Below are 57,042 nucleotides of genomic sequence, written 5' to 3'. Positions count from 1 at the left end.
TCGGCGGCTGTCTGATGACCGGCGGCTTCGGCTCGGCGATCGGTGCCGCCGTCGGCGCCTTCATCTTCGGTATGGCCAGCAAGGGCATCGTGTACGCGCAGTGGAACCCGGACTGGTACAAGTTCTTCCTCGGCGCGATGCTGCTGCTCGCCACGCTCCTGAACGCATGGGTCCGCAAGCGGGCGGAGGACAAGGCATGACAGCGCTGGTCGAGCTGACGGACATCAGCAAGTACTACGGCCACGTCCGGGCCCTGGAAGGCGTGTCCCTGGAGGTGCACGCCGGGGAGATCACCTGCGTCCTGGGCGACAACGGCGCCGGCAAATCCACCCTCATCAAGATCATCGCGGGGCTGCACCGGCATGACGCCGGCAGCTTCACCATCGAGGGTGAGGAGACGTCCCTGTCCTCGCCGCGCGAGGCCCTGGACCGGGGGATCGCCACCGTCTACCAGGACCTGGCGGTCGTCCCCCTGATGCCGGTGTGGCGGAACTTCTTCCTCGGCTCCGAGCCGACCACCGGAGCCGGCCCGTTCAAGCGGCTCGATGTCCGTACGATGCGCGAGACCACCCGCAGCGAACTGCTGCGGATGGGCATCGACCTGCGCGATGTCGACCAGCCCATCGGGACCCTCTCGGGCGGCGAGCGGCAGTGCGTCGCCATCGCCCGGGCCGTCTACTTCGGTGCCAAGGTCCTCGTCCTGGACGAGCCGACGGCGGCGCTCGGCGTCAAGCAGTCCGGCGTGGTCCTCAAGTATGTCGCGGCCGCCCGGGACGCCGGACTCGGCGTGGTGTTGATCACCCACAATCCACACCATGCCTACCTCGTCGGCGACCGCTTCGTCCTCCTCAAGCGGGGCACGATGGCCGGCAGCCACACCAAGTCGGAGATCGCTCTGGAGGAGCTGACCCGCCAAATGGCGGGCGGCAGCGAACTGGAGCAGCTCAGCCATGAGCTGGCCCGCAGCACCACGATGAAGTTCCCCGGCGGCCACCGGCCCGACTGACCACCGGCCGCACCGCCCCGCGCCCCGCGCCGCCTCCGGGCCGCGCGGGGCGCTGCGCTGTCGGCCACTGTGCGCCGGACACCGCCGGTGATGCACAATCGCAGCGGACCAGCACACCGAGGCCCCGGCCTCCCGAGACCCCGCAGGGACGAGACGACTCTTGCGCGCACGCAGCCGCCACGACCACCACGGCGAACAGGGCCGCGACCGTAACGGCGAAGAGGTGGGTCGATGAGCATGTACCGGGACCGGGTGCACCGGGGATCCGCCCGGGCCACCGTGCTGCGCACGGTCGGCACCCGCGAGCGGCGCTCGCATCTGACCGCCCCCCGGGTGCCCACCGTGGGCATCGACATCGGCGGCACCAAGGTCATGGCCGGTGTGGTCGACGCCGACGGCACCATCCTCGAGAAGGTCCGCACCGAGACGCCGGACAAGTCCAAGAGCCCCAAGGTCGTCGAGGACACCATCACCGAGCTGGTGCTCGACCTCTCCGACCGGCACGACGTGCACGCCGTCGGCATCGGCGCGGCCGGCTGGGTCGACGCGGACCGCAGCAACGTCCTCTTCGCCCCGCACCTGAACTGGCGCAACGAGCCGCTGCGGGACCGCCTGGCGGGCCGCCTCGCGGTCCCCGTCATGGTCGACAACGACGCCAACACCGCCGCCTGGGCGGAGTGGCGGTTCGGCGCCGGCCGTGGCGAGGACCACCTCGTCATGATCACCCTCGGCACGGGGATCGGCGGCGCGATCCTGGAGGACGGCGCCGTCAAGCGCGGCAAATACGGGGTGGCCGGCGAATTCGGCCATATGCAGGTCGTGCCCGGCGGCCATCGCTGCCCGTGCGGCAACCGCGGCTGCTGGGAGCAGTACAGCTCCGGCAACGCCCTCGTCCGCGAGGCTCGGGAGCTGGCCGCCGCGGACTCCCCGGTCGCGTACAACATCATCGAGCGGGTCGGCGGCCGTATCGGCGACATCACCGGGCCGCTGATCACCGAGCTGGCCCGGGAGGGCGACGCGATGTGCGTCGAACTCCTCCAGGACATCGGCCAGTGGCTCGGCGTCGGTATCGCCAACCTCGCCGCCGCGCTCGACCCGTCCTGCTTCGTCATCGGCGGCGGGGTCAGCGCCGCCGACGACCTGCTGATCGGGCCGGCCCGGGACGCCTTCCGGCGCCACCTCACCGGCCGCGGCTACCGCCCCGAAGCCACCATCGCCAAGGCCCAGCTGGGCCCGGAAGCCGGCATGGTGGGCGCCGCCGACCTGGCCCGGCTGGTGGCCCGCCGCTTCCGCCGCGCCAACCGCCGCCGCGTCGAGCGCTACGAGCGCTATGAACGGACCGGCCGCCGATGACCGACACCGAAGCCCACCCCATGCCCGAGGACCGCCGCCCCGCCGCGCCGCCCGGCGCCAAGCGCCACCGCCCCCTGCTGACGGCGCTGATCGTCTTCCTGCTGATCGCGATCCCGGCCGGCTACATCGTCATCTCCGCGGAGCAGAGCCGCGACAGCGGTGCGGGGAAGCAGGCCGAGGCCGCGGCCACCGGCCTGACCAACGCCTTCCCCTCCAAGGTCCAGCAACGGATCTACAACGTCCCGGTCCCCATCGGCTCCACCCCCGTCTACTACTACGAGACCAACTCCTGGCAGAGCAGCTCACTGTTCGTCCAGTTCAGGACGAACACATGGGGCCTGAACCACTACCTCAAGGCAGTCGGCACCAGCCCCGCCGCCCTGCGGAAGGACCGGCACACGATCACGCCCGGCGACGCGGCGAAGGTCGGCTGGGACTTCGGCGCCGACCAGCCCTGGGCCGGCACGGCCACCCGGAGCCAGAATCCACGGCCCGCCCAGCAGATCATGGTCAGCTACGACGAACCGGGGCACCCTCTGGTGTACGTCGTCTCCACCGTGAACTTCTGACCCCGCGGCGCCGGACCGAGCAGGAACAGCCAGGCGCGCGGCCACCTCGGCCATCGTGAGCCGCATGTATCCCGAGGAAACCGTGTGGTGGCCAGGCCCAGTCCACGCTCAGCCAAGGCGTACGTGTACGGGCTCGCACCCGCATTCCGGCCCACCCGGCGGAAAATGCGGGTGGGCCGGTGACGGAGCGTCAGTTGCCAGTGACGGAGGCGCCTTCAGGGCCGTGTCGACGAGGATGTCGGCGACGCCGCTGTAGCGCGTGGGGTCGAGGAGGTCGGACAGTTCACCGGCGGACAGGACATCGTCCAGTTCGGGCAGCCCGGCGAGGACCGTGTGCAGGGGGCGCCTGGTGCGGTGTGCCTCCTGGGAGGCCCGGGTGAGCAGTGCGCGTGCGGCTCGTCTGCCGAGCCGTGGTGCCAGCACCGCCGCGATCCGCTCCGAGACGATCTGCCCGCCCGTCAGGTTCAGGTTGGCACGCATCCGCGCGGAGTCCACCTCGATGCCCTCGGCCAGCTCGACCGCTGTATGGGCCGCGCCTCCGGTCAGCCGCAGGCACTCGCGCAGCAACTGCCATTCCGCGTGCCACGCTCCGGCCGATCGTTCGTCCTCCGTCACCAAGCACTGTGTCAGGCCCGCTGCCATCACCGGCACTTGCAGCGCCGCGCTGCGCACGAGGGTCGCGAGGACCGGATTGCGCTTGTGCGGCATCGCGGAGGAGGCGCCACGGCCAACCGCCGTGGGCTCGGCGACCTCCGCCACCTCGGTCCGGGACAGGAACTGCACATCCATCGCGATCTTGCCAAGGGCACCGGCGGTGAACGACAGCGTCGCGGCCAGATCGGCGACCGGTGTGCGCAGGGCGTGCCAGGGCAGCAGTGGTACGGACAGGCCGGTCTCCTCGGCGTAGGCGTCGAGGAGACGGCGCAGGAAGTCCTCGCGGTCGAAGGAGTCCTGAGAGGAGTTCCGCGCTCCCGCCCCGTCCAGGGAGGCGTACTGCGTATAACCGGCCAGGGTGCCCGCCGCGCCGCCCAGTGCGAACGGCAGGCCGTGCGACAGCAGCCGGTCGACCCGTTCGAGCGCGTCCGTCACCAGGGAACGCCAGCCGGCGGCCTTCAGCCCGAACGTCGTCGGGACGGCGTGGAGCGCCAGTGTGCGGCCCGCCATCGTGGTGTCGCGATGCTGCGCGGCCAGCGCGGCGAGAACCTCCGCGACCCGGGCGAGGTGGGCGCGTATGAGCCCGAGGGCATGGCGGGCGACGAGCATGGCTCCGGTGTCGAACACGTCCTGGCTGGTCGACCCGCGGTGCACATATTCTGCCGCCTCCGGATCATCCGCGGCGACCACTTCGGTCAGCGCGGCGACCAGGCCCACCACCGGGTTCGCGGTCTCGCGTGCACCGTGGGCAACCGCCGTAAGGTCGATCCGGTCCGCTCGCGCCGCCGCTGTAATGGCCTTCGCCGCCGCCTGGGGGAGGACGCCGATCCGGGCCTGGGCACGGGCCAGCGCCGCCTCCGCGTCCAGCATGGCCTGTAACCAGGCGGTATCACTGACCACCGACTCGACAGGCGTGCCCGCCCGTACCGGCGACAGCAGCCCGGAGTCGGGCGAGGTGGAGACGTTCATGCCGTGACCTCCGTGAGCCGTCCTGATGATGAAGCGTCGTGCAACGGAGCCGGGCGGGCCGGGCCGACTGCCGGTGAGAGAGCCAGTACGGCGCGTGCGATGGCGTCGGAGTCCCCGAGGGTGACCGAGTTGACTCCGGGGCGGGTGCCCGCCGCCGTCACCCAGTGCACGGACTCGGTGGGTACACCGAACGCGAAGACCCGGGGATGCGCCCGCCCACGCCCGTCGACCACGTGGTACGGCCGCTGGGTGACCTCCAGACCTCCGGTCTCGTAGGTCCGGCCGCAGGCAGCCGGGATATGGAAGGTGCGGCACTGCCCGGTGTCCAGCATCTGGCGCAGCAGCGGCGCCCCGGTCTGCCGCAGGTCGACGTCGGGCAGCCGGGCCTCGATCAGGACCGACGCCCGGAATGCCGCCCCGGGCACGGCGGCGGATTCCGCGACGAACGCGGGCTCCCGGTGATCCACCCCGATCGCCAGGCCGGGGCCCACCACGTCGAGGACGCCCGCCTCCATAAGGGCCACCATCTCCTCGATGCGGGACACCGGGGGGCCGATCGACAGGAAGGCGTTGAGGCCGGTGTACCAGCCGTCGAGCTCGTCGCGGTGCGAGTCGCCGTCGAGACCGGCGTGGTCGACCACCAGCCGGATCTCGTTGCGCAAGTCGCGCAGGACGTCCAGGGCGGCCTTGTGCGGGTTGTCCACGTTGCCGCCCCTGGCCCGCCGTATGTCTTGCCGGAGGTGGTCCAGGAGCCAGCCACGGAAGTCGGAATGGTCGGTGAAGTGCCGGTCTCCGTAGGGGCGTTCGATGCGGTCCCAGCGCCACAGGTCACTTGTGGCGACGCCGAAGTCGAGCGCCGCGGCGGTCCGTGCCTTGTCGTCGGAGGCGGCCAGACACGCCTCCGCCAGGCGCTCGGCGTCCTGTTCGCGTCCCTGCGCGGTGAGCAGGGTCTCGTAGTAGACGCTCTCCACCTCCTTGGCGATCAAGGGCCACAGGGCGGCGGAGAAGTCCAGGCGGTAGCCGTCCCGGCGTAGTTCGGCCAACTCGTCGAGGACGGCCTGGGTCAGTACCCGGGGCAGGTGCCGGCCGTGGGGTCCCTTCTGGTTCTCGCCCCTGGCGTGGTACGGGATGCCGCGCCGGGAGCCGGCGATCAGCCGCGGTTCACGACCGGACGGCCGGTAGCGCAGCTGCTCCCCGACGCGGTCGAAGGTGCCACCGCGGCCGACGGTGAACAGTGCCATGTGGTCGAAGAAGTTCAGGCCCAAGCCGCGCAGGAGAACCGGCTGCGCCGGAGCGATGAACGATCCGTCGACGTCCGCCGGGTTGGCCGGAGCGAGGTGCGGCAGGCCCGCCGCCTCCGCCGCGCGGGCGATCTCGGTCCGTTTACGGGACGGCACGTGTCCGAGGGCGAGGACGACCGAGTCGAGCCGGGGGAGCCGCGTGCCGTCCTCCAGGGACAGGGAGAGCAGGCCCTGTTCGTCCGGCTCGGGTGTTTCGTTGAGCGCTGTGGCGGCGCTGCGGTGCACGGTGATGGTGATGTGGTCCGGGGCGGCGATGACGACCTCGCGGAACGCATCCTCCAGATAACTGCCGTACAGGGCGCGGGTCGGGTAGTCGTCGGGGCCCAGGGCGGCTGCCTCGGCCAGGGTGGTGTCGTCGTAACCGCCGAGCAGCCGCTCCAGCTCGCTCAGTGTGCCCAGACGCCGCGCCCATGCGTACAGGCTGGGGCCGGGTTCGATCGGGCCGGAAATGTCGACGGAGGAGTCGGTGTAGACGGTCACCTGGGAGGCGACGGTGTTCATCAGCAGTTCGCGTGACTGATCGGTCCGCCAGACCTGGCCCGCTCCAGGCCGGGCGGGATCGACCACGTGGACCGTGATGGCCGGGTGCGAGGCGGAGTGGCGTTCGTTGGCGCACAGCCGTTCCAGCACCGAAAGGCCGCGGGGTCCGGCGCCGACGATGCAGACGGTGAGCGGTGCAGTGCTCACAGGAATCTCCCCCAAGGGGTTGCAGCCCAGGAAGGCCGGCGCTCGTTCGCCCGGAGCGGGCCGGAGCCCGGAGACCGAGTGATCGAGCGGAGCCGGCGGCAGGCGGTTCGTTCCGGTGCGCCGAGACGATCTGACCATGCGAGATGACGAGCTCGGTGGTATGGCTGCCGTCATCGGGCACCCCCGTCCGACGTGTGAGGTGAAGGGAACGCAATGCCTGCAGCCGACCGGCGTATTGGGTGGCTCGAATGCTGAGGTGCAGTGAGCCTTGCAAACAGCACTCAAGGAACTGTTGGTCAAACTGTCGACGTGCAGTGCACGCCTGCCGAACCGTCGCGGGCTCAGCCCGGTGGACGGGGCTGCTCAGGACGGCTCCGACGCCGTGACGCACCAGCCGCAGCGAGGTCATCTCACCTGGTGACCAGCGGTTACGGGACTTCCGAAACACGCCTCGGCGTTCCCGGTCAAGAGTGAGAAGCGGCCAGGCAGACTTGATTTCAACCTGGTTACGAAAGGGTGCTACCTGGATCATGCGTATGGCTGGACTACGCGTTCGACTACCGAACAGTTCCAAGGGGGAACAGTGCAACTCGCCGTGTCTTCAGCGGATCAGGTATACGAAAGCACCCTTGTACCGGAGGAAGGGAAACCAGCCAGGACGTGCTGCGGACTACTGGGGCCCTTGCGCATCGGAGTCGATGATGCGGACGAACCTGTGAGTCTCGCCCCGAAAATACGCACCGTGCTCGCGATGTTGTGTGTCCACCCCGACCAAGTGGTCCCGGTCTCCGCACTGATGCGGGAGCTGTGGTCCGATCAGCCACCGACGAGTGGGCTGCGTACCCTGCAGACTTACGTCCTCAACATCCGCAAGCTGCTGTCCCAGATGGCCGGTCGCGAGCCGGCGGAAATCGCCCAGGAGGTGCTGGTCACCCGGTCCGGCGGGTACGTCCTGCAGAGCTCTGGAATGCGCCTGGACTGGCTGGACTTCATGGAGCTGGCCGACCGCGGCCGGGCGGAACTGGCAGCCGGTGACGGCCGCACCGGGATCCGGCTGCTGGAGGAGGCGCTGGGCCTGTGGCACGGCAACGCCCTCGCGGACGTGCCGACCGGACCCGTGCTGGAGTCGCGACGCCTGCATCTGGAGGAGTCGCGGCTGGATACGGTGGAGGCGCTGGTCGATGCCAAGATCGAGGCTGGGCTGCATCAGAAGGTGATCGCCGAACTCGCCTCGCTCACCAGCGAGCACCCGTACCACGAGGGGCTGCACGCTCAGTACATGCGTGCCCTCGCACTCAACGGGCGCCGGGCCCGGGCGCTGGAGGTGTTCGGCGGGCTGCGGGCCCGGCTGGTGGACGAGATCGGCATCGAGCCGGGCTATCCGCTGCAGCAGCTCCAGCTGAGAATTCTGAACTCGCATGCACCGGAAAGCCGTTAGCTTTCGGTGAGTTGAACGCCGAGCCGTCCCCCTGCATTTCGCGCCTGCCCAGCGGCGGCACCTATTCGACCCGAACCCTCGACACCGGCTCCGGGACGGGACCTCCGGAGCGACGGGATGCGGATATTCCCGGTTTTCCGGTTACCGTCTGTTCTTGGAATGCACCCGTTGCTCCGCATGGCCTCGGCAAACCCGTAGCGGAGGACCTCTTTTCACGGGTTGGCGGGCATGAACGCCTTGATCATGTGGGTTGCCGAAGACCCGCACGCTCGGAAGGGGCGGTCATGCCCGCCTGTGTCATGTCGTCGCACAGCCGACCGCCCCGGCCGCCCCGGTCCACGCATGCGAGCCCATGACCACCTCTCGGACCGGTGCCATCAGTGGATTGAGCGTTCCTCGTCACCGATCTCAACAGGGGTCTGGGACGGTGAACGGGCGAAGGCGTGCGCCACTAGTGCGACACCGTGACATCGCACGGCCGGCTCGTACCGCCACGGACTCTCCGCTGAACCGATCGATCTCACCTGGCCGAAGGGGCGTGTGACCACACCCCGGCACACGCCCGCGACGCACGCTCCGACGGACCCGAGCCTCCTCAGTGCGGATCGGTTCCGGTCCCACCCGGATGAACGGAAGTGAAGACAGCGCATGACCGTCATCACCGCGGCTCACGAACTCCTCGACGGCGATGTCTACATCGACCTGCAACCCAGTCTCGGCCTGCCACTGCACCTCAAATGTGAGGGCTTCAACTTCGCGGGGTCCATCAAGATCCAGCCCGCCGCGCGGATGATCGACGCGGCCCAGCGCGACGGCCTCATCGGACCGGACTCCGTGCTCATCGAGTCCTCCTCCGGCAACCTCGGCGTGGCGCTCGCCGTGATCGCCGCCTCCAAGGGGCTGAAGTTCGTCTGCGTCACCGACCCCAAGTGCAATCCCACGACCGCAGACCTGATCCGGGCTCTCGGCGCCGAGGTCGTCGTGGTGGACGAACCCGACACCGCCGGTGGCTACCTCGCCGCCCGCAAGGCGTACGTGAGCCGCCGCTGCGCCGAGGATCCGGCCTGCGTCTGGCTCAACCAGTACGAAAATCCCGCCAACTGGATCGCCCACTACGAGACCACCGCGGCCCTCATCGCCAAGGACTTCCCCGACCTCAACACCCTGTTCATCGGCGCGGGCACCGGAGGCACCCTGACGGGCTGCGCCCGCTACTTCCGCGAACACCGGCCCCAGGTCCGCATCATTGCCGTCGACAGCGTCGGTTCCGTGAGTTTCGCGGGCACGCCCGGACCACGGCACATCCCCGGACTGGGCGCCGGCGCACCGATGCCGCTGATCGACCCCGCACTCGTCGACGAGGTCATCCGTATCCATGAGATCGACACCATCCGCACCTGCCGCCGGCTCGCAGCCCGCGGCATCCTCCTGGGTGGCTCCTCCGGGACGGTGATCACCGCCGCCTCACAGTGGTTCGCCCACCGCCGCGGCACCCCGCACACCGCTGTGGCCATCGCTCCGGACCTGGGGGAGCGCTATATCAACACGATCTACAACGACACCTGGGTCACCCACCACTACGGCCATGACGACCTGCACAAGATCCTGGAGACGTTTTGAGCAGTCAGGCTGACGCCCCCCAGTTCTCCGTCGTCCCGGGCAGCACCGTCCACCAGGTGCTCGACGGGCGGCAACAGGAGATCATCGAACTCGTCGAGAAGGCATACCGCCTGCACGGCGAGGGCCGAACGGTCAACCCGCCGTCGTACTTCCTGCGGTTCCCGGAACGGCCCACCGCCCGCATCATCGCCCTGCCTGCCTCGGTCGGCGGCGACCGCCCGGTCGACGGCCTGAAGTGGATCTCCAGCTTCCCGGACAATCTCGATCGCGGCATCCCGCGCGCCTCCGCGGTTCTCATCCTCAACGACCCGGCCACCGGCTACCCGTACGCCTGCCTGGAGAGCTCCATCATCAGCGCCGTGCGTACCGCCGCCTCCGCCGCGGTCGCGGCCCGCGCGCTCGGTGGGAACCGGCCCGTCCCGCGCCGCGTCGGCTATCTCGGCACCGGGCTCATCGCGCGCTATGTGCACTCCTACCTGTCCGCACTCGACCGGACCCCGCGGGAGTACGCCGTCCACGACCTGTCGGCCGGCTACGCGCGAAGCTTCGCTGACCACTTGGCCCGTACCGCGGGCGACGCGTCCGTGCACGTCCTGGACTCGGCGCAGGAACTGATCCGCTCCTGCGACGTGATCGTATGCGCCACCACGGCGGGCACGCCCCACCTCCTGGAACCGTCCTGGTTCGCTCACCACCCGCTGGTGCTGCACGTGTCGCTGCGGGACCTGGGCACCGACGTCGTCCTGGACAGCTTCAACGTCGTCGACGACATCGAGCACGCACTGAAGGCGAACACCTCGGTCCACCTGGCGGAACAGCGCACCGGCGGCCGCGACTTCCTGAACGGCACCCTGTACGACGTGCTCACCGGCGCGCTGGAGGTACCGGCCGACCGTACCGTGGTCTTCTCGCCGTTCGGGCTCGGCGTACTCGACCTTGCGGTCGGGGAGCACGTCCACACCCGCGCCCGCGAGAGCGGCCGGCTGCTCGCCGTGGACGGGTTCTTCCACGACCTCGACCGTCACAGCTCCCCGGACGCGGGGGAGGGCCGGCGATGACCACCACACCGCAGCGCGCCGGCGCACCGGCACGGGTCTGGGCCGAACTCCCCCTGGCGCCCGGCACGGTGGTCCGCGCGAGGGAGCTGGCTCTGCGCGACGTCCGCGCACACGACACCGCGACCGCCTTGCTGGACCATGTCATCGGGCATGCCGAACGCGGCCCGGACCGCCCGGCCGTCGTCGAAGGCGACCGCACACTGAGCTACCAGGACCTGCTGATCCGGGTCGCCGCGACCCGGGACGCCCTGCACGCCGCCGGGGTGCGTGCCGGAGACGCCGTCGCTGCCATCGGCCCACGCAGCGCCGGCACTCCGGTCGTCTTCCTGGCGCTGGAGGCCCTGGGCGCCTCCTACGTGCCACTCGATCCGAGCTGGCCGGAGGTCAGGGTCCGCGATGTCCTCGCCCGCAGCCGGGCGGTGCTGCTCCTGGACTACTCGGGCGACGGCGACGCACCGCACGCCGCCCGATCGGCCGCGGCCGCCGAGCAGATCGCCGTCCTGCCGCTGCCCACAGAGAGCGCGGGCACCGCGCTCCCGGGCCGGGACGGCACCGACCGCTCCCGGGAGGTCCGCTACACGATCTTCACGTCGGGGACCACCGGCCGTCCCAAGGGCGCCACGGTCGAACACCAGGGTATGGTCAACCACCTGTGGGCCAAGGCGGCCGATCTGTCGCTGGGGCCCGACGACGCGGTGGCGTTCACCGCTCCGCTCGTCTTCGACATCTCGATCTGGCAGATGCTGTGCCCGCTGCTGGTCGGAGGCCGGGTGGTGGTGGTCGGTGACACGGCCATGAGGTTGCCCCGCTGGCTCATCGGCGTCCTCGACGCCGCGGCCGTCACGGTCGTGGAGCTCGTGCCCACCGTCGTCGGCTGGCTCGTCGACGACCTGGCCCGCCGCAAACGCGTCGGACTGCCCGTGCTGCGGTGGCTGCTCTCCACCGGCGAGGAACTGTACCCGGCCGTCGCGGAACGCGTCCTCGCGACTCTCCCGCACGTGTCCGTGGTCAACGCCTATGGCCCCACGGAGTGTTCCGACGATGTCACCCACCACGTGGTGGTGCCGGGCGACCTGACCCGTCCCCGGCTTCCGGTCGGCGCGCCGGTCGCCAACACCACTCTCCACGTGCTGGTCCAGGACGCGGAGGGCGGCCGCTGGCGGGCGGCCGAACCAGGCGAAAGCGGCGAGCTCTTCGTCGGCGGCACAGGAGTGGGGCTGGGCTACCTCAACGACCGCGACACCACCGACCGCACCTTCTTCCGTGACCCCTTCGACCCGGACTCCGCCACCGGCCGCCTCTACCGCTCCGGCGACCTGGCCCGCGTCGACGAAGGACTCGTGTACTACCTGGGCCGCAGCGACCGGCAGGTGAAGGTGTCCGGTGTCCGTATGGAGCTCGGCGAGATCGAGGTCGTCCTGAGCCGGCATCCGGCCGTCGAACAGTGCGCGGTCGTGGTCTCCGGTGATGGTGCGCACGGTGAACTGGTCGCCCACTACAGCCTGCGCGCCCCCATGCCCCAGACCGAGCTGCAGGAGGCGCTGAGCGAGGCGCTGCCGATGGCGATGGTGCCCAAACGCTGGCGGGAATGGGACGCGCTACCCCTGACGCACAACGGAAAGATCGACCACCGGTCGCTCCAGGCGGCCGCCGTCACCCCCCGGAAAGAGGCACCATGACGAGCGCGATACCGAAGACCATCGAACCCGGTGCCCCGGTGGGCGGGGCCGCGGCGGTGGTGCCGGACGGTACGGTGCCGGATCTCACGCAGCGCGTCGCCGCCGTGACCCGGGTTGCCGAGGAGCACCTCCCCGAAACCGAACGCGACGCGGTGTTCCCCGAACACGCGCTGGCGGAGATGCGCCGCACCGGGCTTCTCGGACTGCTCGTACCGGTCGAGTACGGCGGGCTCGGCGGTACGGTCGCCGACCTCGTCGAGGTGAGCATGGCCCTCGGCCGTACCGACATGTCAGTGGCGATGATCTTCGCCATGCACTGCCAGCAGTCCGAGGCGATCGTCAGGTACGCCGCCTCCCCGCTGCGCGAAGACCTGCTCTCCCGACTCGCCGCGGGGAAGCTGTACTTGGCATCGGTGACCACCGAACCGGGCAAGGGCGGCCACCTGTTCAGGTCGTACGCCCCCCTCAGCGAGGGCGACGGCACACTGGAGATCGACCGGACGGCCCCGATCGTGACCGGCGGCACCGTGGCGGACGGTTTCCTCATCACGATGCGCAGCCCGCAGGCCACGGCCGATCGCCATGTCTCCCTGGTCTACGCCCACCGGCACCAACTGCGGGTGGAGAGCGCCGGGGTGTGGTGCCCGATGGGGATGCGCGCCAGCCACAGCCTGCCACTGACACTGACGGGAACCATCCCCGCCCACCAAGTGATCGGCGAACACGGCGCCTTCCACCGCATCGCCCAGTCCGTCTTCGGGCCACTCGCCCACATCGGCTGGTCGGCGGCCTGGCTGGGCACCGCCGCCGGCGCCCTGTCCCGCGTCCTGCGGCTGCTGCGCGATCCGGCGGGCCGCAAACGCTTCGACCTCGGCTCGGAGCTGCTGATGACCCGGCTCTCCGGGGCCAGGGCACGGCTCGACACCGTGCACGCCCTGCTGCGTCGCGCCGAGGCGCTCGTGATGAGCGGTGCCGACCTGTCGGGGGCGAGCAGTCAACTCCTGCTGAACAACCTGAAGATCACTGCCGCGGAGGAGTGTCACCGGGCTGTCGACGGCCTGGTGGATGCCGTCGGGCTCAGGCATGGCTACCTGCAGGACTCGCCGACCCGACTGGAGAAGGCGCTGCGCGACCTGCGTTCCGCCGTGCTGAATTACAGCAACGACCGACTGCATCTGGCCGATGGGCAGTTGTGCCTGCTCGACCCGGACGTGCGCTTCGCCTGAGTCCGATGTGAATTCCTTCTTGTGCCACCGGAAATCAGCTGTTAGTGTCGGGAAAAGTGAGAGTGGCGCACAGTGAATTTGCGCCGATTCCCTCGGACTTGAATCCGCCGGTCCTCTTTTCGTAACCGTGCGCCGAGGTCGAAGAAGTCACCGCATCCACCCCATCACCAAGGGATTCTTATGCCTGGAAACGGTTCGGGAAATTCGACAGAGAACTGGAACACCGCGCTGCGCTACATCGCAGGACGCAAGGCGGCCGAGGAATCCCTGGGGTTCCTCGCGCACATCAGCGCAACCATCCAGCGGGCCGCCGACCTCAGGGAAGTCACCCCGGCGGTGGCCAAGTCCTGCGTCCCCTTCCTCGCTTCCGCCCTCTCACTGGGTGCCCTCGCCACGCACTCCCAGCTCGTGGTCCAGTCGCCGGCCGAGTTCTCCACGGCGCTGGACAACGTACGCGGCCTCGCCGAGGACAACGGTGGCGAAACGCTCGTGATCAGCGGCCATGACGGCCTGGTCAAACAGACGGATCCGAGCCACCTCGACCGACTGCGCCAGTGGAACGCGGAGTCGGCGGTGGGCATCCCGCTGGTCTACCGGGGGGTGCGCGGTGGCCACCTCGTTCTGCTGCGCGGTCAGGGGCACCGCCGGGGCCCGATCAGCCCCGGCGACCTGGCACTCATCTCCGAAGTGGCCGACCGGGTCGCGGCGTTCAACGCGTTCGCCACGCAATTGGCCGGTGCGGACGGTCTGTCATGACGGCGACCTGGCAGGACGTGCGTTCCTGGATTCTCCAGCGCAACCCGGAGCTCGGTGAGGGCGATCTGGATCCGGAAACCGACATCATCGAATCTCAGATCGTCGACTCCCTGCAATTCGTGGAACTGGTCCTGCACATCGAGGAGCTGCGCGGCGAAATGCTGGAGTCCATGGACGTGGACCTGGATTCCTTCCGCACTCTCAAAAATATCGAGCAGAATTTCCTTCTGCAGTAGCAGCAGACGGAAATCCAACGGGAAGACGCAGGGAGCGGCATGACGAGCGGACGATCCATCGTAGTTCAGGGCAGTCTGCGCGACGCCGTCGACGCCGTGGCCTTCCTGCCACCGGCCGGCAGCGTCACCTCACCCTTTCTCCCGATCGGGGCACTGCTGCCGCCCGCCGTACCGGCGCTCCACTGTGAGCTGCCGGGCCGCGGCCGACTGGCTCACGAGGAGGCGCCCGCCTCCGTGTCCGCCGCCGTGGACCGTTGGGTGGACGACCTCACCGCGCTGCTGCCGAAAGGCCGGCTGCACCTGTTCGGGCACAGCCTGGGGGCTCTGTTCGCCTATGAACTGGCCGCCCGGCTCGAAGAACATCCCCGATACGAGGTCACCGGCCTGTCGGTCTCCGGTGCTCCCACACCTGACAGCGCCCCCCGCGCCCTGGTGGCCGCGGCGTTCGAGGCTCTGCGCCGAGACCAGCGCCCCGCCGACACAGAGGGCGACGCGGACGGGACATGCCTGGCCCTGGATCTGCGCATGCGGCGGGAGCACCGCATCAGCCGGCAGTCGGTCCAGGTCCCGCTCGCAGTCTTCGGTGGCGAGTCCGACCCCTTCGCGCGCCCCGCCGGCATGGCGGAGTGGAAGCGCTTCACCACAGGCCCGTTCCTGGGGACGTTCACCTTCCCCGGCGGGCACGACTACTACCTCTCCGGTCACCTCCCGATCGCCACGACGATCGCCGACCTCGTCGCCGCGGCGACCACCCCGTAACACCCGCAACCGGAATCCCGTCAGTTCCCTCAGAACAGGAGCAGGACATGTCAGTTGACAATCAGAGCGTGCCCACAATCGACCAGTTGATCGACGTCGTCGGCAACAGCTCGGTCGGCATCACGGTGACCGACCGGACCGGTGCCGTTCTGCTGCACAACAAGGCACAGTCGATCCTCATGGGCGGGGAGGGCGCCCATCTCGGAGGCCGGATCCTGGTCGACGGCTCGGACGGACTGCCCAAGCTGCTGGAGCGGCTGGAGAAGGCGGGCCGGTTCGAGAACGTCCAGGTCACCTACCGCAGCGCCGACGGCCGGCAGGAGCGTGCCTCCGGCGTCAACGCCGTGGTGGCCGGCAGCGGCGACCAGACCCGGATCCACTGGGTGAGCCGGCCCGAGCTCGGCGAGCGGCTGCCGGTGTCCAGCACCAGCACGGAGGACCCCACCTCCGACGCGGCCACCTGGATCCGCACGGTCGACGAGCATGCGCATCCCGCTCTGGCGCCGACCGAGGAGCACGAGTCGATCCTGCGCGAGTTCTACGAGGTCGCGCCGGTGGCGATCCATCTGATCGGGGTCAACGGCACCGTCATGCACGCCAACCCGGCCGACGTCGCCCTGGTCGAGTACACCGCCACGCCGTCCGAGTACGTGGGCGGGCACATCCGCAAGATCTACGAGGATCAGGGACTGCTCGACGACTTCCTGTCCCGCTGGGACGAGGACTCCCCGATCATCAACTTCCGGGCGAATTTCGTCACCAGGGACGGTGCCCCGAAGCCGGTGCTGATCTTCTCGACGGCACGGGCGGCCGGCGGCAGCGTCTCCAACACCCGCTGCTTCGTCTTCAACGACCCGGAACCCCAGCGTGCCCGGGATGCCGTCAGCGCCTTCGGCTGGCCGGCCTGACGTGAGGCGGGCGGAGCCTGGGCCTGTCCCGGGCTCCGCCCGCCGCGGTACAGATCTCTACCCGACCTTCTCTGGGGTGACCGTGTCCAACGTGTTGGTAGTTTCGGGAAGTCCGTCACCGACGTCCAAGACCGAACTCGTCGGGGATCACATCACGCGGCGACTGGCCGAGTACGAATGGCACGCCGGGCACCTGAGGGTACGCACGCTGCCCCCTGCGGCGCTGCTCCACGCGGACGCGGCGGACCCGGCCATCGCCACCGCACTGGACCAGGTCTCGCGGGCCGACGGCATCGTGCTGGCCACACCCACGTACAAGGCGAGCTTCTCCGGGCTGCTCAAGACGTTCCTCGACCTGCTGCCGCAGTACGGGTTCACGCACAAGGCCGTGCTGCCGCTCGCGACCGGCGGCAGCGCCGCGCATGTCCTCATGCTGGACTACGCGCTGCGCCCGGTAGTCCACTCCCTGGGCGCCCGGCACGTCGTGCAGGGCTTCTTCCTGCTCGACAAGCACATGGCCCACGAGGACGGCGACCTGCGTATCCGGCCGGAGAGCGCCGAGATGCTCGACGAGGTGATCGAGCAGTTCCGCAAGGCTCTCGTCGCGACCTCCTGACGCGCCGTCGGCCCCGCCGCACCCATGCCCGGCATCCTCGGCCGCTGCTGGCGCCTCCCCCGTCTCCGGCGCCGCCCTCATGCCCCGGGACCATCCCTCCCCCTCTCGTCAACCACCAGATGTTTCACCTGAGTTGGAGTGCATCAACATGGCTGAGACCACCGCGAAGAGCCCGTGGCTCACCGGCTGGGACCCCGAGGACGAGGACGCCTGGCAGCGGGGCGGTTACCGGGTGGCCCGCCGCAACCTCGTCCTGTCCGTTCTGTCCGAGCACATCGGCTTCTCGGTGTGGACCCTCTGGTCCGTACTCGTGCTGTTCATGTCCCCGGAGACGGGGTTTGCGTTCGATGCCGGTGAGAAGTTCCTGCTGGTGGCCACGCCCACCGTCGTCGGTGCTCTGCTACGGCTGCCCTACAGCTACGCGGTGACCCGGTTCGGCGGACGCAACTGGACCGTGTTCGCCACCCTCCTCCTGCTCGTCCCCACGCTGCTCGCCGTCTGCTTCGTCCGGCAACCCGGCACCCCACTGTGGGTGTTTCTGCTGATCGGCGCCGTGGGCGGGGTGGGCGGCGGCAACTTCGCGTCCTCCATGACCAACATCACCGCCTTCTACCCGCAGCGGCACCAGGGCTGGGCACTGGGCCTCAACGCCGGCGGAGGCAACCTGGGTGTTGCCGCGGTCCAGCTCATCGGCCTCGCGGTCATCGCCGTTTCCGGCCGTGACCACCCCGAGTACGTGGCGGCCGTCTACCTTCCGCTCATCCTGGTCGTGGCCGTGCTGGCGGCCCGGCGCATGGACAACGTGGACGCCGTACGCGCCGCCCCCGGGGCCCAGCGCGAGGCCCTCAGGGACCGCGACACCTGGTGGATCTCCCTGCTCTACATCGGCACCTTCGGCTCGTTCATCGGGTTCGGCTTCGCCTTCGGACTCGTCCTGCAGAACGAGTTCGACGCGACCCCCGTGCAGGCGGTCGCATACACCTTCCTCGGCCCGCTCCTCGGCTCCTTCTCCCGGCCGTTCGGCGGCTGGCTGGCCGACCGCCTGGGCGGGGCACGGGTGACCCTGTGGAACTTCCTCGCCATGGGGGCCGGCACGGCAGTGCTGATCGTCGCTTCCCACGTGGGCTCCTTCGGCCTGTTCGTCGCCGGGTTCACGGCGCTGTTCGTGCTCAGCGGACTCGGCAACGGATCGACGTACAAGATGATCCCGGCGGTCTTCGCGCGGAAAGCGGAGAGCGAGGTGACCGGCGGCCAGGACGCCACGGGGGCCTTCGCCCGGGCCCGTCGGCTGTCCGGCGCCGTCATCGCCATCGCCGGCGCCGTGGGCGCCCTCGGCGGAGCGGCCATCAACCTTGCCTTCAAGGTTTCCTACGCTGACGGCTCCGGCACCGGCACACCCGCATTCGTCGCGTTCCTCGCCTACTACGTCCTGTGCGTCCTGCTCATCCGGGTCGTCTACCTGCGCCGTCAGCCGGCGGAGCCCGGCACCGCGCCGGACGGCCTCCGGGAGACCAGCCGTGTGTGAGGAGCCGCTGCCGGAGCCGGCTGTGGACACCCACTGCCCGTACTGCGCTCTGCAGTGCGGGACACGGCTGACCGGCGACCGCGCCGCCGGGGTGACGGTCGAACCGACCGGCTTCCCGGTCAACCAGGGCAGGCTGTGCCAGAAGGGCTGGACCGCGCCAGAGGTCCTCACCGTCGCCGACCGACTGCTCACCCCCCTGGTCCGTGGCCGCGACGGCCGACTGGCGGAAGCCTCCTGGGACACCGCGCTGGACACCGTCGCCGAGGGCCTGCGCCGGATCCGAGCGCACCACGGCCCCGACGCACTGGCGGTGTTCGGCGGAGGCGGCCTGACCAACGAAAAGGCCTACCTACTGGGCAAGTTCGCCCGCGTCGCACTGGGCACCGGCCAGATCGACTACAACGGCCGGTTCTGCATGGCGTCCGCGGCCGCGGCGGGCAACGACGCCTTCGGCATGGACCGGGGACTGCCCTTCCCCGTCACCGACCTGGCCCGGGCGCGGACGGTGCTCCTCGCAGGCGCCAACGTCGTGGAGACCATGCCGCCCCTGATGCAGCACCTGAAGCGGGCCCGGCTGATCGTCATCGACCCACGACACAGTGCCACCGCACACCGCGCCGCCCTGCACCTCCAACCCGCGCCGGGCACCGACCTCGCCCTCGGCCTCGGCCTGCTGCACCTCGCCATCGAGGAAGGGCTCGTCGACCGCGCCTACGTCGAGCGGCGCACCCGGGGCTTCGACGCCGCGGCGCGGCGCGCCCTCGGCTGGTGGCCCGAGCGCGTCGAGGCCGAAACCGGCGTGCCGGTGAGCGACCAGCGCACGGCCGTCCGCCTGCTCGCCGAGAGCCACCACAGCTACGTCCTCACCGGACGCGGCGTCGAACAGCACCGGCAGGGCACCGCCACCGCGGCCGCCTTCATCAACCTCGCGCTCGCCCTCGGCCTGCCCGGCTCCCCGGACGGCGGATACGGCTGCCTGACCGGTCAGGGCAACGGCCAAGGCGGCCGCGAGCACGGGCAGAAGGCCGACCAGCTCCCCGGCTACCGGTCCCTCACCGATCCCGCCGACCGGGCCCACGTGGCCGGCGTGTGGGGCGTGCCCCCGGACCGGCTGCCCGAGCCCGGACGGACCGCCTACGAACTGCTCGACGCACTCGGCGGCCGGACGGGACCGCGGGCCCTGCTCGTCCTCGGCTCGAACCCCGCGGTCTCCGCACCCCACTCCGCGCGGGTGGCCGAACGCCTGGCCTCGCTCGACCTGCTGGTCGTGGCCGACTTCGTGCCCTCGGAGACCGCCCGCATGGCCGACGTCGTCCTGCCGGTCACCCAGTGGGCCGAGGAAGACGGCACCCTGACCAGCCTGGAGGGGCGCGTCCTGCGCCGCCGCGCCCTGCTCACCCCGCCACCCCTGGTCCGCAGCGACCTGCGGATCCTGCACGACCTCGCTGTTCGGCTCGGCGAACCGGCCGACCGCTATCCCACCGAGCCGCGCGAGGTGTTCGAGGAACTACGCGCCGCCTCCCGGGGCGGGCGCGCCGACTACTCGGGCATCTCCTACGACCGGCTGGACGCGGGCGAGAGCCTCCACTGGCCCTGTCCGGACACCCCCGCACCCCACCCGGGCACCCCCCGCCTGTTCCTGGACCGGTTCGCCCACCCCGACGGGAGGGCCCGCTTCGCCGACGTCGACCACCTCGGCCCCGCCGAGGACACCAGCGATGACCACCCCGTGTACGCCACCACCGGCCGGGTCGTCACCCACTACCAGTCGGGCGCGCAGACCCGCCGGGTCGCCGAGCTGTCCGAGGCCGTCCCAGAGGCGTTCGTCGAGATCCACCCCGACACGGCCGCCCGCTTCGGGCTGACCGACCGGAGTCTCGCCCGGATCACCTCGGCCCGGGGCGGCATGACGGCCCGCGTCCGGCTGGATCCGACGCTGCGCGCGGACACCGTCTTCGTGCCCTTCCACTTCACCGGGGACGGCCGGGCCAATCTGTTCACCCATCCCGCCCTGGACCCGCGCAGCGGTATGCCCGAATTCAAGGTGAGCGCGGTCCGGCTCGATCCCCTCCCGGAGTGACGCCGTGAGCCGCATCCTCGTCGTCGGCAACGGCCCGGCCGCCAACCGCCTTGTCCAGCACCTGCACCAGCACGGCCACCAGGGTCCCGTCACGGTCCTGGCGGCGGAATCCCGGCCTGTCCACCACCGGCCCTTGCTGACATCCGTCCTGGCCGGCCGCCTCGACCCCGATGCGCTGCGCCTGCCCACACCGCCGGGCACCCGGGTGGAGCACTGCACGGCCACCGCCATCGACCGCGCCGGGCGGGTCGTACACGCCCGGCGGAACGGCGTGCCGGTCACCCACCCGTACGACGTCCTCGTCCTGGCCACTGGAGCCCGCCCCGTGATCCCCGCGCTGCCCGGTACGACGCTCCCGGACGGACGGCTCGCACCCGGTGTCACGACCCTGCGTACCGCCGACGACTGCGACCGGATCACTGGCGGCACCGTGGCGGTGCTGGGCGGCGGCCCGCTCGGCGTGGAGGCGGTGAGTGCGCTGGTCCAGCGCCATACCCCCACCACCCTGGTCTGCGCCGGCCCGCAGCCTCTGCACGAGCGGCTCGGCGTCACCTGCGCGGGTCTGCTCGGCGAGCGCCTGGAACACGCCGGGGTCACGGTCCTCCGTCACCGCACCGCCGTGCGCCGCCTCCCGGACCGGCTGGTCCTCGACAACGGTGCCGAGGTGCCCGCCGACACCCTCGTCCTCTGCACGGGAGCCGAGCCCGACGGGCGGCTCGCCCGCGCCGCCCGGCTGCGCGTGCGCACGGGGATCGTCGTCGACGACGAGCTGCGCACCGACGATTCCCGCATCCACGCCATCGGGGACTGCGCCGAGCACGCCGGCCGGGCGACGGCCGGCTACGAGTCCGCCCTCGCGCAGGCCGATACCCTGGCCGCGGTTCTCACCGGCCGCGAGGTGAGGCATCGGCCCGCCCGGCCCATCCTGCGCCTGCGCACCCATGCCGCGGACCTGTGCAGTGCCGGCTCGCCGGCCGCCCTCGACGACCCCGGGGTCCGGACGGTCGTTCTCGTCGACCGGGCCGGCCGGCGGTACGCGCGGCTCGGGCTGCGCGACGACCGCATCGTCGCCGCCGTGGTGCTGGGCCTGCCGGAGGCCGTCGCCGCCGTAAGCCATCTGTACCAACGGGCACAACCAGTCCCCTCCGACCGGCTCCGGCTGCTTCTGGGCATCCGGTCCGAGCCGCCTTCGGCCGATACGCGGGCGCACCCGGACACCGTGGTCTGCCGGTGCAACAACGTCCCCCGGCGGCGGTTGGCCGAGGCATGGCGGACCGGTGCCCGCACACCCCCGGCGCTGGCGAAGGCGACACGCGCCACCACGGGCTGCGGCGACTGCAGCGGACAGGTCGAGGAGCTGTGTGCTCACTGGGCGCACGCGGCCGAACGAGAACCGGAGCCGATCTCATGACCCGGACCCTCGTCATCATCGGCCACGGCATGACCGGTCACCGGCTCGCCGACACCGTACGCACCCTGGACACGGCAGGCGACTGGCACCTCATCGTCCTGGGCGAGGAACGTGATCCCGCCTACGACCGCGTGCACCTGTCCGCCTATCTGCGGGGCCGCGGCCGGGCCGAACTCTCCCTCGTGGGCCGGGAATTCCTGAGGGACCGCAGGGTGGATCTGTACCCGGGCCAACCCGCCGTGCACGTTGACCGTACGGCACGCACGGTCCTGACCGCCGCCGGGGAGGAGATCGGATACGACGCGCTGGCGCTGGCCACCGGATCACGCTCGTTCGTCCCGCCGGTACCCGGCCGGGAGCTGCGGAACTGCTTCGTCCAGCGGACACTCGACGACGTCGACGCCCTGCGCGCAGCAGTCCACCGCGGACGGCCCGCGGTCGTGGTCGGCGGCGGCTTGCTCGGTCTTGAGGCGGCCCACGGCCTGCTGTTGCTGGGCATGCGCCCCAGCATCGTGGAGTCCGCGCACCACCTGATGCCGGCACAACTCGACGCCGACGCGGCCCGAGTGCTCCAGCACGGCGCCGCGGACCTGGGGCTGGGGCTGCACTGCGGCACCACCGTCGCCTCGGTCGACGCCGGCCCCGCCGGCGCGGTGCGATCCGTCACGCTCGCCGACGGAACCGTTCTCGACGCCGACCTGGTGATCTTCGCCGCGGGTATCCGTCCCCGTGACGACCTCGCCGTCAGCCCGAGCCTGGAGCGCGGGGAACGGGGCGGCTTCCTCGTCGATGCCTTCTGCCGTACCGCCGACGAGCATGTCTGGGCCGTCGGCGAATGCGCTGCCGTGCTGGGCCGCTGTCACGGTTTGATCGCTCCCGGGTACCGCATGGCGGAGAGCGTGGCCCGGCAGCTGACGGGCCACCCCGCCGAGCCCTTCGACGGCACGGACACCTCCACCACGCTCAAACTGCTCGGTGTCCACGTGGCGACGTTCGGGTCTGCGCCCGTCCGGGACGGCGAGGCCATCGACGTGGCCTTCTCGGAAGGCATGACCCGCTACGCCAAGGTGTTCCTGCAGCCCGGCAGCGGAATCCTGCTGGGCGGCATCCTCGCCGGCGAGACCGGCTCCCGGACAGCGCTCGCACCCCACGTCGGCCGGCGACCGCCGGCCGGCCTGGAGCAACTGCTCCTGCCCTAGGGCCCTTCTGATGGGTCAGGCCCCAGGCCCTGTCGTCAAGCTCCCGCGACGGCCTCAGCCGGCCGACGGGCCGGTGAACTTGGCCAGTTGTCCCCGCTGGAGCACCACGACGGCGTCGCAGCTGCACTTGCAGTACTCGACGTCGCCGCCGGTGGTCCGGTGGCTGGACAGCAGCCGCCAGGTCGGCCGGAGCAGCGCCGCGGCGCAACCCCATTCCCGTAGCGGGCAGCCGTCCTGAGGGGGCGAGCCCTCCGGGGGGCTCACCTCGTGGCTCACCTCGGCGATGTGGTGTGCCCTCGGTGCCGCGGACCGGTCAGCGGTGATCGGGCCGGGTGGGAGAGAGTGCGGCATCGGTGTCGTCTCCCTTCGGAGGCGCCGCAGCCCCTGGCCGCGGCGATGAGGGTTCCCCCTGTTCGACCGAGGTCGAGAGCTTGGGGGAGGGTTCGGGCAGGTTACGGAACAACAGCCAGCTCAGCGCCGGCATCAGGATCAGAGGTGCCAGGGCGGTTCGCAGGGACGTCGCGTCGGCGATACCGCCGACGACAGGGCTCACCAGACCGCCGATGCTGACGGTCAGCCCGAGGGTGATCCCGCTGGCGGTACCGACCCGCGAGGGCAGGTAGTCCTGGCCGAGTGTGACCTGAAGCGAGAACGGGACGTACAGGCCGGCCGACGTCAGTGTCACGAACAGGTACAGGGCCGGGCCCGGCACGAACACCACGCCCGCGACCGCTCCGACCGTGAGCAGGTACGACCAGCGGCAGACCGTGACCCGGTCCCAGCGGTTGGCCAGCGAGCCGCCCAGCACGGAGCCGATCGCGCCGCCGAGGTAGAGCAGGAACAGAGCCGTGGTGCCCGCCGCGGCGCTGCCGTCCATGCGCTGCTTGACGTACAGAGAGATGAAGGTGCTCAGACCGACGAAGACGATCGAGCGGCAGACCACGGCCAGCGACAGTTTCACGAACGACGCTCGGTCGTCGTCCCTGGCCGGCAGCACCGCGCCGGCCCCGGCGGTCTTCCGCTGCCCCAGCGCACGCAACACGGGCAGGCACAGCACGCTGCCGGCCAGTGCCGGCAGCACCAGCAACGGCGTCAGACGCAGACCGCCCGTGGCCACGATGGCGGCGACCAGGAGCGGGGCCGATGCGAAGCCGAGATTGCCGCCCAGTGAGAACCAGCTCATGGCGCTGTGGCTGCCTTGACTGGTGAGCCGCGCGACCCGGGCGGACTCGGGGTGGTAGGCGGCCACACCGATCCCGGAGACCGCTACGAACACGAGGGTGAGCCCATAGTTGCCGCTGACCCCGCTCAGAGCGATGCCCAGACCGCCCAGCAGCGTGCTGACCGGCAGCAGCCAGGGCATTGCCCAGCGGTCGGTGAGGGCACCGAACACCGGCTGTGCCACCGAGGACAGCAAGGAGGCGGCCAGCACAATGCCGGAGACGGCGGCGTAACTATAGGCACGCTCGGCGACGAAGAACGGGACCAGAGATGCCACGGCGCCCTGATAGACGTCGACGCAGGCGTGTCCGACGGACAGCAGAGTGATCGATGTATTCCTTCGCACCCCGTCATGCTCCGGGCCCGGCACCGTGTCGCGCTTCCGATAAACTGCCGAATGATGACGCAGATCCGCCATCAGCCCATCGCCCCGACCGGCACCCAGTGGCTGACGTCCGGCGGCGCGATAGACGCCCACCGGCACGACGACCACCAGATCGTCTACGCCGGCCGGGGAGCGCTGACCATCACCACCAGCGCGGGTTCCTGGGTCGCCCCGGGTACCCGCGCCATCTGGGTGCCGGCCGGCACCGTGCACGCCCACCAGGCTCACGGCGAGCTCGAACTGCACCTGGTGGGGCTGCCTGCGACCGAGAACCCCCTGGCCCTGGACGCGCCGACCGTGCTTGCCGTGGGTCCGCTGCTGCGCGAACTGATCGTCGCCTACACCCGCACCCCGGACGATGACAGTCCCCAACGGGCCCGGCTGCGCGCGGTGTTACTCGACCAACTCCTGGCCTCGTCTCAGCAGCCGCTGCACCTGCCCACACCGTCCTCGCCCCTCTTGCAGACGCTGTGCGACATCCTGCGGGCCGATCCAGCCGACGGCCGCACCCTCGTCGAACTGAGCCGGCAGGTCGGGGCGAGCGACCGCACCCTGTCCCGGCTGTTCCACAACGACCTGGGCATGACGTTCCCGCAGTGGCGCACCCAGTTACGGCTCCACCACGCACTGATCCTGCTGGCCGAGAAGACACCGGTGACCGCGGTGGCGCACCGGTGCGGCTGGTCGTCGGCCAGCGCGTTCATCGACGTCTTCCGCCGCACCTTCGGGCACACACCGGGCTCTCACCCGAAGGCTTGACGGGGTGAGCGTTCCTCGGGCAGTCGGCCGCTGGTGTGGTAGCCGCCAGGCGGCTCCGAACGGAACACCAAGCGTCCGAGGCGGGCCGTATCCGCCCCTTCGGCGCCATGCGTGGGTGACGGAAACCTGTCGGACGGTGGTAGGTCGGTGGCACCGCACGGGAGTTGATGTACAGTGAAATCACCTCACTGAGCCGGAGGTAGGCAACCGAGGCATTCACTGCCTGTGTCCGCCCCCGCTTTCGTGTTCTGGCGCCTTGAGCGTCTGCGGCTCCCCGAGTCCCGGCGAGTTTCCGCGCAGCCTCCGCGCACGGCTTGAAGCCCTTGTTCCTTCTTGGGCCGGCCCCTTGAGCGCAGCCCCTTCCGGCGCAAGCAATCCCCCCTGCAACCAGAGACGTTCATGAGATGACGCCGCCGCCTGGCCGGGCGGCGGGAAGGGAAGGGCTGTGATAGGGGAGACCGAGGGGCGAAGCGGAGCCCGCTGGGCGCTGGTCTCGGTCGCGTTGGGTGTCTTCTGCATCCAGCTCGACTCGTTCGCCTTGAACCTGGCCCTGCCGCACATCAAGGATGAACTCGGCGTATCCACCGGACAGTTCCAGTGGGCGGTCAGCGCATACCTCCTGTCGTGCGGCACACTCATGCTGGGCGCAGGCCGCATGAGCGACCTGTTCGGCCGGCGCCGCCTGCTGATCGGCGGACTGGCGCTGTTCGGACTGGCGTCCCTCTGGTGCGCACTGGCACCCTCGCTGCCGGTGCTGGTGGCCGCCCGCGTGGTACAGGGCGCGGGCGGCGCATTGATCATGCCGGCCGGACTGGCGCTCCTGACGAATGTCTTCCCGCCCGCCGTGCGCGGCCGGGCCACAGGGTGGGCGCTGGGCATCGGCGGACTGGCCACCGCCTGCGGTCCGTTCGTCGGCGGCGCACTGACCCAAATGGTGTCGTGGCGGGCGGTTTTCTGGCTCAACGTGCCGCTGGGCGTGGTGGCTGCGATCTGCGCCCGCCGGGCCCAGGAGTCGAGGGACACCACGGTCTCCGGGCGCGTCGACTGGCCGGGGCTGGCCACCGGGACCGCCGCCATCGCGGCCCTGGCCCTCTTCATCGACCGTGGCCCGGCATGGGGTTGGGCGTCCCCCGCCGGCCTCGGCACGCTGTGCCTGGTGGCGCTGGCGCTGGTGGCCTTCGTACGGATCGAACTCCGCTCGGCCGATCCGTTGATCGCCCCCGCGCTGTTCCGCAACGGCGCCTTCGTGGCGCTGACCGTGGCGGGTGCGGTGGCCAATGCCGCGACGGTGGTGTTCCTCTTCGTCGTACCGCTCTCCCTCCAAGAGGGCCGGCAGCTCACGCCGTTGGCGGCCGGGGTGGCCTTCCTCGCCCCCGCGACGGCCATGGCCGCCGCGGGTCCCTTCGCGGGCCGGGTGACCAGCGCACGCGCCGTGCCGGTGATGGCGACGAGCCTGGGAGTGGGCGCGGTGGTCCTGCTGGGCGCGGCGTTCGTCTCCGGATTGCCGCCGCATCTCGCCGCGGTCACCGCCAGTGGGGCGGCGCTGGGCGTCGGCAACGCCCTGACACTGACCGCCACCCAGGGCGTCATCCGGCCCGAACGCGCCGGTGAGGCATCCGGCTTGACCAAGACGGTCATCACCGTCGCGGCCGGGCTGGGCGTGGTCGCCGCAGGCCCCGCGGCCGACCCCGGCGGCACCATGGCGACCGGAGACAACGGGCCCCTGGCCGTGGCGGGAGCCGGCTGTCTGGCGGCTTGCCTCGTGCTGGCCCTGTGGATGTGGGTCCGGCGCCGCCCGAGCGCTCGGCGGCCGCAGGAGCCGGTGCCTTCGGCGTCGGTGTCCCGGATCGCATCCTGGCCCGCTGGGCGGGACACTCCCACGTCAGGACGACCAAGAGGTGGTACGTCAAGCCGGATGGGGAGGATCTGCGTCCAGCGGCGGATGCCTGGAGCGGTTTGGCGGGCGGGCCCGACCCTGGCACATCAGAACTGGCACATGAGAAATGGTGAGATGTGGGAGCGCGAGCGGGTGAGTGAGACGACGGCGAAGACCCTGCAATACCGTCCTGATGGGCCAGAAGACGCTCCCGTACTTGTACCGGGCGCTGCGCTCGGGACCACGTGGCACAGGTGGGCGGAACCGTCTTCTGGCGTCCGCGTGGTCCAGGTCGGGAACGTTTGGCCTGGTCAGGCCCTTGTGATGCAACTGCGTCGACCCTGTTGGTGACACGTATGTGAGTGCTGTGACTGCTGTGGACCCCTGCCGGCTCGTCCCGGGACCGGGGCGGGCGCGACCAGTCGGCGGTGCCGAGTGACAGGCCATGGCTTCGCGCACAGCGCGTCGGAGAGCCTCTGGAGGGTTTTCCGAACCCGATTTGGGACCATGGCAATGTGCACGAGAATCCGGTTTTCGGCGGGGCCGAGCCGGTGGATGTGCTCGAGGTGGCGCCGACGGCCCGGACGGCGGTGGCGTGGCTGCCGCCGCGGACGCTCTGGCCGGTGATCCAGGACATCCGCTGGGAGCACGATCCGCAGGTACGGCGGTGGCCGCCGCATGTGAATCTGCTGTTCGGCTTCGTACCGGAGGAGGCGTTCGCGCGGGCCGTGCCGCTGCTCTCTGCCGGGGCGGCACAGAGTACGGCGTTCACGGCGCGCCTGGCCGGAGTGCGGTACTTCCGGCACCGGCACTACGCGACGTTGTGGCTCGATCCGGCTGCGGCCGACCCGGCACCGTGGGCTCGTCTCCACCGTGAGCTGGGGCTGCGGTTCCCACTCTGTCACGGGCGCGTCGGCCGCTTCACCCCGCATCTGTCCCTCGGCCGCACCCAGGACCCGAAGCGCCTGGCCGCCGAGTGCGCTGTGCGGCTCGGCGCGCTGTCGGCGGTGGTCGAGGAGGTGGTCTTGCTCTCCCGACGCGGCGAGGAGCCCATGCGGCCCCGGGCCGTGATCGCACTGGGCACGGGCGAGATCCGCCGACCACGGGATTGCTGATGAGTCGATGACTGCCCGCATCGCGGACCGTTCTCGGCGGTGTGGGCGGGGCGCCTGATCCGATGCGGAGTGGGCGGGACGGGAGCCGTGCACCTGCCGAGAAACACCGGGCGGGGCGGGCGGCGGAAGTGTCACCGCCAGGTGATCAACGGGATTCTGATCCGCCTGCGCACAGGTAGTCCATGGCGGGATCTGCCGACCCGGTTCAGCAGGTGGCAGACCGTGCATGACCGCCATCGCCGGTGGCAGGCGGCCGCGCCTTCCTGGCGTTGCCCCTGTCCCGTTGCCAGTGTCACCGCGGCACCTGACACTGAAGTCGATGTGGCTGTCGAGGACTTAAGGGGTGTGCATGAGGCCGCGGCTGTTTCGCATGCTGGAGTGGCACGAGCGCATCGAGGCGGAACGGCAGCAACCCGGAGCCCGGGTCTTCGTTTCCGACTACAACGGCGGGCACCCGTTCGTCGAGGAGTACCTCGGCGATCTCGCCGACGCCGCCCCGTACCGTCTCGCGGACATCACCCGCTACTCCGGCCTGGACGAGGACACCACGCTGCGGTCCAAGATCGCCGCAATGCACGAGCGGTACGACGGCGCCCCCTACACCATGGGGAACGTCATACCGGGCGGCGGATCCAGCAGCCTCCTGGGGACATTCACCACGTGGCTGGCCCTGACCGGTCGACGGCGGGTCCACTACGTGGCGCCCGTCTACTACAAACTCGCCTATCTCTTCCAGCGGTTGGGGATCGAGCCTGTCCCAGTCTCCCACCGTCACGCCTTCGAGCCCGATTTCGACCTCTGTCTGCCCGGCGAGCGGACCGTACTGGTACTGACCGACCCCGTCTGGTACGCCGGGCGGCGGGTACCCCGAGAGGTGTGGCAGACCATCGCCGCCTGGCAACGAGCCACCGGATCATTCGTGTTCGTCGACGGCACCTTCCAGTACATGCCGTGGGACGGCGAGCCGGCTGAGACGAGCGCCCGGCTCCCGATGGAGCAGACGCTGCGCATGATCTGCCCCACCAAGTATCTGTCGATCCACGGCTACCGTTGCGCCCACCTCCTCGCCCCGCACCACCTGCGCGACGAGCTGGCCGAACTCCACATCAACCTGCACGGCGATGTCGCCGTTTCCGACCGGCTCTTTGCCCATCGCGCCGCCGATCTCATGCTCGACAAGGGGAACGGCGCACTGGTCCAGCACATTCGGGACAACCACACCGCGCTTTCGGCCAGCGGTGCCCTGACCGCCCGGATGCCGATCGAGGCCGGCTTCTTCCTCTTCGCACGTACGCGGGTACCGCGCCAGCGGTTCCTGGCGCTCGACGCGAAGTTCTTCGAATTGGACGGCTATCGGGGCTACATCCGCATCAACCTGCTCAACACCCCTGGTGTCGAGGCGCTGATGGCCAGTGTCGCTCAGACAGGGCGGCCAGAGGGCATCAGTGGGTGAGCAGGTGCCGACGGCGCCAGACACCGGCGGAGATACGGGCCAGCAGCCTGGCGGCAGGATCGTCCGCAGCGTCCCCGGACGCGAGCGGTCCGGTGTAGCAGACGGCGAGGGTGTAGGGGGCAGCGTCTGGCGGGTGGACCACGCCGACGCTGTGCCGTAAGCCCGGGAACCATCCGTTCTTGCCCGATAGCCGGGTAGCCGGTGGCAGTCCGGCGGCGAGGTCGACTCGATGGACGTTGCCTTCCAGCAGCTTGAGCAGCTCCGGCTCCAGTGATTCCAGCAGCCGTACCAGGTCGAGGGCGGTCACCCGGTTGTGGACGCCCGACGCGCGGCCGGCATAGTCCTCGATACCGCGCGGACTGGCACTGCCCTGGACGCCCGCCCGCTGCCACACCCGGGCCACGGCCTCGTGCCCCACCCGCTCCAGGCACAGATTGGTGGCCAGGTTCGACGAGTGGGTGACCATGCGCCCGGCGAGCCAGCGCACCGTTGCCGTGCTGCCCAGTCGGTCCCAGGGCAGCGGATCACTGTCCGCAGCACGGCTGTTGGCGTACGTCGTGCCGGTGATCGACCTGAAGCGGTTCACCACGGGCACGGCCACGTCCAGGTCCATGCCACTGCGGTACAGCGCGGCCAGCACGGCCACCTTCATGGTGCTGGCCGCATCATGCGCAACCTCCGCATTCCGCAGCACCACCGGATCGCGCCGCCAGGGCGCTACAACCACCGAGAGCACGCTGCATCGTAAGCCGATCAAGCCCCGCAGCAAAAGCTGTGCAAGACCTACCCACACCCATGATGTGTCGTGTGCCCGCCTCCTCCAGGGCTGTTGTCATGGCCCGTTGTCCGACGTGTGCCTGACACTGGTTCGGCGGATCCCACCGCAGCTCCTGGACCGTCAGCCTTGCGCGTGCAACGCATGGGCGAGGTAACGCAGTAAACCCCGACGGGCTCCACGTGCCGCTGCGGTCGGCCCGCTGTCCGGCAGCGAGGCGCCCTTCGCCGCGCTCTGCGAGGCCGGCCTCATCGAGTACTCCTCGGCCCGACGACAGCACCGTCGGCTCAACCGCGGCGGCGACCGGCAGGCCAACGCCGCTCTGCACCGGATCATGCAGACCCGCCTGCGTTGCGACCCGCGGACTCAGGAGTACTGCGAACGTCGCATCAAGGAGGACAAGACTCGCCGCGAAATCGTCCGATGCCTCGAACGCTACGCTGCCCGAGAGGTGTTCCACCTGGTCAGGCCCGTATAGCCTTGGCCCCCGTCATAGGGGGCTGTCGTGACAGATGAGAGGGTCGGGCGGGTGAGTGAGACACCGATGAACACCCTGCAATACCGCGCTGACGGGCCAGAAGACGCCCCTGTCCTGGTCCTGGGTGCCGCATTGGGTACCACATGGCACATGTGGGACCGGCAGATCCCCGAGCTGACCCGTCACTGGCGCGTCATCCGGTTCGATCTGCCCGGACACGGCGGGTCGCCCGCTCACGCGGCGTCGTCCATCGCGGAACTGGCCGACCGTCTGGTCGCCACCCTCGACGCGCTCGGTGTGGACCGCTTCGGCTACGCCGGCTGCGATATCGGCGGTGCCGTCGGCACTCAGCTGGCGCTCACCCGCCCGTACCGGGTCACCTCGCTCGCGCTGGTGTCGTCGTCGCCCCGCTATGGAACCGCCGATGCCTGGCGTCAGCGCGGTGTGGTCGTCCGGACGAACGGACTCGATCCGATCGCCCGCACCGCTCCCGAGCACTGGTTCACCCCGGGTTTCGCCGGCGCCCAGTCCGCCATCGTCGAATGGGCCGTCCAGATGGTGCGGACCACCGACCCCGGTTGCTACATCGCCGCCTGTGAGGCGCTGGCTGCCTACGACGTACGGTCCTCCCTCGGCCGGGTCGGCGTCCCCACCCTCGTGGTCGCCGGCTCCGAGGACCAGGTCACCCCCACCACCGACGCCCGCACCCTGGTCGCCGGGATACCCGGTGCGAGCCTCGCCCTGGTGCCCGGTACCTCGCACCTCACCCCCGTCGAGCAGCCTTCGGCCGTCACCGAGCTGCTCATTCGCCACTTCACCACCGCGTGGCACGACAAGCCGGGGCCCGCCGGCCCGGCCGTCCTCGGTGCCCCCGCCGCCAAGCCACAGCTCGCGTCGCCGCTCCCGCAGGCGCCGCCCGCCGCCATCGAGTCCGGCCTCACCGCGCCCGAGCAGGCCGGCGGCGGCGCCTACGAAGCGGGCGTCAAGATCCGCCGCGAGGTCCTCGGCGATGCCCATGTCGACCAGGTCGAGGCCGCCACCGACGACTTCACCGCGGAATTCCAGCGCGTCCTCACCCGCTATGCCTGGGGCGAGACCTGGAGCCGTCCGGGCCTCGACCGCCGTACCCGCAGCATTGTCACGCTCACCGCGCTGGTCGCCCGCGGCCACCAGGAGGAGCTCGCCCTGCACACCCGCGCGGCCCTGCGCAACGGCCTCACCCCTGCCGAGATCAAGGAAGTCCTGCTGCACACCGCCGTCTACTGCGGCATCCCGGCCGTCAACTCCGCCTTCGCCGTCGCCCAGCGCGTCATACGCGAGGAGACGACGCCGGAGGGATGACGCCGGAGGCGTGATGCGGAGGGGTGACGCCGGAGGGGTGGGGGAGGCGGCGGGCGGGAACGGAGCGGCGGATGCCGGTCCCGGACGGTACGGGCGGGCGGGCGGCAAGATAGCCCCATGGAACTCACCAAGAAGACCCACGCCTGCGTCCGGCTGGAGAAGGACGGGCAGACGCTCGTCATCGACCCGGGTGTCTTCAGCGAGCGCGACGCGGCCGTCGGCGCGGATGCGATCCTGGTCACCCACGAGCATATGGACCACTTCGACGAGGAGCGGCTGCGGGCGGGCATGGAGGCCAACCCGGGTGCCGAGATCTGGACCCTGGCCAGCGTCGCCGGGCAGCTCTCGGCCGCGTTCCCCGGCCGGGTGCACACCGTCGGCGAGGGGGACACCTTCACCGCGGCCGGCTTCGACATCGAGGTGCACGGTCAGTTGCACGCCGTCATCCACCCCGACATCCCGCGTGTCACCAACGTCGGCTACCTGCTCGACGGCGGTGCGGTGTTCCACCCGGGCGACGCGCTCACCGTCCCGGAGGGCCGTACGGTCGACACTCTGCTGCTGCCCGTGCACGCGCCGTGGAACAAGGTCGCCGAGGTGATCGACTACGTCCGCGCGGTCGCGCCCCGGCGGGCCATCGACATCCACGACAGCCTGCTCCAGGATCACGCCCGCCCGGTCTACGACTCCATGATCGACAAGCTGGGCGGCACCGACCACGGGCGGCTCACCCCCGGCAGCAGCACGGCGCTCGGCTAGGGCCTGTCCCTCCGCTCCCCGTGGGCCCGCTCCCCGTGGGCCCCATCTCCGTGGGCCCCATCCCCGCGGGCCGGACTTGCCGGGGCTCGGTTGTCAGTGCCGGGCGGTAGGTTTACAGACATGCGCATCGCGACCTGGAACGTCAATTCGATCACCGCCCGCCTCCCGAGGCTGCTCGCCTGGCTGGAGAACACCGGCACGGACGTGCTGTGCATCCAGGAGACCAAGTGCACCGCCGAGCAGTTCCCGTACGAGCAGCTCCGCGAGCTCGGCTACGAAGCCGCGGTCCACTGCACCGGGAGGTGGAACGGCGTGGCCCTGCTGTCCAAGGTGGGGCTGGACGACGTCGTCACGGGCCTCCCCGGCGGCCCGGACTACGACGGGGCGCAGGAGCCGCGCGCCATCTCGGCCACCTGCGGACCGGCCCGCGTCTGGTCGGTGTACGTCCCCAACGGCCGCGAGGTCGATCATGCGCACTACGCCTACAAGCTCCACTGGTTCGAGGCGCTGAAGACGGCGGTCGCCGAGGACGCGGCGGGCGCCCGTCCGTTCGCGGTCCTCGGCGACTACAACGTCGCGCCGACGGACGACGACGTCTGGGACCCCGAGGTCTTCGTGGGCGCCACCCACGTCACGCCGGCCGAGCGCGCGGCCCTGGCGGCACTGCGCGAGGCCGGTCTGTCGGACGTGGTCCCGCGTCCCCTGAAGTACGACCAGCCGTACACGTACTGGGACTACCGCCAGCTCGCCTTCCCCAAGAACAAGGGCATGCGCATCGACCTGGTCTACGGCAACGCACCCTTCGCCAAGGCCGTTTCGGACGCCTATGTGGACCGTGAGGAACGCAAGGGCAAGGGCGCCTCGGACCATGCTCCGGTCGTGGTGGACCTGGACCTGGACCTGGACATGGAGGCGTGACGGGCCCTGGACATGGAGGCGTGACGGGCCCCGGACATGGAGGCGTGACGGGTCCCGGGCCTGTAGTCGTGGCGGATCCCGGGACATGCGGGCGTGGCGGATCCCGGGCCCCCGGCTCCCGGTCCATGCGCGCGATCGCGCCGCGCGCCTGTGGCCGCGGTCATGGGCCGGGTGGGACCCTGCACACCATGAATCTGTCTTTCCTGGACAAGTGGCGCAAGCGTTCTGATGTCCGCCGGTCCGTGCCGCTCGCGGAGTCGGTGCGCGCCGATCCCGGAAGCGTCGCCGAGCTGCTCTCCGAGTGCGAGCTGTTGCGCGTCCAGGCGGCCTCCGCCGGAGGGGAACTGGACGACTCCGTACGGTCGTTGGAGCTACTGGACCAGCTGCAGCCGGTATGGCGGGACGACCCCGAAGTGCTCCTCTGGCTGGGCAATGACGCCGGCCTCTACCTCGGCACGGTCCTGGTGCGCACGGTGCGCGGCGCGGTCTGGCACATCTGGCCCGATGGCCGGCCGATGGTCCGGCTGGCGTCCGGGCGGATGATCGATGTGGTGGCCGCGGGCCACAACTGGGCCAGTACGGGCGCGCCGGAACTCTCCCAGGTCTACGCCGAGGCCTCCGAGTGCTGAGGCACCCGGCGGTTACCTGACGCATCGGCCCGTGTCCGATGTCCCCTGTCTGCCGACCTCTATCTGCTGATACGCGGTGATCAGTGCGTGTCAGCGGCGAAGTGCCCCCTTCGCCCCGGTAAGTTGCGGGCTCGCCGCTGTACGGACGAGAGGGGCGGGCCCGCATATGGCCGGTGAGGCGCTGATCGAACTGCGCGGGGTCAACAAGTACTACGGAAAACTCCATGTCCTCCAGGACATCGACCTCACCGTCGGCCGCGGTGAGGTGGTCGTCGTCATCGGGCCCTCCGGGTCCGGGAAGTCCACCTTGTGCCGGGCCATCAACCGCCTGGAGTCCATCGAGTCGGGCACCATCACGCTGGACGGCCGGCCGCTGCCCGAAGAGGGCCGGGCGCTGGCCCAGTTGCGTGCCGAGGTCGGCATGGTCTTCCAGTCCTTCAACCTCTTCGCCCACAAGACCGTGCTCGACAACATCATGCTGGCGCCGGTCAAGGTCCGTAAGCAGAAGAAGGACGAGGCCGCGCGGCGGGCCCGCGAACTGCTGGACCGGGTCGGGCTCGCCACCCAGGCCGACAAGTACCCGGCACAGCTCTCCGGCGGCCAGCAGCAGCGGGTCGCCATCGCCCGCGCGCTCGCCATGGACCCCAAAGCGCTGCTCTTCGACGAGCCGACCTCCGCTCTCGACCCGGAGATGATCAACGAGGTGCTGGAGGTGATGCGCCAACTCGCCCGGGACGGCATGACGATGGTCGTGGTCACCCATGAGATGGGCTTCGCCCGCTCCGCCGCCAACCGCGTGGTGTTCATGGCCGACGGCCGGATCGTCGAGGACCGCACCCCCGAGGAGTTCTTCACCACGCCACGCAGCGAACGGGCCAAGGACTTCCTCTCCAAGATCCTCAAGCACTGAACGGGGCGCCGCGATGCCGCACACCCACCCCACGCGCCCGCACCGCACCCTCCTGGCCCTCGTCATCCTCGCCACCCTCGCGCTGGCGGCCTGCGGCCGGGAGGGCAGCCCGCCGGTCAAGGGCCCGAAGGGCAGCGAACTGCCCCGGTACGCCGTCGCCAGGAACGTCCGCCTGCCGGACTCCCCGACCTGGCGGAAGGCCGAGCGCCGCGGCTACCTCGTCATCGGCGTCAAGGAGGACCAGCCGTACCTCGGCGAGAAGGACCCGGCGACCGGGCGCTACACCGGCTTCGACATCGAGATCGCCAAGATGATGTCGGCGGCCCTCGGCTTCCCGCCCGACACCGTCCGGTTCCGGACCATCGCCTCCGCCAACCGCGAGACGGCCCTGCAGAGCGGCCAGATCGACCTGTACGTCGGCACGTACACCATCAACGCCAAGCGCAAGAAGCTGGTGGGCTTCGCCGGGCCCTACTACATGGCCGGTCAGTCGCTGCTGGTGCGCGCCGACGACAAGGACATCAGGGGCCCGCGGGACCTGGCCGGCAGACGCGTCTGCTCGGCGTCCGGCTCCACCCCCTACCAGCGCATCCGGGCCGAGTACCCCAAGGCCGTCCTCGTCGCCTACGACACCTACTCGGCGTGCGTCGACAACCTGCTGACCTACCAGGTGGCCGCGGTCACCACCGATGACGCGATCCTGCTGGGCTACGCCGCCAAGGTGCCCGACGAGCTCAAGGTCGTCGGCACACCGTTCTCGAAGGAGCCGTACGGCATCGGCGTCCCGCGCGGCGACAACGCGCTGCGCCTCGCCCTCGACGACGCGCTCGCCGCGGACGAGAAGGACGGCGACTGGAAGAAGGCCTATGACGCGACGCTCGGCCTGTCCGGGGTACCGGCGCCCGAGCCACCCCCGATCGACCGCTATCCGGCGACCTGAGGAACCAGGGAAAACCGACCGATGAACGTTCTCCTCGACAACCTCTCCCTCTACGGGGAGGGCCTGCTGGGCACCGTGGAACTCACCGTCTACGCCTCGCTGCTCGCCCTCGGCCTCGGCTTCGTCATGGCGGCCTTCCGGGTCGCGCCGGTCGGCTCGCTGCGGGCCTTCGGCACGGCATGGGTGACGGTGCTGCGCAATACGCCGCTGACCCTGCTGTTCTTCGCGGTGGTACTGGGCCTGCCGCGCTTCGGCCTCGTCCTGCCCTTCACCCTCTTCGCCGTCCTGGCGCTGGGCTGCTACACCTCCGCGTTCATCTGCGAGGCGGTCCGCTCGGGTATCAACACCGTCCCCGTCGGCCAGGGCGAGGCGGCCCGCAGCCTCGGCATGACCTTCCCGCAGACCCTCGGGGACGTCATCCTCCCGCAGGCCTTCCGGTCCGTCATCCCGCCCATCGGCTCCACGCTGATCGCGCTCGCCAAGAACTCCGCGATCGCCGGCGCCTTCAGCGTCGTCGAACTGCTCGGCGTCTACAAGCCGCTCAACGAGCTCGGCTACAGCATCATCTGGAGCTTCCTCTGGATCGCCGTCGGCTATCTGCTCGTGACCCTGACCATCAGCGCGGCCTTCAACTACCTGGAGCGGCGCTTCGGAGCCGCCCGATGACCACCACCGCCCTGTACGACATCCCCGGCCCGCGGGCCCGGGCGCGGCACCGCGCCTACGGCCTCGGGGCGACGCTCGCGATCCTCGCCCTGCTCGGCTGGATCCTGTCCCTCCTCTTCGCCACCGGTCAGTTCACCGCGGCGAAGTGGACTCCCTTCCTCTACAAGGGAATTCAGGAGCTGCTGCTCGACGGCCTCGGCAACACCCTGCGGGCCTTCGGCCTCGCGGCGGTGCTCTCGCTGGTGCTCGGCGGGGTGCTGGCGATCGGCCGGCTCTCCGACCACCGCCTCGTCCGCTGGGTGAGCACGCTGGTGGTGGAGTTCTTCCGGGCGATGCCCCTGCTGGTCATGATCTTCTTCATCTATGTGGCGCTGCGGGTCGCGCCCCTGCCCGCCCTGGTCGCCGGTCTGACCCTCTACAACGGCTCGGTGCTCGCCGAGGTCTTCCGCAGCGGCGTCAACGCGGTCGACCCCGGCCAGCGGCAGGCCGCGTACGCGCTGGGCATGCACAAGAGCCAGGTCATGACGTACGTCCTGCTGCCGCAGGCGGTCCGGGCGATGCTCCCGGTGATCATCAGCCAGCTGGTGGTCGCCCTGAAGGACACCTCGCTGGGCTTCCTCATCACCTACGAGGAGTTTCTGCACGCCGGCAAGCTGATCGCGTCCAACCTCGACTACGACCTGCCGTTCATCCCCGTCGTCCTGATCATCTCGCCGGTCTACATCGGGATGTGCATGCTGCTGTCCTGGCTGGCCAACTGGGTCTCCCGGCGCCAGCTGCGCAACCCCAAGGTCGAGGCCGCCGAGGTGGCCGCCCCCGAGCCGGGCGCCCTCCTGCCGGGCAGCCATCACCAGCCACCCGCGTAGTGTGCCGTCGCGGCCCGGTCCAGTCCAGTCCAGTCCGGTCCAGTCCGGGTCCTGTCCTGTCCTGTCCGGTCAGCGTATGCGGCGCGCCATCCACGGGCTGAGGCCCTGCAGAACCAGCTCCTTGTACGTCTCGTCGCCGGGCAGTGGTACGACCAGCCACTGCTGCCCCGGCGGGAAGAACCGCGGCTTGACGTACGCCAGCCCGCCGTACACCGCACGCAGAAACGCCGGCACCGCGTCTCGCGGGACGTCGGCGAACTCCACCCCGTCCACGGTGATCTTCGCATCGTCCTCAGGGAAGAGCTGGACCGTCACGGCCGGGGACCCGCCCACCTCCACGAACGCCTCGTGCGGCAGCGAACCGTCCGGGTCCAGGACGGCGCCCACCCCGGCGGAGGTACGGCGGGAAGCCCGGTCCGCGCCGATGTCGTCGGTGACGGTGACGTCGAGACCGTACTCGTCGGCGACGGCACGGACGGCGGTGACGGCCGACTCGGTCGTCGGCAGCTGCGGGCGCGATGCGGAACTCTCCATACCCCGATCATCCCGCACCCGCTTCCGGGAGCTGCTGCACCCCGTCGCGCAGCACTTCGCGCAGCTGCTGCTCAGGTGCCGCTCATCAGATCGCTGAGCCCGGTGCGCAGCTCGTCCGCGTTCATCACCGGCTGGAGCGAGACCTTCGCGTGCAGGTCCATGAAGAACGATTCGATCAGCGGAGGTATCTGCGACGACTGCTGCATATCGAAGTAGTAGAAGCAGGTGCGGTCACCGTGGTCGAGGGTGAAGTAGGCGGCCTCCGGTTTCAGGGCGCTGAGCGCCGCCTCCATGATCTTGGACAGGGTTCCGTTCTTGATCAGCTCATTGCCCGCTTCGGTCGGTATCTGGGCCTTCAGGACCATCCTCATCGGGCTCACCCCTCGTCTGGATCTCGTGGAGCCATCTGGATCTCGTGGAGCCAACAGTGCAGCCACAGTGCAGCCACAACGTGGCCGTAGTGGAGCCAACAGTGGAGTCAGGAGGGGGAGTCGGGAGGGCAGTCACTGGGGGTATGCCCCTTTTCGTCCCTCTCCGTTCTCAGGGTCTCACGACGGCCCGCCGCCCGGTCACGAGCCGAGCCGGAGGTGCTCGGCGCGGCCTCCGGGCGGGACCTCCTCGGCCGCCGGCACCGGGCCCGGCGGTGTGCCGTCGCCGAACGGCCGGCCGCCCAGCTCCTCACGGTGGTGCGGGGTGAGCCAGGCCGACAGATCCGGCCCCAGGGGGACGATGCCGGTCGGGTTGATGCCCGTGAGCACCCGGTGGTAGTGCTGCTTGATGTGGTGGAAATCCACGGTGTCGCCGAAGCCCGGCGTCTGGAAGAGGTCCCTGGCGTACGCCCACAGCACCGGGTCCTCGGCCAGCTTGAACAGGTTGCACTTGAAGAGCCCGTGGTAGACGGCGTCGAAGCGGACCAGCGTGGTGAACAGCCGGATGTCGGCCTCGGTGAGGGTGTCACCCATCAGGTAGCGCCGGCCGGACAGCCGCTCGGAGAGCAGGCCCAGGCGCCGGAACAGATCGCGGAAGGCACCGTCGTACTCGCTCTGCCCGGTGGCGAAACCGGCCCGGTACACGCCGTTGTTGACGTCCCGGTAGACACCGGCCATGAGGATGTCCATCTCCTCGCGCAGCGGCTCCGGGCAGAGGTCGGGCGCGCCGGGCCGGTGCAGCGCCGTCCACTCCGTCGCGAAGTCCAGGGTGATCTGCTGGAAGTCGTTGGTGACGAGCCGCCCGCTGGGGATGTCGACGACGGCGGGGACGCTGACCCCGCCGGGGTGGTCCGGCTCGCGGGCGTCGTAGGCCTCGCTGAGGAAGCGGATGCCGAGGACCGGATCGCGTCCGTCCGGGTCCAGGGTGAAGCGCCAGCTCCGGTCGTCCTGGATCGGGTCCGGGATGGCCAGCGAGATCGCGTCCTCCAGGCCGAGCAGCCGGCGTGAGATCACGGCGCGGCTCGCCCAGGGGCAGGCCCGACTGGCCACCAGCCGGTAGCGGCCGGCCTCCACCGGCCAGCCGTCGCAGCCGTCCGCCGTGATGCGGTCGGTGAAGTGGACCCTGGCGCGCCGGAAAGGCCGCTTGCCGTACTCGGTGCCGCCGCACGGGACGGTGCCGTTGGCCGGTTCGGACATCGCGGGCTCGGACATCAGCGACTTCCTCCATTCCTTCCGCTTTCTTCCGCCTTCTTCGGATTTTTTCCGCTCTTGCCTTTCCTTCCGCTCCTGCCGTACCTGCCGCGTCAGCCCAGCTGCGTCAGATCCGGCCGCAGCCGGTGCCAGATCGGGTGCCGCAGCCGGCCGGCCGAGGTCCAGCCGGTGAACGCGACTTCGGCCACCAGCCGGGGCTCGGCCCAGTGCGCCCCCGTCACATCCACGGCGTTGACGAACGGGGAGCGGTCCAGCGGGATCACTCCCAGGTACCGCGCCAGCTCGTGGCGTTCCCGGTCGGACAGGCCCGAGCCGACCGCACCGACGTACCGGAGCCCGGCCGGCTCAGCCACCCCCGCCAGTACGGAACCGGGCAGACCGGCGAGACCGCCGTGCCCCTCCGTCCAGCCCCCGATGATCACGTCGAGGGTCTGCAGATGCTTGGTCTTGCGCCACTCGGGCGAGCGGACCCCGGGCAGGTACGCCGAGGCCAGCCGCTTCGCCACCACCCCTTCGAACCCGCCCCGCAACGAGGCCTCCCACGCCTGCCGCGCATGACCCTCCACAGCGGCCGGGGCCGACCAGTTGGCGCCGCGCAGCCGCAGCTCGGAGAGGACGGACCGGCGCTCGCGGTACGGCGTGCCGAGCAGCGATCCCCCCAGATACATCACGTCGAAGAGCACCAGGTGCACCGGGTACTCCATGGCCAGCCGGGCGGTGCGGCGCGGATTGACCACACCCATGCGGCGCTGCAGCAGCCCGAAGTCCGGCCGCCCGTGCGCGTCCAGCACCACCACCTCGCCGTCGAGCACCGCGGGCCGGCCACGCAGCTGCGCACCGAGCGGTCCCAGCTCCGGGTAGGTCGTGGTCGCGTCGTTGCCGGCCCGGGTGATCAACCGGATCGTGCCGTCACCGGGTGTGTTGACGATGCAGCGGGCCCCGTCCCATTTGACCTCGAACGCCCATGCCGCCTCTTCCTCCGCGCCGGGCAGCGGGCCGACCGTGGCCAGCATCGGCCGGATCACGGGGTACGGGGCCGAGCCGTGCTCGGCGGTCGGGGCCATGGTTCGATGATCGGCCGAGGCGTGGGCGTCCGCAGATCGGCAGTCCTCGGCGCCGTCCCGGCACCTGCGCACCGCCGCCCCGGCGTCTGTGTACCGCCGCCCCGGCGTCTGCGCACCCGTGGGCCGGAACGAGGAGGCCCCGGCCGAACGGGGGAAGTCGGCCGGGGCGGCAGCGCGGGCACGGGGGGAAGCCCGCGCGCAATTGAACCGTAAAACATTAGGGTGGATTTCGGGGCATGACGTGACGGTTCTCACCTGCTACGGACGTCCGCGTCGCGTGGGCACCTGGTGTCCCCGGTTCGCCGCCGGCTTCCCGTCGGCTCCGTCACGGCTCGATGGGCACCGGCCGGTAGCCATCGTCCAGCAGTCGCGGCAGATACCAGCGCAGCGCCTCGACGGTCTGCCGGCGAGGCCCGCCCCCGTCATGCGCGAGCACGATGCCGCCGGGGCGGATCCCCGCCAGCACCGCGTCCGCGATGTTCTCCGCGCCCGGAAGGGTCCAGTCCAGTGAGTCGGTCGCCCAGCCGACCGGCGACATCCCCAGCTCGTTGCAGATGCTCAGCGAGAGGTCGTCCCAGGCGCCGTACGGGGCCCGGGCCAGGTTGGGCGCGGCGCCGAGGACGTCGTCGATCAGAGCGCTGGTACGGCCCAGCTCGCTGCGTACGTCGTCCGGCGGCAGCCCGGTGAGCTGGGGGTGGCTCCAGGTGTGGTTGGCGACGGCATGGCCGTCCTCGGCGATGGCGCGCAGCAGCCCCGGAAACCCGACGGCGTTCTCCCCGATGACGAAGAAGGTGGCCCGGACGCGGTGACGGCGCAGGATCCGCAGGATCTGCGGGGTGTAGCGGGGATGAGGGCCGTCGTCGAAGGTCAGGAAGACCTCCCGGCGGCCGGCGCTGAGGGTGTAGGCGATGTCCGCGTGCGGTGCCGCGGCACCGGGGCCGGAACGGGAGGTTTCACCGGCCATGGGGCGCAGCCGGTACGCCGCCGCGGGCGGCTCCGGCGGGCGTGGCCGGGCCTGCGGCTCCGGTACGGCCTGCGGCTCCGGTCCGCCGCTGTCGCCGACTCCGAACAGCGCACGGCCGGCACCGAGCGCGCCGAGCCCGACCACCGCCTGCAGAAGCCTCCGCCTGGTGGTCGTCCGCTTGTCCGATTCCGTCGCCACTGCTCCTCCGGCGGTCCGCTGTGCCTGGCTGGCTTCCCACGTTGGCGGGTGCGGCGCCGTGTTGCGGCGTGCCGTTACGCCGTTGGCGGTGCGTCCCATGTTTTCGGCCGTCCCGCCGCCGGGGTTTCTCGCCATAACGCCTGCGGCGGGCGTGGTTTTGCCGGGTGCGGGTCTGCTCCTCCGGACTTCGTCCTGCGGAGCGGCCCCTCCCGTGAGGGGGAGGAAGGGGCCGGTGGGGGCGCGCGTACGTGGTTCCCGGTACGCCTCTGCCGCGACGGAGTCTGGTCATGGCGGGAAGAGTCCGGCAGCATCTACGGCGGCAGAAGCGAGGACTCAAGCACCCAACTCACGGGGGGCCGGACCTACAGATGACCAGAGCCCGACGTCTCACCATCCTGGGAGCGGCCGCCGCGCTGACCGGCTCCCTGGCGGCTGTCCCGGCCGCCGCCCAGTCCACCGCGCCACCGTCCGTGGCCACTCCGCAGAAGACCCCAGTGCAGAAGACGCCGGTCGCCGTCGGCTACGGCGGAGCGGTCGCCAGCGTCGACCCGGACGCCTCGGCCGCGGGGATCGAGGTGCTCAAGAAGGGCGGCAACGCCGTGGACGCGGCCGTCGCCACCGCCGCCGCCCTGGGCGTCACCGAGCCGTACTCCGCGGGCATCGGAGGCGGCGGCTACCTCGTCTACTACGACGCGAAGGCCAGGACGATACGCACGCTCGACGGCCGGGAGACGGCCCCGCGCTCGGCGGGCAAGGACCTCTTCCTGGACCACGGCAAAGCGATCCCGTTCGACGAGGCGGTCACCAGCGGGCTGAGCGTCGGCACTCCGGGTACCCCCGCCACCTGGGACACCGCCCTGAAGAGGTGGGGCAGCAGGTCACTCGGCCAGGTGCTGCGCCCGGCCGAGCGGATCGCCTCGCGCGGTTTCACCGTCGACGAGACGTTCCGCAAGCAGACCGCCGACAACGAAGCACGGTTCCGGGACTTCCCGGCGAGCGCCCGGCTCTTCCTGCCCGGCGGCAAGCTGCCGGTCGTCGGCTCGACGATGAAGAACCCCGATCTGGCGCGTACGTACGAGGAGTTGGGCAGGAAGGGCGTCGGCGAGCTCTACACGGGCCGGCTGAGCCGGGAGGTCGTGCATACGGTCAACAAGCCGCCGGTGCGCGCCGGATCCACCCGCACGGTGCGGCCCGGCGACCTGACCGCGCGGGATCTGCGGTCCTACGAGGTCCGCAACCACGCGCCCACCCACACCACCTACCGGGGCCTCGACGTCTACGGCATCGGGCCTTCCGCCTCCGGCGGCACCAGCGTCGCCGAGGCGCTCAACATCCTGGAGAAGAGCCGCCTGGGCGAGCTGAGCGAGAAGCGGTTCCTGCACCGTTATATCGAGGCCAGCCGGATCGCGTTCGCCGACCGCGGCCGCTGGGTCGGCGACCCGGCCTTCGAGGACGTACCGGTGAAGGGCCTCACGTCGAAGCGGTTCGCCGCCTCCCGGGAGTGCCTGATCAATGACGGAAAGGCGCTGGCCAGCCCGCTCGCGGCCGGTGATCCGTCGCACCCCGCTCGCTGTGCGGGTGCCCGTCCGGCCGCCCCGACGACGTACGAGGGGGAGAACACCACCCATCTGACCGCCGCCGACAAGTGGGGCAATATCGTCTCCTACACCCTGACCATCGAGCAGACGGGAGGCAGCGGCATCACCGTCCCGGGCCGGGGGTTCCTGCTCAACAACGAGCTGACGGACTTCTCGTTCGCACCGGCCAACCCGGCCGTGCATGACCCGAATCTGCCGGGGCCGGGCAAGCGGCCGCGCTCGTCGATCTCGCCGACGATCGTGCTCCGGCACGGCGAGCCGGTGCTGGCGCTCGGCTCGCCCGGCGGCGCGACGATCATCACCACCGTGCTGCAGACCCTGGTCAATCACCTGGACCGCGGCCTGCCGCTGGTCGACGCGATTGCCGCGCCCCGCGCCAGCCAGCGCAACGCGGCCGCCACCGAGCTCGAACCCGGGTTGTGGAACAGCCCCGTCCGACGGCAACTGGAAGCGCTCGGACACGTCTTCAAGCCAAATCCGGAGATCGGCGCGGCGACCGGCGTCCAACGGCTCCCGGACGGCCGCTGGCTGGCCGCCGCCGAGAAGGTACGGCGCGGCGGCGGATCGGCGATGGTCGTTCACCGGTCGTGACGACCTTTGGCCTGGGCCTCGGCCGTAACGTCCCCCGGTCGAGGCCCCGGACGTCACACTTCCGGTACGCCCCGGACCGCTGTGTGCCGTCCGTGTGTCGTCGATGTACCGCTCAGCGCGGCGTCGTTGATGGTCGCGGCGGCGCCGATTAGCCTCCTGGGACCGTTCGTTCGAATGGCGGTCCCAGGGAGGGCACGCAGCGTGAGCGTTGACGAGAGCCAGGAGAGCGTGGCCGGGGACCCGGCCCGGCAGACCGGCGCCGTGACCGGGGAGTGGGAGGGCCTCGCCGAGCAGGCCCGGGCACTGGCCGAGGGGCGGGTGACCTCGGCCGAGCTGGTCCGGCGGTCGCTGGAGCGCATCGAGGCCACCCAGCAGACCGTCAACGCCTTCCGGCGGGTACGGGCCGAGGCCGCGTCGGCGGAAGCCGCCGAGGCAGACCGCAGACTGGCCGCCGGCGAGCGGCTGCCCCTGCTGGGGGTGCCGGTCGCGGTCAAGGACGACACCGATGTGGCGGGCGAGCCCACCGCGTTCGGCTGCGCCGGCGACTTCCCGCCCAAGGAGCGCGACGCCGAGGTCGTCCGGCGGCTGAGGGCGGCCGGCGCGATCATCGTCGGCAAGACCAACGCCTGCGAGCTGGGCCAGTGGCCGTTCACCGAGGGCCCGGCCTTCGGCAACACCTGCAACCCCTGGAACCTCGCCCACACCCCCGGTGGCTCGTCGGGTGGTTCGGCCGCCGCGGTCGCCGCCGGACTGGTACCGGCCGCGCTCGGCACCGACGGCGCCGGCTCGGTCCGGATCCCCGCCGCGTGGTCCCATCTCGTCGGCATCAAACCCCAGCGCGGCCGGATTTCCACCTGGCCGGACCCCGAGGCCTTCCAGGGGATCACCGGCATCGGACCGCTGGCCCGGACGGTCGAGGACGCGGCGCTGCTGCTGGACGTGGCGAGCGGCAACCACGCGGGCGATCTGCACCGGCCACCGGCCATCTCGGCCCGTGAGGCGGCCGGCCGCGACCCGGGGCGGCTGCGGATCGCGCTCTCCTGGAGGCCGCCCGTCACCTTCACCCGCAAGCCGCTGCACCCGGACGTACGGGCCGCGGTCACCGGGGTGGCCCGCACCCTGGTCCGGCTCGGCCACTTCGTCGAGGAGGCGGAGCCGGACTACGGGCTGGTCGGGCTGGCCTTCGTACCGCGCGCCACGGCCGGGGTGGGGGAGTGGGCCGCCCGGGTCCCCGACGCGTCCCTCCTGGACCCCCGCACCCGGGGGGCGGCGCGGATGGGACGGCTGCTCGGTGGGCCCTTACTGCGCCGGGCCCGCGTCGCCGAGAGACGCCAACAGCAGCGGATCGGCGCCCTGTTCGGCTCCTACGACGTACTGCTGACGCCGACCACCGCCACCCCGCCGCCGCGTATCGGCACGCTCGCCAAGCTCAACGGCTGGCGTACGGACCGCGCCATGATCGCCGCGTGCCCGTACGCCTGGCCGTGGAACGTCCTCGGCTGGCCGGGCGTGAGCGTACCCGCCGGCTTCAGCGGTGACGGCCTGCCGCTGGGCGCCCAGCTCCTCGGCCCGGCCCATGCGGAGCCCCGGCTGATCTCGCTCGCCGCCCAGTTGCAGGACGATCTGCGCTGGCATGAGCGACGGCCGGCCGGCCGTCCGGCGGCGGCGAACGGGGAGAACGGGGAGAACCGGGAGAACGGGGAGAACGGGACTGGAGTCAGGCGAGGAGGCTGAGGATCGCCTCGGTCGTGTCGGTCTCGCCCAGCCGCGGGAAGATCTTCTCCAGGCTGTTGCGGTGGGACGTCTCGTCCAGGTCCGTCATGGCGTCGGTGGCGAGGGTCACGTGGTAGCCGTGCTCGTGTGCCGCACGGGCGGTGGACTCCACGCCGAAGCTGGTGGCGATACCGCCGAGGACGATCTGGGTGACGCCCCGGCGGCGCAGCTCCAGATCCAGGTTCGTGCCGTGGAAGGCGCCCCAGTGCTGCTTGGTGACGACGATGTCGCCGGGCTGCCGGTCGAGTTCGGGCACCAGCTCCGCCCAGTCCGCGGGCGGGGTGTCGCCCCGTAGCGGGGCCTCGGTACGGCCGGGAGCGACGCCGGTGACATTCACCAGGACGACGGGCAGTGCGCGCGCACGGAACGCCGCGGCCAGCCGGGCGCCGCGCTCGATGACCTCGGCGGAGGGCAGCGGAGCGGTGGGCAGGGCGGCGATCCCCTTCTGAAGGTCGATCAGGACCAGGGCGGTGGTGGGGTCGAGGGTGGTGGCGGGCATGAGGCACTCCTTGGGTGAGTCGTGAGTCGTGAGTCGTGAGTCGTGAGTCGTGAGTCGTGGGGTGGACGGGGTCGGGTTACGGCTACGGCTCCTGATGGGCGCGCAACGTGCGGTCGGTGAGGGTCAGAACGAGCAGCAGCACGCCCAGGACGACGCCGATGGCGGCGATCTGATGCAGCCCGGGGTCCGCGGCGCGCTGCCCGTACAGCAGGCCGATGAGGCTGGAGGCGACGATCGCGCCGAGGTACTGGGCGGTGCGCTGCAGCCCGGCGGCCGCGCCGACGCCGTCCGCCGGGGCCTGGGCGTACACGGCGGCCTGATTGCCGGTGGAGGCCAGGCCCTGCGGGATGCCGACGAGCGCGCCGGCGCACAGCAGCACCGGCAGCGGGCTGCCGCCCCGCAGCAGGAGGAAGACCGCACTGCCGGCGGTGAGACAGGCCGCGGCGACGGTCAGCGGGGCGCGGATGCCCCGCGTCCGGGCGCCGGCGATCGAGCAGAGGGCGGCCGCGCCGGACATCGGCAGCATGACCAGGCCGGCATGGAACGGCGAGTAGCCGTGTGCCTCCTCCAGCCACTGGCTGAAGCCGTAGAGCACGCAGTAGATGACCAGGTACGTCAGCCCCTGCCGGAGGTAGGTGCGGACCAGCGCGCCGTTACGGGCCAGCATCCGCAGGTCGAGGAACGGAGCGGGATGGCGCAGCTGCCACCGGACCAGGACGGCGGTGAGCACGCCGGTGGGTGCCAGCAGCGGCCACTGGGGGTCCTCCAGCCGCAGCAGGAAGAACATCGCGCAGGTCAGCGCCCCGGCGAAGAGGCCGATACCCAGAGGGTCGAGAGAACCGGCAGCGGGCGCGGTCCCGGGTGCGTGGGTGGCACCGGAAAGAGGCGGGGTTCCGGCGTGCCCGGCCCGCGCGCCGCGGTCGGCCGGGAGCCAGGCGAGCGCGCCGGCCAGCGCGAGCAGCGCCAGCGGGACATTGATCGCGAACACCGCCCGCCAGCCCGCGGCCGCGGTCAGCAGCCCGCCGAGGGCGGGGCCGACGGCGGCGCTGCCCAGGGCGGCCAGCGAGAGCCGTCCGAGGATCCGGCGCGGGGTGGGGCGTCCCACCCTCCGGGACTCGGCGCGCAGCAGCGCCATCGCCGCGGGGTAGGCGGCCGAGGTGCCGAGACCGAGGACGATCCGGGAGACGATCAGCAGGGTGAAGGTCGGTGCCAGCGCGCCGATCAGGCCCGCGGCGCAGACGCTGAGTGCGCCGGCGGCGAAGACCCGGCGCGGGCCGATGCGGTCGGCGAGCCGCCCCATCATGGGCTGGCCCACCGCACTGGAGAGGTACATCACGGAGATCAGCCAGGCGGTGTCCGCGGCACCGGTGCGGAAGTCCTGGCCGATGGCCACCAGAGCGGTGGCGATCATCGTGGAGTTGAGGGGGTTGAGCAGCGAGCCGAGCAGCAGCGGTGTCATCAGCCGGGCGCCGAAGGCGCGGCCGGTGCCGGCGAGTTCACCGCGATGGTCCGGCCGGGCGTCCGACGGTAACGGTGCCGGCCGCCGCCCGGCTGACGGGTCTGTCATGCCGACACCTCGCTCCGCTCCTGCACCAGTCGCTGGATCAGCCCGGTGGCGGCCGTCAGGGTCTGCTGTTCCTCCGGGGTGAGCCGGTCGGCGATGGCCACCGCGAGCCAGTTCCGCTTGGCCTGCCGCAGCCGGTCGATCATCCGGCGGCCCTCATCGGTGAGGGAGAAGACCACCTGGCGGCCGTCCGTCGGATGCGGGCTGCGGGCGAGGATCCCGCGCTCCTCCAGCGCGCCGACGGTCAGCCGCATGGACTGCGGGCGCACCAGCTCGGCGCGGGCCAGAGCGGCGATGGTGGCCGGGCCGTCGTGGGCGATCCGGCCGGCCACCGAGCGCTGGCTCGGGGTGAGCTCTCCCTCCGGGGAGGCGGCACGCAGATGGCGCATCAGCTGTGCGACGGTCGCGCTGAGCTCCGTCGCCAGGCGTTCCTGATTCCTGTCCGGCATGTCTCCAGTCTAGGATCCCAGCAGGAAAACTTGCAAGTTTCCCTGTCGAGATTCCCGATCCCGTCCCCGTCCTCCTCCCCGATTCCACCCATGCCCCCATCCCTGATTCCGCCCCGCCCTCCCGCGGGCGCGCCACGGTGGAGATGGTCTTGCCACGGTCCGTGACGCGGCTTACGGTCACCTCCACACGCGTAGACCGCGCCGCGACCAGCGTCGTGGCCTCGTGTGGCCGCAGGCTGACGCGTCGACAAAGGAGCAGCTCATGGCCGATGTTGTGCGTGCCGCACTGGTCCAGGCCACCTGGACCGGCGACACCGAATCGATGATCGCGAAGCATGAGGAGTACGCCAGGGCGGCGGCCGCGCAGGGCGCGAAGGTGATCGGCTTCCAGGAGGTCTTCAACGCCCCGTACTTCTGCCAGGTCCAGGAGCCGGAGCACTACCGCTGGGCCGAACCGGTACCCGACGGCCCGACCGTACGGCGTATGCAGGACCTCGCCCGCGAGACCGGCATGGTCATCGTCGTCCCGGTCTTCGAGATCGAGCAGTCCGGGTTCTACTACAACACCGCGGCCGTCATCGACGCCGACGGCACGGTCCTCGGCAAGTACCGCAAGCACCACATCCCGCAGGTCAAGGGGTTCTGGGAGAAGTACTACTTCAAGCCGGGGAACGCCGGCTGGCCGGTCTTCGACACCGCCGTCGGCAAGATCGGCGTCTACATCTGCTACGACCGTCACTTCCCCGAAGGGTGGCGGCAGTTGGGCCTCAACGGCGCCCAGCTCGTCTACAACCCCTCCGCCACCTCCCGCGGCCTCTCCGCCTACCTGTGGAAACTGGAGCAGCCCGCGGCGGCCGTCGCCAATGAGTACTTCATCGCCGCGATCAACCGGGTCGGCGTAGAGGAGTACGGCGACAACGACTTCTACGGCACCAGCTACTTCGTCGACCCACGCGGCCAGTTCGTCGGTGAGGTCGCCGGCGACTCCAAGGAGGAACTGGTCGTCCGCGACCTGGATTTCGGGCTGATCGACCAGGTCCGCCGGCAGTGGGCGTTCTACCGCGACCGCCGCCCCGACGCGTACGAAGGGCTGGTGCGGCCATGACCCCCGCCGCCCCCGACAGAACCGGCCTGCACGCCCGCCATCAGGCGGTCCTCCCCTCCTGGCTCACCCTCTACTACGACCGCCCGATCGAACTCACCCATGGCGAGGGCCGGTACGTCTGGGACTCCGAGGGCAACCGCTACCTCGACTTCTTCGGCGGCATCCTCACCACCATGACGGCGCACGCGCTGCCCGAGGTCACCAGGGCGATCAGCAAGCAGGCGGCCCGGATCATCCACACCTCGACCCTCTACCTCTCCCGCCCCATGGTCGAGTTGGCGGAACGCGTCGCCGCGCTCTCCGGCATCCCTGACGCCCGGGTCTTCTTCACCACGTCCGGCACCGAGGCCAACGACGCCGCCCTCCTGCTGGCCACCACCTACCGCCGCTCCAACCAGATCCTGGCGATGCGCAACAGCTACCACGGCCGGTCCTTCCCCGCCATCGCCGTCACCGGCAACCAGAGCTGGTCACCCACCAGCTTCTCCCCCCTCCAGACGCTCTACGTCCACGGCGGCGTACGCACCCGCGGCCCGTACGCGGCGCTGAACGACCGCGACTACATCGCGGCCTGCGTCGCCGACCTGGAGGACATGCTCCAGCAGACCGCGGGCGGGGTCGCCGCGCTGATCGCCGAGCCGATCCAGGGCGTCGGCGGCGTCACCGTGCCGCCGGACGGCCTCTACGCCGCGTTCCGTGACGTCCTCACCCGGCACGGCATCCTCTGGATCAGCGACGAGGTACAGACCGGCTGGGGCCGCACCGGCGACCACTTCTGGGGCTGGCAGGCGCACGCCGACAACGGCCCGCCGGATCTGCTCACGTTCGCGAAGGGCATCGGCAACGGCATGTCCATCGGCGGGGTGGTGGCCCGCGCCGAGGTCATGAACTCGCTCACCGCGAACTCCATCTCCACGTTCGGCGGCAGCCCGGTCACCATGGCCGCGGGCCTCGCCAACCTCAACTACCTCCTCGAACACGACCTTCAGGGCAACGCCCGACGGGTCGGCGGACTGCTCATCGAGCGGCTGCGGGCGGTCGCGGCCGGCCTCGACGCGGTACGCGAGGTCCGCGGCCGCGGACTGATGATCGGGGTCGAACTGGTCCGGCCCGGAACCGATGTACCCGCCCCGGAGACCGCCACCCTGGTCGTGGAGGCCGCCCGCGAACGCGGCCTCCTGGTCGGCAAGGGCGGCCGGTCCGGCGCCTCCCTGCGCATCGCGCCGCCGATGACGCTGACGGTGGGGGAGGCGGAGGAGGGGGCGGATATCTTGTCCGCCGCGCTTTCCGCTGCCCTTGGCCCTTCCGCTGCGCTTGCCTGACCTCCCACGTTTTTGGCTTTCCCGCCGTGGCGCCTGGCGGCGGGCCGTTGCCGCTGCGCGGGGCTGTACGTCACGGGTGCGCCCCTCCGAACTTCGTTCTGCGGTGCGCCCCCTCCCGTGGGTGGGTGGAAAGAGACCGGTGGGGGTGTACGTCATCCCGTATGCGCGCGCAGTGGACCACTCGCGTACACCCCCACTCACCGTTTTTTCTCCCACTCCCGGGAGGGGCCGCTCCGCAGGACGAAGTCCGGAGGAGCGGACCCGCACCCGACACACCCACGCCCGCCGCAGGCGCAACGGCGAGAACACGCACGGCGGGACGGCCGACAACGTGGGAAGTCAACCAAGCGCAGCGGCAAGCGCATCCGCCACGTCCCTGAAGAGGCGCGCATGCGCCCGCTTGCTGCAAGGCGCCTCCGGGTTCCACGGAAGAACCTGGGCGCGGGCCTCGACGGCCCGCCAGCTCACGTCGGCCCTTGGCGCCTCAAGGCGCTCCGCATTGGCCCGTACGTCCCTCAGTACGATGTCCGGGGCCAGCTCCGCGGCCTCCGCCCAGCCGACCGTGGACCAGTTCACCCCGGCTCCGGCGGCCGGTTCCAGCAGGCCGACACCGTGTTCGGACAGCGCCCGCAGATCGGGCCAGGAGCTGGGCCGGGCCAGATGCACCCGTTCCGGACCGGCGGGCGAGAGGGCCAGCACCCGGGCCCGGGGCCGTACGGCGTTGCCGGTGGCGTCCCGCAACGCGTCCTCCGCGGCGTCCAACTCGCGGGCCAGGGCGAGGGGTTCACCCTGGCCCAGTGATCCGGCCAGGGACGCGAATCGCTCGCGGATCCCGGCCAGGCTGCGGCCGGGGCCCACCGCGATGGTGGCGACCGGGACATGTATCTCCAGTTCGCGCGCGGTCTTCGGCTCCAGCCCGTAGACCTGCTCGCCGTCATAGGTCACCGCCACCACGAGGTCCGGCTCGGTCTCCAGCAGGGCGTCGGGGTGCAGCGCGGCGCCCGCGCCCAGGTAGGCGATCTCCGCGAGCGGCAGCTCACCGCTCTTGGCCGGGTCGGGGGCGGCGTTGTCGTGTTCGGACCCGAAGAGCCCCACGGGCCGTATCCCGTGGTCCCACAGGGTCGCCCCCGCCTGTATGTAGGCGACGATCCGGGACGGTCGATTCCCGGCCACTACCAGGCGGCCCCGGTCGTCGGAGAACTCCCACGGTGTGCGTTGTTCCATGACCTGCCGCCTTTCTGCGCCCTCTGTCATGAGGTTGCGTCACCGACGGGGATTACCCGCCGCATCGGCGGATATCTGCCCATCGCACCACCCTCGCACCCTTCTCCCGCGCCCCCGCACCCGTCGGCCGGGCCGCCGTTGAACCGCCCGGCTGATCGCCCGGTCGACACCGGCGTCCTTGCTGATTCATCGTCACGGTATTGCCGCAAGGGGTGACATGCTTCTACGGTGTCTCCTTCTCGACCGGAAATCTACGGGTGTAGACCAGCCGTGACGTGGCATCAGGCGGGGCAGGAAGGGAGCTGGGATGGTGAGCCGTACGGTCGTCCGGGGCGGTCTGGTGATCACCGCCGCTGAAGAGATCCACGCGGATGTACTGATCGAGGACAGCCGCATCGTGGCTCTTGCCTCCACGGGAACGCAGGAGTGGACCGCCGAGCGCGTCATCGACGCTTCGGGCAAGTACGTGATTCCGGGCGGCGTCGACGCCCACACCCACATGGAAATGCCGTTCGGCGGGACCCTCGCCTCGGACACCTTCGAGACGGGGACGCGCGCGGCGGCGTGGGGCGGCACCACCACGATCATCGACTTCGCGATCCAGCCGGCCGGCAAGTCCCTGCGGGAGGGGCTGGACATCTGGCACGCGAAGGCGGATGCCCGGTGCGCGATCGACTACGGCTTCCACATGATTCTCTCCGACGTGAACGAGTCCTCGCTGCGGGAGATGGACGGGCTCGTGAGCGAAGGGGTGACCTCGTTCAAGCTCTTCACCGCGTATCCGGGGGTCTTCTACAGCGACGACGGGCAGATCCTGCGGGCGATGCAGCAGTCCGCGGACAACGGCGGGCTGGTCATGATGCACGCGGAGAACGGCATCGCGATCGATGTGCTGGTGCGGCAGGCGCTGGAGCGCGGCGAAACGGAGCCGCGGTACCACGGCGAGGTGCGCAGGGCGCTGCTGGAGGCGGAGGCGACGCACCGGGTGATCCAGCTGGCGCGGGTGGCGGGCGCGCCGCTGTATGTGGTGCATGTGTCGGCGGAGGAGGCCGTCGCGGAGCTGACGGCGGCCAGGGATCAGGGGCTGCCGGTGTTCGGGGAGACCTGTCCGCAGTACCTGTTCCTGTCCACGGACAACCTGGCGGAGCCCGGCTTCGAGGGCGCGAAGTATGTGTGCAGTACGCCGTTGCGGCCGCGCGCGCACCAGGCGGCGCTGTGGCGGGCCCTGCGCACCGACGACCTCCAGGTGGTCTCCACCGACCACTGCCCGTTCTGCTTCGCGGGCCAGAAGGAGCTGGGCCGCGACGACTTCTCCAAGATCCCCAATGGCCTGCCCGGGGTGGAGAACCGCATGGACCTGCTCCACCAGGCGGTCCTGGACGGGCACATCAGCCGCCGCCGCTGGATCGAGATCGCCTGCGCCGACCCGGCCCGGATGTTCGGGCTGTACGGGAAGAAGGGCACGATCGCGCCGGGCGCGGATGCGGACGTGGTCATCTACGACCCGGCCGCCGAGCAGGTCATCTCGGCGGCGACGCACCACATGAACGTCGACTACTCGGCCTACGAGGGCAAGCGGGTCACGGGGCGCGTGGAGACCGTCCTGTCGCGCGGCGAACTCGTCATCGACCACGGCGAGTTCGCCGGACGTGCGGGCCACGGCATGTACACCCCGCGCGGCACCTGCCAGTACGTGAAATAGAGGAGGCCCACCGTGGAATTCGGACTCGTCCTGCAGACCGATCCGCCCGCGTCGGGGGTCGTCGACCTGATGCGGCGCGCGGAGCGCAACGGCTTTCGCTACGGTTGGACCTTCGACTCGACGGTGCTCTGGCAGGAGCCCTTCGTAATCTACAGTCAGATCCTGGAGCACACGACCGACTTGATCGTCGGGCCGATGGTGACGAACCCGGGGACGCGCACCTGGGAAGTGACGGCGTCCACGTTCGCCACCCTCAACGACATGTTCGGCAACCGCACGGTGTGCGGTATCGGGCGCGGTGACTCGGCGATGCGGGTCGCCGGGCGCAAGCCGAACACACTGGCCACGCTGGCGGAGTCGATCCAGGTCATCCGTGATCTGGCCGAGGGCCGCGAGGCCGAGGTGGACGGGCGGAGGCTGCGGATCCCCTGGGTGCGGGACGGGCGCCTTCCGGTCTGGATGGGGGCGTACGGCCCGAAGGCGCTGGCCCTGGCCGGGCAGCTGGCCGACGGCTTCATCCTCCAGCTGGCCGACCCGTATCTGACCGAGTGGATGGTGAAGGCGGTACGCGACGCGGCGGTCGCCGCGGGCCGCGACCCGTCGTCGGTGACGATCTGCGTGGCCGCACCCGCCTACCTCACCGACGACACCTCGCCCGCCGCGCTCGCGCACGCGCGCGAGCAGTGCCGCTGGTTCGGCGGCATGGTCGGCAACCACGTCGCGGACCTCGTCACCAAGTACGGGGAGCACTCCGACGCCGTGCCCGAGGCCCTCACGGCGTACATCAAGGAACGCGAGGGCTACGACTACGCTCATCACGGCCGCGCCGGGAATCCTGACACCGCCTTCGTACCCGACGAGATCGTCGACCGCTTCTGCGTCATCGGCACCGAAGAACAACACCTCCACAAGCTGAGGGAGTTGGCGGCACTGGGCGTCGACCAGTTCGCGGTGTACGCCATGCACGACGCCCGGGAGAAGCTCATCGACGGCTACGGGACGAGCATCATCCCCGCTGTCCGACAGTGATCTGGAAGGCGGATGCGCGCAACGCACTCCCGCGCTATGACGGCCCGGCGGAAGAATCCGACGGGCCGTCATTGTTTATCGAGGTGAGAAGAGTTCGCATGCCGGAATGAGTCGCTGATGCGGGCGGTACATGCCGACGATGGACAATCTCACTACCTCACTACGGGTGGCAGAGGATCCAGTACGTGATCAGGGGGATGAGGCCGCCGGCCGGATCGCCCCCTGCCCCCCTGACGGTACTTTCCAGAGCCGAGCACGATCCCGAACCGGTCGCGGATGTCCTGGCCTTCCATGCGGCGTCGTATGCCTTCTTGAGCGGAGGATAGATCAGGTCCTGCACCTTTTTCGACAGTTCAGCTTGAGCGCTGGGAGACCCGAAGATTCCTGTCTTGGAATCGACGAGTTTCGCCGTCAGAGTCTCCGCGCTCTTCGCGAACCCGCTATCGAAGGCCTTTGCCCAGTAGCCGCCAACGGCGTCAGGATTGAGATGAAAGGCCACCATGGTGGAGACAGCCTTTTCCAGATTCTCGGGTTCGTCCTTCCTGTTCGACGCGGCGTAAGCAATGATGTAGTTTTCTGCGTCGGTTGCAGAATTGTCGATCTCTCGCACGTTACCGGTGCTGTAATAGAGGGCATGCTTGTTGCCGGTGTGTGCGCTGGTCAGCTCGCTCCAGCGGAATCGGCTCCCGACCGGCCCCCAATCGCTGTCGGAGCACCGGCCTGAACCGGCAGACTTACAGTCTTCTCGCCAGCCGCTTCCCCGCGACGGAGGGTTGTTTTCCTTCCTCGCTCCGGCAACGGCCGGCCGCGAAGCCTCGTGCACCATCTTGGCCGCCGTATCCGCCGCAGTGGCTGCCTTCTCGGCCTGGGCCTTGGCTTCCGCCGCTTCCTTTCGTGCCTTCTCGCGCAACTCCTTGATCTCCTTCAGCACCCCCTCCTTTCGAGGCCCCCCGAACGAATCCAGATGCTGCACTCGAGACTCCGGCCACACGAGGGACGATTCGGCGGCATCCGCGGTGGCGGCCGCCTTCGCGGCTGCCGCCTTGGCCGTCTCCGCGTCCTTGACCGCCTTCAGGGCCGCGTCATTGGCCTGGGTCCACGCTGCGCCTGTCTTCTGGGTCGATTCCTCGGCTGCCTTCCGGGCCGCTTCCGCGTGCTTGGCTGCCACCTCGGCTTGCGCCTTGGCCTCTGCCGTGTTGCTCGCCGCCCAGTCGGCTGCCCGCTTGGCTTCCTTCTCCAACTCCTCCAGTACCGACGGTCCCACTGACGAAACCGCTTTTTCCGGATCCTTGACTATCGCCTCGGTGAATGCCGTGGCTTCCGCCTCTGCTTTGGCTGCCCGCTCGGCCTGCGCCTTGGCCTCTGCTGTGCCTTCCTTCTCGGCCAGCTCCTTGGTCCGCCCCGCGCGTACGGCCACCACATCGGCGAAGTCCTCGACCTTCTGCCTCAGCTTTTTCACCCATCCAGGGCCCTCGGCTTCGTGGTTGCTCGTCCACAGCTCCGGGATGTTCTTGAGGGCATCCAAGGCTTCCTGCGTTCCGTCCGCCGCTTCCTTGGCGTTCGCCCATCGCATCGCGTATTGGGAGTTGATTTCCTCGTAGGAGCTGTTCGCTCCACTGAAGTGGTGGTGAGGGATTACCTCAGC

General features: G+C 70.5%; 52 protein-coding genes and 1 pseudogene (2 of these 53 only partly in view). 38 read left to right on the top strand and 15 right to left on the bottom strand.

The features are described 5' to 3' along the window. The 4 genes from ACFY12_RS19500 to ACFY12_RS19485 all read left to right on the top strand — a co-directional run. Positions 1 to 200: the end of an ABC transporter permease gene (locus ACFY12_RS19500; protein WP_390717326.1), read on the top strand. It extends 775 nt beyond the left edge of the window; the window shows 200 of its 975 coding nt (coding positions 776-975); its start codon lies off the left edge, out of view; the stop codon is at positions 198 to 200. Next, a complete protein-coding gene (locus ACFY12_RS19495; RefSeq protein ID WP_390717046.1) occupies positions 197 to 1,006 on the top strand; it encodes an ATP-binding cassette domain-containing protein in 810 nt (269 codons plus the stop codon). Before ACFY12_RS19500 ends, ACFY12_RS19495 begins: the two co-directional genes overlap by 4 nt. 231 nt (positions 1,007 to 1,237) lie before the next feature. Further along, a complete protein-coding gene (locus tag ACFY12_RS19490) occupies positions 1,238 to 2,359 on the top strand; it encodes an ROK family glucokinase (protein ID WP_390717045.1) in 1,122 nt (373 codons plus the stop codon). Beyond that, the gene (locus ACFY12_RS19485; RefSeq protein WP_390717044.1) at positions 2,356 to 2,928 is read left to right on the top strand and encodes a hypothetical protein; all 573 of its coding nucleotides are present in this window, start codon (positions 2,356 to 2,358) and stop codon (positions 2,926 to 2,928) included. The genes ACFY12_RS19490 and ACFY12_RS19485 overlap by 4 nt, the downstream gene beginning before the upstream one ends. A gap of 108 nt (positions 2,929 to 3,036) precedes the next feature. On the opposite strand, the gene pcaB is transcribed toward ACFY12_RS19485, so the two are convergent. Continuing rightward, a complete protein-coding gene (gene pcaB, locus ACFY12_RS19480; RefSeq protein ID WP_390717043.1) occupies positions 3,037 to 4,551 on the bottom strand; it encodes a 3-carboxy-cis,cis-muconate cycloisomerase in 1,515 nt (504 codons plus the stop codon). Next, entirely contained in the window at positions 4,548 to 6,539 is a 1,992-nt protein-coding gene (locus ACFY12_RS19475) for an FAD/NAD(P)-binding protein (protein ID WP_390717042.1), read from the bottom strand. Before ACFY12_RS19475 ends, pcaB begins: the two co-directional genes overlap by 4 nt. Before the next feature lie 583 nt (positions 6,540 to 7,122). Between ACFY12_RS19475 and ACFY12_RS19470 the strand changes: the two genes are divergently transcribed. The 14 genes from ACFY12_RS19470 to ACFY12_RS19405 all read left to right on the top strand — a co-directional run bounded on the left by ACFY12_RS19470 (position 7,123) and on the right by ACFY12_RS19405 (position 23,050). After that, a complete protein-coding gene (locus tag ACFY12_RS19470) occupies positions 7,123 to 7,977 on the top strand; it encodes a BTAD domain-containing putative transcriptional regulator (RefSeq protein ID WP_390717041.1) in 855 nt (284 codons plus the stop codon). 648 nt (positions 7,978 to 8,625) lie between these two features. Continuing rightward, on the top strand, positions 8,626 to 9,597 hold the full coding sequence (gene sbnA / locus ACFY12_RS19465) for a 2,3-diaminopropionate biosynthesis protein SbnA (protein WP_390717040.1): 972 nt from the start codon (positions 8,626 to 8,628) through the stop codon (positions 9,595 to 9,597). After that, positions 9,594 to 10,655, top strand: coding sequence for a 2,3-diaminopropionate biosynthesis protein SbnB (sbnB, locus tag ACFY12_RS19460; RefSeq protein WP_390717039.1), 1,062 nt, complete (start codon positions 9,594 to 9,596; stop codon positions 10,653 to 10,655). Before sbnA ends, sbnB begins: the two co-directional genes overlap by 4 nt. Beyond that, on the top strand, positions 10,652 to 12,334 hold the full coding sequence (locus ACFY12_RS19455) for an amino acid adenylation domain-containing protein (protein ID WP_390717038.1): 1,683 nt from the start codon (positions 10,652 to 10,654) through the stop codon (positions 12,332 to 12,334). Before sbnB ends, ACFY12_RS19455 begins: the two co-directional genes overlap by 4 nt. Further along, complete coding sequence (locus ACFY12_RS19450; protein ID WP_390717037.1) at positions 12,331 to 13,560, top strand: acyl-CoA dehydrogenase family protein; 1,230 nt, start codon at positions 12,331 to 12,333, stop codon at positions 13,558 to 13,560. The genes ACFY12_RS19455 and ACFY12_RS19450 overlap by 4 nt, the downstream gene beginning before the upstream one ends. A gap of 180 nt (positions 13,561 to 13,740) precedes the next feature. Further along, positions 13,741 to 14,316 carry a GAF domain-containing protein gene (locus ACFY12_RS19445; protein WP_390717036.1) on the top strand — a complete coding sequence of 192 codons (576 nt, stop codon included), beginning with the start codon at positions 13,741 to 13,743 and terminating at the stop codon, positions 14,314 to 14,316. Continuing rightward, a complete protein-coding gene (locus ACFY12_RS19440; RefSeq protein WP_390717035.1) occupies positions 14,313 to 14,552 on the top strand; it encodes an acyl carrier protein in 240 nt (79 codons plus the stop codon). Before ACFY12_RS19445 ends, ACFY12_RS19440 begins: the two co-directional genes overlap by 4 nt. A 39-nt stretch (positions 14,553 to 14,591) precedes the next feature. Beyond that, entirely contained in the window at positions 14,592 to 15,311 is a 720-nt protein-coding gene (locus ACFY12_RS19435) for a thioesterase II family protein (protein ID WP_390717034.1), read from the top strand. A gap of 68 nt (positions 15,312 to 15,379) precedes the next feature. Further along, positions 15,380 to 16,219: a hypothetical protein gene (locus tag ACFY12_RS19430; RefSeq protein WP_390717033.1), complete on the top strand. Its 840-nt coding sequence runs from the start codon at positions 15,380 to 15,382 to the stop codon at positions 16,217 to 16,219. A gap of 82 nt (positions 16,220 to 16,301) precedes the next feature. Next, positions 16,302 to 16,835 carry an NADPH-dependent FMN reductase gene (gene ssuE, locus ACFY12_RS19425; RefSeq protein WP_390717325.1) on the top strand — a complete coding sequence of 178 codons (534 nt, stop codon included), beginning with the start codon at positions 16,302 to 16,304 and terminating at the stop codon, positions 16,833 to 16,835. A 148-nt stretch (positions 16,836 to 16,983) separates the two neighbouring features. Next, positions 16,984 to 18,360: an MFS transporter gene (locus tag ACFY12_RS19420; protein ID WP_390717032.1), complete on the top strand. Its 1,377-nt coding sequence runs from the start codon at positions 16,984 to 16,986 to the stop codon at positions 18,358 to 18,360. Continuing rightward, positions 18,353 to 20,440, top strand: coding sequence for a molybdopterin oxidoreductase family protein (locus ACFY12_RS19415; protein ID WP_390717031.1), 2,088 nt, complete (start codon positions 18,353 to 18,355; stop codon positions 20,438 to 20,440). The genes ACFY12_RS19420 and ACFY12_RS19415 overlap by 8 nt, the downstream gene beginning before the upstream one ends. Positions 20,441 to 20,444: 4 nt before the next feature. Then, positions 20,445 to 21,851 (top strand): FAD-dependent oxidoreductase, encoded by a 1,407-nt coding sequence (locus ACFY12_RS19410; protein WP_390717030.1) that lies wholly within the window; start codon positions 20,445 to 20,447, stop codon positions 21,849 to 21,851. Further along, positions 21,848 to 23,050: an NAD(P)/FAD-dependent oxidoreductase gene (locus tag ACFY12_RS19405; RefSeq protein WP_390717029.1), complete on the top strand. Its 1,203-nt coding sequence runs from the start codon at positions 21,848 to 21,850 to the stop codon at positions 23,048 to 23,050. Before ACFY12_RS19410 ends, ACFY12_RS19405 begins: the two co-directional genes overlap by 4 nt. A gap of 54 nt (positions 23,051 to 23,104) precedes the next feature. Here ACFY12_RS19405 and ACFY12_RS19400 read toward each other — a convergent pair whose 3' ends face one another. Together ACFY12_RS19400 and ACFY12_RS19395 are read right to left on the bottom strand one after the other, a co-directional pair. Beyond that, positions 23,105 to 23,401, bottom strand: a complete 297-nt coding sequence (locus ACFY12_RS19400) for a hypothetical protein (RefSeq protein WP_390717028.1) — start codon at positions 23,399 to 23,401, stop codon at positions 23,105 to 23,107. Beyond that, positions 23,364 to 24,617: an MFS transporter gene (locus tag ACFY12_RS19395; RefSeq protein WP_390717027.1), complete on the bottom strand. Its 1,254-nt coding sequence runs from the start codon at positions 24,615 to 24,617 to the stop codon at positions 23,364 to 23,366. Before ACFY12_RS19395 ends, ACFY12_RS19400 begins: the two co-directional genes overlap by 38 nt. A gap of 54 nt (positions 24,618 to 24,671) precedes the next feature. Here ACFY12_RS19395 and ACFY12_RS19390 point away from each other — a divergent pair, with 54 nt between their 5' ends. From ACFY12_RS19390 to ACFY12_RS19370, 5 genes and pseudogenes are all read left to right on the top strand, one after another. Continuing rightward, on the top strand, positions 24,672 to 25,415 hold the full coding sequence (locus tag ACFY12_RS19390) for an AraC family transcriptional regulator (RefSeq protein ID WP_390717324.1): 744 nt from the start codon (positions 24,672 to 24,674) through the stop codon (positions 25,413 to 25,415). 445 nt (positions 25,416 to 25,860) lie between these two features. Continuing rightward, the gene (locus ACFY12_RS19385; RefSeq protein ID WP_390717026.1) at positions 25,861 to 27,642 is read left to right on the top strand and encodes an MFS transporter; all 1,782 of its coding nucleotides are present in this window, start codon (positions 25,861 to 25,863) and stop codon (positions 27,640 to 27,642) included. A gap of 164 nt (positions 27,643 to 27,806) precedes the next feature. Next, positions 27,807 to 28,406 carry a 2'-5' RNA ligase family protein gene (locus ACFY12_RS19380; protein WP_390717025.1) on the top strand — a complete coding sequence of 200 codons (600 nt, stop codon included), beginning with the start codon at positions 27,807 to 27,809 and terminating at the stop codon, positions 28,404 to 28,406. A 54-nt stretch (positions 28,407 to 28,460) separates the two neighbouring features. Further along, positions 28,461 to 28,658: pseudogene (locus ACFY12_RS19375) on the top strand (transposase); the annotation flags it as partial. A 97-nt stretch (positions 28,659 to 28,755) separates the two neighbouring features. Beyond that, a complete protein-coding gene (locus tag ACFY12_RS19370; RefSeq protein ID WP_390717024.1) occupies positions 28,756 to 29,859 on the top strand; it encodes an aminotransferase class I/II-fold pyridoxal phosphate-dependent enzyme in 1,104 nt (367 codons plus the stop codon). On the opposite strand, the gene ACFY12_RS19365 is transcribed toward ACFY12_RS19370, so the two are convergent. Further along, the gene (locus tag ACFY12_RS19365; RefSeq protein WP_390717023.1) at positions 29,849 to 30,586 is read right to left on the bottom strand and encodes a serine hydrolase; all 738 of its coding nucleotides are present in this window, start codon (positions 30,584 to 30,586) and stop codon (positions 29,849 to 29,851) included. The genes ACFY12_RS19370 and ACFY12_RS19365 overlap by 11 nt on opposite strands. 250 nt (positions 30,587 to 30,836) lie before the next feature. On the opposite strand from ACFY12_RS19365, the gene ACFY12_RS19360 reads away from it, so the two are divergent. The 9 genes from ACFY12_RS19360 to ACFY12_RS19320 all read left to right on the top strand — a co-directional run bounded on the left by ACFY12_RS19360 (position 30,837) and on the right by ACFY12_RS19320 (position 38,141). After that, on the top strand, positions 30,837 to 31,112 hold the full coding sequence (locus ACFY12_RS19360) for a transposase (RefSeq protein ID WP_390717323.1): 276 nt from the start codon (positions 30,837 to 30,839) through the stop codon (positions 31,110 to 31,112). Positions 31,113 to 31,178: 66 nt separating this feature from the next. Further along, positions 31,179 to 32,453 carry a 4-carboxymuconolactone decarboxylase gene (gene pcaC / locus ACFY12_RS19355; protein ID WP_390717022.1) on the top strand — a complete coding sequence of 425 codons (1,275 nt, stop codon included), beginning with the start codon at positions 31,179 to 31,181 and terminating at the stop codon, positions 32,451 to 32,453. A 117-nt stretch (positions 32,454 to 32,570) separates the two neighbouring features. Continuing rightward, a complete protein-coding gene (locus tag ACFY12_RS19350; RefSeq protein ID WP_390717021.1) occupies positions 32,571 to 33,212 on the top strand; it encodes an MBL fold metallo-hydrolase in 642 nt (213 codons plus the stop codon). 120 nt (positions 33,213 to 33,332) lie between these two features. Continuing rightward, positions 33,333 to 34,130, top strand: coding sequence for an exodeoxyribonuclease III (locus ACFY12_RS19345; protein ID WP_390717020.1), 798 nt, complete (start codon positions 33,333 to 33,335; stop codon positions 34,128 to 34,130). Positions 34,131 to 34,318: 188 nt separating this feature from the next. Continuing rightward, positions 34,319 to 34,759, top strand: a complete 441-nt coding sequence (locus ACFY12_RS19340) for a DUF6278 family protein (protein ID WP_390717019.1) — start codon at positions 34,319 to 34,321, stop codon at positions 34,757 to 34,759. A 166-nt stretch (positions 34,760 to 34,925) separates the two neighbouring features. Then, on the top strand, positions 34,926 to 35,669 hold the full coding sequence (locus ACFY12_RS19335; RefSeq protein WP_390717018.1) for an amino acid ABC transporter ATP-binding protein: 744 nt from the start codon (positions 34,926 to 34,928) through the stop codon (positions 35,667 to 35,669). Between the two features lie 13 nt (positions 35,670 to 35,682). Then, a complete protein-coding gene (locus ACFY12_RS19330) occupies positions 35,683 to 36,609 on the top strand; it encodes a glutamate ABC transporter substrate-binding protein (RefSeq protein ID WP_390717017.1) in 927 nt (308 codons plus the stop codon). 21 nt (positions 36,610 to 36,630) lie between these two features. Continuing rightward, the gene (locus tag ACFY12_RS19325; RefSeq protein ID WP_390717016.1) at positions 36,631 to 37,275 is read left to right on the top strand and encodes an amino acid ABC transporter permease; all 645 of its coding nucleotides are present in this window, start codon (positions 36,631 to 36,633) and stop codon (positions 37,273 to 37,275) included. Then, positions 37,272 to 38,141 carry an amino acid ABC transporter permease gene (locus tag ACFY12_RS19320; RefSeq protein WP_390717015.1) on the top strand — a complete coding sequence of 290 codons (870 nt, stop codon included), beginning with the start codon at positions 37,272 to 37,274 and terminating at the stop codon, positions 38,139 to 38,141. The genes ACFY12_RS19325 and ACFY12_RS19320 overlap by 4 nt, the downstream gene beginning before the upstream one ends. A 69-nt stretch (positions 38,142 to 38,210) precedes the next feature. On the opposite strand, the gene ACFY12_RS19315 is transcribed toward ACFY12_RS19320, so the two are convergent. From ACFY12_RS19315 to ACFY12_RS19295, 5 genes are all read right to left on the bottom strand, one after another. Next, positions 38,211 to 38,675, bottom strand: coding sequence for a hypothetical protein (locus ACFY12_RS19315; RefSeq protein ID WP_390717014.1), 465 nt, complete (start codon positions 38,673 to 38,675; stop codon positions 38,211 to 38,213). A 71-nt stretch (positions 38,676 to 38,746) separates the two neighbouring features. Then, positions 38,747 to 39,046: a hypothetical protein gene (locus ACFY12_RS19310; RefSeq protein WP_390717013.1), complete on the bottom strand. Its 300-nt coding sequence runs from the start codon at positions 39,044 to 39,046 to the stop codon at positions 38,747 to 38,749. A gap of 198 nt (positions 39,047 to 39,244) precedes the next feature. Then, positions 39,245 to 40,315 carry a glutathione S-transferase family protein gene (locus tag ACFY12_RS19305; protein ID WP_390717012.1) on the bottom strand — a complete coding sequence of 357 codons (1,071 nt, stop codon included), beginning with the start codon at positions 40,313 to 40,315 and terminating at the stop codon, positions 39,245 to 39,247. Positions 40,316 to 40,407: 92 nt separating this feature from the next. After that, positions 40,408 to 41,379 (bottom strand): non-homologous end-joining DNA ligase, encoded by a 972-nt coding sequence (gene ligD, locus ACFY12_RS19300; protein ID WP_390717011.1) that lies wholly within the window; start codon positions 41,377 to 41,379, stop codon positions 40,408 to 40,410. A 325-nt stretch (positions 41,380 to 41,704) separates the two neighbouring features. Then, the gene (locus ACFY12_RS19295) at positions 41,705 to 42,541 is read right to left on the bottom strand and encodes a polysaccharide deacetylase family protein (RefSeq protein WP_390717010.1); all 837 of its coding nucleotides are present in this window, start codon (positions 42,539 to 42,541) and stop codon (positions 41,705 to 41,707) included. Positions 42,542 to 42,909: 368 nt separating this feature from the next. On the opposite strand from ACFY12_RS19295, the gene ggt reads away from it, so the two are divergent. Both ggt and ACFY12_RS19285 read left to right on the top strand, forming a co-directional pair. Next, entirely contained in the window at positions 42,910 to 44,730 is a 1,821-nt protein-coding gene (gene ggt / locus ACFY12_RS19290; RefSeq protein WP_390717009.1) for a gamma-glutamyltransferase, read from the top strand. Positions 44,731 to 44,931: 201 nt separating this feature from the next. After that, positions 44,932 to 46,464: an amidase gene (locus ACFY12_RS19285; protein ID WP_390717008.1), complete on the top strand. Its 1,533-nt coding sequence runs from the start codon at positions 44,932 to 44,934 to the stop codon at positions 46,462 to 46,464. On the opposite strand, the gene ACFY12_RS19280 is transcribed toward ACFY12_RS19285, so the two are convergent. From ACFY12_RS19280 to ACFY12_RS19270, 3 genes are all read right to left on the bottom strand, one after another. Next, the gene (locus ACFY12_RS19280; protein ID WP_390717007.1) at positions 46,448 to 47,002 is read right to left on the bottom strand and encodes an isochorismatase family protein; all 555 of its coding nucleotides are present in this window, start codon (positions 47,000 to 47,002) and stop codon (positions 46,448 to 46,450) included. The genes ACFY12_RS19285 and ACFY12_RS19280 overlap by 17 nt on opposite strands. An 82-nt stretch (positions 47,003 to 47,084) precedes the next feature. Then, a complete protein-coding gene (locus ACFY12_RS19275) occupies positions 47,085 to 48,569 on the bottom strand; it encodes an MFS transporter (protein WP_390717006.1) in 1,485 nt (494 codons plus the stop codon). Then, on the bottom strand, positions 48,566 to 49,015 hold the full coding sequence (locus ACFY12_RS19270; protein WP_390717005.1) for a MarR family winged helix-turn-helix transcriptional regulator: 450 nt from the start codon (positions 49,013 to 49,015) through the stop codon (positions 48,566 to 48,568). Before ACFY12_RS19270 ends, ACFY12_RS19275 begins: the two co-directional genes overlap by 4 nt. Before the next feature lie 262 nt (positions 49,016 to 49,277). Between ACFY12_RS19270 and ACFY12_RS19265 the strand changes: the two genes are divergently transcribed. Further along, positions 49,278 to 50,120: a nitrilase-related carbon-nitrogen hydrolase gene (locus ACFY12_RS19265; RefSeq protein WP_390717004.1), complete on the top strand. Its 843-nt coding sequence runs from the start codon at positions 49,278 to 49,280 to the stop codon at positions 50,118 to 50,120. Next, on the top strand, positions 50,117 to 51,442 hold the full coding sequence (locus ACFY12_RS19260; RefSeq protein ID WP_390717003.1) for an aspartate aminotransferase family protein: 1,326 nt from the start codon (positions 50,117 to 50,119) through the stop codon (positions 51,440 to 51,442). Before ACFY12_RS19265 ends, ACFY12_RS19260 begins: the two co-directional genes overlap by 4 nt. Before the next feature lie 339 nt (positions 51,443 to 51,781). Here the strand turns inward: ACFY12_RS19260 and ACFY12_RS19255 are convergent, their stop codons facing one another. Beyond that, positions 51,782 to 52,666 carry an ABC transporter substrate-binding protein gene (locus ACFY12_RS19255; RefSeq protein WP_390717002.1) on the bottom strand — a complete coding sequence of 295 codons (885 nt, stop codon included), beginning with the start codon at positions 52,664 to 52,666 and terminating at the stop codon, positions 51,782 to 51,784. 307 nt (positions 52,667 to 52,973) lie between these two features. On the opposite strand from ACFY12_RS19255, the gene hydA reads away from it, so the two are divergent. Both hydA and ACFY12_RS19245 read left to right on the top strand, forming a co-directional pair. Further along, positions 52,974 to 54,368 carry a dihydropyrimidinase gene (gene hydA, locus ACFY12_RS19250; RefSeq protein ID WP_390717001.1) on the top strand — a complete coding sequence of 465 codons (1,395 nt, stop codon included), beginning with the start codon at positions 52,974 to 52,976 and terminating at the stop codon, positions 54,366 to 54,368. Between the two features lie 12 nt (positions 54,369 to 54,380). After that, positions 54,381 to 55,397, top strand: coding sequence for a TIGR03842 family LLM class F420-dependent oxidoreductase (locus ACFY12_RS19245; protein WP_390717000.1), 1,017 nt, complete (start codon positions 54,381 to 54,383; stop codon positions 55,395 to 55,397). A 160-nt stretch (positions 55,398 to 55,557) separates the two neighbouring features. Here ACFY12_RS19245 and ACFY12_RS19240 read toward each other — a convergent pair whose 3' ends face one another. Beyond that, positions 55,558 to 57,042 carry the 3' portion of a hypothetical protein gene (locus tag ACFY12_RS19240; protein ID WP_390716999.1) on the bottom strand. The gene runs 90 nt beyond the window's last position, so only the last 1,485 of its 1,575 coding nucleotides appear in the window; its start codon lies off the right edge, out of view; it ends in the stop codon at positions 55,558 to 55,560.

Origin of the sequence: Streptomyces sp. NPDC001339, assembly GCF_042895955.1 — a bacterium.
Classification (GTDB): domain Bacteria; phylum Actinomycetota; class Actinomycetes; order Streptomycetales; family Streptomycetaceae; genus Streptomyces.
This window is presented reverse-complemented; position numbering and strand designations above follow the sequence as displayed.

Coding starts and splice junctions, on each gene's coding strand:
- ACFY12_RS19495 (WP_390717046.1), top strand. CDS start 197: ATGACAGCGCTGGTCGAGCTGACGGACATCAGCAAGTACTACGGCCAC.
- ACFY12_RS19490 (WP_390717045.1), top strand. CDS start 1,238: ATGAGCATGTACCGGGACCGGGTGCACCGGGGATCCGCCCGGGCCACC.
- ACFY12_RS19485 (WP_390717044.1), top strand. CDS start 2,356: ATGACCGACACCGAAGCCCACCCCATGCCCGAGGACCGCCGCCCCGCC.
- pcaB (WP_390717043.1), bottom strand. CDS start 4,551: ATGAACGTCTCCACCTCGCCCGACTCCGGGCTGCTGTCGCCGGTACGG.
- sbnA (WP_390717040.1), top strand. CDS start 8,626: ATGACCGTCATCACCGCGGCTCACGAACTCCTCGACGGCGATGTCTAC.
- ACFY12_RS19455 (WP_390717038.1), top strand. CDS start 10,652: ATGACCACCACACCGCAGCGCGCCGGCGCACCGGCACGGGTCTGGGCC.
- ACFY12_RS19450 (WP_390717037.1), top strand. CDS start 12,331: ATGACGAGCGCGATACCGAAGACCATCGAACCCGGTGCCCCGGTGGGC.
- ACFY12_RS19445 (WP_390717036.1), top strand. CDS start 13,741: ATGCCTGGAAACGGTTCGGGAAATTCGACAGAGAACTGGAACACCGCG.
- ACFY12_RS19440 (WP_390717035.1), top strand. CDS start 14,313: ATGACGGCGACCTGGCAGGACGTGCGTTCCTGGATTCTCCAGCGCAAC.
- ACFY12_RS19435 (WP_390717034.1), top strand. CDS start 14,592: ATGACGAGCGGACGATCCATCGTAGTTCAGGGCAGTCTGCGCGACGCC.
- ACFY12_RS19420 (WP_390717032.1), top strand. CDS start 16,984: ATGGCTGAGACCACCGCGAAGAGCCCGTGGCTCACCGGCTGGGACCCC.
- ACFY12_RS19405 (WP_390717029.1), top strand. CDS start 21,848: ATGACCCGGACCCTCGTCATCATCGGCCACGGCATGACCGGTCACCGG.
- ACFY12_RS19400 (WP_390717028.1), bottom strand. CDS start 23,401: ATGCCGCACTCTCTCCCACCCGGCCCGATCACCGCTGACCGGTCCGCG.
- ACFY12_RS19390 (WP_390717324.1), top strand. CDS start 24,672: ATGACGCAGATCCGCCATCAGCCCATCGCCCCGACCGGCACCCAGTGG.
- ACFY12_RS19370 (WP_390717024.1), top strand. CDS start 28,756: ATGAGGCCGCGGCTGTTTCGCATGCTGGAGTGGCACGAGCGCATCGAG.
- pcaC (WP_390717022.1), top strand. CDS start 31,179: ATGAACACCCTGCAATACCGCGCTGACGGGCCAGAAGACGCCCCTGTC.
- ACFY12_RS19350 (WP_390717021.1), top strand. CDS start 32,571: ATGGAACTCACCAAGAAGACCCACGCCTGCGTCCGGCTGGAGAAGGAC.
- ACFY12_RS19345 (WP_390717020.1), top strand. CDS start 33,333: ATGCGCATCGCGACCTGGAACGTCAATTCGATCACCGCCCGCCTCCCG.
- ACFY12_RS19340 (WP_390717019.1), top strand. CDS start 34,319: ATGAATCTGTCTTTCCTGGACAAGTGGCGCAAGCGTTCTGATGTCCGC.
- ACFY12_RS19335 (WP_390717018.1), top strand. CDS start 34,926: ATGGCCGGTGAGGCGCTGATCGAACTGCGCGGGGTCAACAAGTACTAC.
- ACFY12_RS19330 (WP_390717017.1), top strand. CDS start 35,683: ATGCCGCACACCCACCCCACGCGCCCGCACCGCACCCTCCTGGCCCTC.
- ACFY12_RS19325 (WP_390717016.1), top strand. CDS start 36,631: ATGAACGTTCTCCTCGACAACCTCTCCCTCTACGGGGAGGGCCTGCTG.
- ACFY12_RS19320 (WP_390717015.1), top strand. CDS start 37,272: ATGACCACCACCGCCCTGTACGACATCCCCGGCCCGCGGGCCCGGGCG.
- ACFY12_RS19315 (WP_390717014.1), bottom strand. CDS start 38,675: ATGGAGAGTTCCGCATCGCGCCCGCAGCTGCCGACGACCGAGTCGGCC.
- ACFY12_RS19310 (WP_390717013.1), bottom strand. CDS start 39,046: ATGAGGATGGTCCTGAAGGCCCAGATACCGACCGAAGCGGGCAATGAG.
- ACFY12_RS19305 (WP_390717012.1), bottom strand. CDS start 40,315: ATGTCCGAGCCCGCGATGTCCGAACCGGCCAACGGCACCGTCCCGTGC.
- ligD (WP_390717011.1), bottom strand. CDS start 41,379: ATGGCCCCGACCGCCGAGCACGGCTCGGCCCCGTACCCCGTGATCCGG.
- ggt (WP_390717009.1), top strand. CDS start 42,910: ATGACCAGAGCCCGACGTCTCACCATCCTGGGAGCGGCCGCCGCGCTG.
- ACFY12_RS19280 (WP_390717007.1), bottom strand. CDS start 47,002: ATGCCCGCCACCACCCTCGACCCCACCACCGCCCTGGTCCTGATCGAC.
- ACFY12_RS19275 (WP_390717006.1), bottom strand. CDS start 48,569: ATGACAGACCCGTCAGCCGGGCGGCGGCCGGCACCGTTACCGTCGGAC.
- ACFY12_RS19270 (WP_390717005.1), bottom strand. CDS start 49,015: ATGCCGGACAGGAATCAGGAACGCCTGGCGACGGAGCTCAGCGCGACC.
- ACFY12_RS19265 (WP_390717004.1), top strand. CDS start 49,278: ATGGCCGATGTTGTGCGTGCCGCACTGGTCCAGGCCACCTGGACCGGC.
- ACFY12_RS19260 (WP_390717003.1), top strand. CDS start 50,117: ATGACCCCCGCCGCCCCCGACAGAACCGGCCTGCACGCCCGCCATCAG.
- ACFY12_RS19255 (WP_390717002.1), bottom strand. CDS start 52,666: ATGGAACAACGCACACCGTGGGAGTTCTCCGACGACCGGGGCCGCCTG.
- hydA (WP_390717001.1), top strand. CDS start 52,974: ATGGTGAGCCGTACGGTCGTCCGGGGCGGTCTGGTGATCACCGCCGCT.